The following is a 52,700-nucleotide window of genomic DNA, read 5'->3' as shown; positions in this document are numbered from 1 at the left end:
AGTTTCACCCCGAAAGCGTGCTCAGCGAGCAGGGCCATCAGCTGCTGAAAAATTTCCTTGAACGCTAACTTCCGTTTGCCATTCCGTGATTTCTTATGCATATTCCGTGATTATAATTTCATTTAAGATCACTCAATAGCCGGATGAGGTCAGCAATGGCAGCGGAAAACATAGCGGTAACCCGGGAGACGTTTGATAACGTCATTTTGCCTGTTTATGCACCTGCGCAGTTTGTGCCCGTAAAGGGCAAAGGCAGCCGCGTCTGGGATCAGCAGGGTAAAGAGTATATCGACTTCTCCGGCGGTATAGCGGTCACCGCGCTGGGTCACTGCCATCCGGCGCTGGTTGAGACGCTGAAGCGCCAGGGCGAAACGCTGTGGCACACCAGTAATGTTTTTACCAACGAGCCGGCGCTGCGTCTGGCGACGAAGCTGATTGCTGCTACCTTCGCCGACCGCGTATTTTTTGGCAATTCCGGTGCGGAAGCTAACGAAGCGGCGTTCAAGCTGGCGCGCTACTACGCCTGTAAAAAGCACTCGCCGTTCAAAAGTAAGATCATCGCGTTTCACAACGCTTTCCACGGCCGCACGCTGTTTACCGTCTCCGTTGGCGGACAGCCTAAATACTCTGACGGCTTCGGCCCCAAACCGGCCGATATCGTCCACGTCCCGTTTAACGATCTGGCGGCGGTAAAAGCCGTGATTGATGATCATACCTGCGCGATCGTTGTTGAACCGATTCAGGGTGAGGGCGGCGTGATGCCGGCAACGCCGGAATTTATGCAGGGACTGCGTGCGCTGTGCGATGAGCATAACGCGCTGCTGGTGCTGGATGAAGTACAGAGCGGCATGGGGCGCAGCGGCAAGCTGTTCAGCTATGAACACTACGGTATTCAGCCTGACATTCTTACGACGGCGAAAGCGCTGGGCGGCGGCTTCCCGGTGAGCGCGATGCTGACCACGCATGAGATCGCTTCCGTCATGGCGCCCGGCGTACATGGCACTACCTACGGCGGCAATCCGCTCGCCTGCGCGATTGCAGAAACCGCGCTGGATATCATTAACACGCCGGCGGTGCTGGCTGGGGTGGAGGCGCGGCGGCAGCAGTTTACCGACGCGCTGAGGGCGCTGGATAGTGAGCTGGATATCTTTAGCGAAATTCGCGGAAAGGGTCTGCTGATGGGCGCGGTACTGAAACCGGAACATGCCAGTAAAGCCCGCGATATTCTCAATGCAGCAGCGGCAGAAGGCGTGATGATCCTGACCGCCGGCAGCGATGTGATCCGCTTTGTGCCGTCGCTGGTTATCACTCCGGAGGAGATCGACGCCGGAATGACGCGCTTTGCGGCCGCGCTGCGCAGGGTTATTGCCGCCTGACTATCCTTTCGGACGAATAGCCCGCAGCCAGCGGCCATGATGCGGTCGCTGGCTCCATGCCAGAGAGGAGATGGTGTGCATGACGCTGAGATTCTGCAAAATGCGTTTAACATGCTGCTCGACAATCGTCACCGGCCCCTCATGCAGGTTTCCCGGCGCCTCCATAACGTTGCTCTCACTGCCCGGTCCGTCGTAGGTCAGCCGCTGCTGACAGCGCTGCAGGGCAATTTCGCACGACTGCAGATAGCGCTCTGCCAGAGCCGGGGTCAGCATGGTGTGCTCACGCGCCAGAATAGTCATGGCGTTAATATGCTCTACGATAAACTGACTGTGCGTGACCCACAGCCGCATATCCTTCAGATACTGCGCGTTAAAACCAGGCTCGCTGGTCGCCTGATTCAGCGCATTAAACAGCGCGTTATGCGCCTGGTTAACCTTTACCCGCTGGTAAGCCAGTTTTTCCGGCGCGTGATCCGGCCCCAGCAGCATGCGCAGCGCCTCCTGATACGCTTCCAGCGCATCGTGCGCATTCTGGCGCAGCAGACCACTCTGCCACTGCGGCCATAGCCAGATCATACCGGCGAAGGCGATCAGACAGCCCATCAGCGTATCCATCATCCGCGGCAGCAGGAACTGAGCACCATTCAGCGACAGCAGCTGCAGCGAGTAGACCGCCGTCACGGTGAAGCCAATCATCGACCAGCCATAATATTTGCGCGTCACCAGATAACTGGCCAGCGTGATTGCCAGCATAAACAGCAGCGCGATCGATTCCGGTACGGCGAAACGCAGCGATGCGGCGGCAATCAGCAGCCCGGCAAAGGTGCCGAGCGCCCGGTGCTGAATGCGCACGCGCGTGGCGCTGTAGCCATTCTGGCTGACAAACATAATGGTCATCAGGATCCAGTAGGGCTTGGGAATATTAAAAAACAGCGCAACAGAGCTGCCAAACATCAGCATAACGGCAAAGCGGGCCGCGCTGCGCAGCGCGCCGGACCTGAACGATAGATAGCTGCGCAGGGCGGGCAGCAGCGGCAGGCGCCGCTGGCGATCGGCCATCAGATCGCGCGTATAGAGCGGTTTCTGGGTGCGCAGCACGCGGGCGATGCGGCTGAAATGATAAAGGCAGAAGTGGCCAACCGGATTATCCGGATGCTGCCGCGCAATTTTTTCCAGCGCGCCGAGCGGCTTTTCCATCTGAAAGCGGGCGGGCAGCTGGTGATAGAGAATGGCATCGGCCAGCAGCCTGAGCTGTGCCGAAATGGTTTTTGCATTCCAGCGGATAACCGCTTCCGCATGACTCTGTTCTACCAGCTTTTGCACTTTCTCCGGCTGGTGCAGGCTGACAGCGATATGCTCCTGCAGATCCAGCGCCACCTGAAAAGCGCGCGTCAGCCGCTTATGGCTGTTATCGCGGCTGGCAGAAAGCATATGCATCTGCTGATAGCAGGTGGTGATCAGGTCAACCGCTTTCTGCTGGCGCGCCAGCAGCGGCGGCAGCGCTTTTTCCGGATCGGTCAGCTGTGTCAGCAGGGTATATTTGGCATCGCAGTAGTCAGCCAGCTCACGATAGAGCAGGCTCAGCGTTTCACGCATCGGCTGCTCTTTCCACAGCCAGTACCAGAACCAGTTAAACAGGCCATACCAGAACGTGCCGCCAATATAGAGCAGCGGCGGCACCCAGATCGGCATACGCCCCACCAGGCTCAGCGTAAAGATCGCTGCAATCAGCGTGCCGGGCAGCAGACGCCCGTGCAGCGGACTGATTTCGCCCGTCACGCCAATCAGCAGCGGCAGCACCAGCATAATAAGCGGCAGCGGAACCGCGGCGTTGGTGAGGTACTGGATCAGAAAACTGCCGGTGGCGAAAAGCGTACCGCCCACGATCAGGCGTTTGAAAAAGCGTTTATGCGGCGTATCAAGGCCGGCAATATTGCAGCAGGCGGGTACCAGCGAGAACAGCAGGCCTTTTTGCAGATCGCCACACAGCCATCCCAGCGCGACAGGCAGGCACAGCACCAGCGTCTGACGCAGAGCGTAATTGACTTCGGGATGATAGATGATTCGGCGCCACATCAGCTTATCGCAAACAGAAACGGCGTGATGGTGTCATCACGCCGTGGGGGGTGAAACAGCTTAGCGGGTGCCGTAAACGACGATGGTTTTACCGTGTGCGGAGATCAGGTTCTGATCTTCCAGCATTTTCAGGATGCGACCAACGGTTTCCCGTGAGCAACCCACGATCTGACCAATCTCCTGACGGGTAATTTTAATCTGCATACCGTCGGGGTGGGTCATGGCATCCGGCTGTTTAGCCAGATTAAGCAGCGTCTGCGCAATGCGGCCGGTAACATCCAGGAAAGCCAGGTTACCCACCTTTTCTGATGTCACCTGCAGGCGACGTGCCATCTGCGCCGACAGGCGCATCAAAATATCCGGGTTAACCTGAATCAGCTGACGAAATTTTTTGTAGGAAATTTCAGCAACTTCGCAGGCTGTTTTCGCACGCACCCAGGCACTGCGCTCCTGGCCCTCTTCAAACAGGCCGAGTTCGCCGATGAAATCTCCCTGATTCAGATAGGAGAGGATCATCTCTTTGCCTTCTTCATCTTTAATCAGTACCGCAACGGAACCTTTAACGATGTAGTAGAGCGTTTCTGCTTTTTCACCCTGATGGATCAGCGTGCTTTTGGATGGATATTTGTGAATATGGCAATGGGACAGGAACCATTCGAGTGTAGGGTCTGTTTGCGGTTTGCCGAGAACCATTCGCTATTATCCTCTATTGTAATCGTGCCCAAAACACAGGGGCATTCATTCCCTGTCAGGCGATGAAATCGTCCAGCGCGTCCTGTTAATAAAAATTATCCGGGCGGATGTGTAAGCTCTGCTTTTGATTCTGCCCGTCCTCATCAGCCACGACGAAGAAATTTTCAGCTCTGTTTGTAGCACAGCTTTTGCAGGCTGTCTTGTGTTGTCTCGCTTCAGCAGGCGGGCGATTGCTGTTTGCCGGATGAACGCGTACTCTGGCGCAAAACGCCGCTTCAGGAGAAAGAATAATGCAGGCACGTGTGAAATGGGTGGAAGGGCTGACCTTTCTCGGAGAATCCTCATCAGGACATCAGTTATTAATGGACGGGAATTCAGGCGATAAAGCGCCAAGCCCGATGGAGATGGTACTGATGGCCGCCGGCGGCTGTAGCGCGATTGATGTGGTCTCGATTCTGCAAAAAGGGCGTAATGACGTGGCTGACTGCGAGGTCAAACTGACTTCAGAACGGCGCGAAGAAGCACCACGTATTTTTACACAGATTAACCTGCACTTTATCGTCAGCGGCAAAGCGCTGAGCGAGAAAGCGGTGGCGCGGGCGGTTGACCTGTCGGCAGAAAAATATTGCTCGGTGGCGATCATGCTCGGCAAAGGGGTGGAGATCACCCACAGCCATGAGGTAGTTGAGCTGTAACAGCTGCCGGTGCGCATACCTCGCTACCCGTGAAACAGGCTTTGCAGGGTCGCCATTTATGGCGACCGATGCCACGTCGTCTGGCAGACATGGCCTCTACTCTATCCGTTTTCCTTCAATCAGCCGCTGCACCAGTGGCATCATGATCAGCTCCATCGCCAGTCCCATTTTGCCGCCCGGTACCACCAGCGTATTCATATGCGAAATAAACGATCCCTGAATCATCGCCAGCAGATAGGGGAAAGCGATACCTTCCAGGCCGCGAAAATGGATCACCACAAAACTCTCATCCAGTGAGGGGATCTCGCGCGCCGCGAACGGGTTAGAGGTATCAACTGTCGGTACCCGCTGAAAGTTAAGGTGCGTGCGCGAAAACTGCGGCGTGATGTAGTTGATATAATCTTCCATCGACCGTACCACGGAGTCCATCACCGCTTCGCGCGAATGGCCCCGTTCGCTGGTATCGCGTACCAGTTTCTGTATCCACTCAAGATTGACGATCGGCACCACGCCCACCAGCAGATCAACATGCTCCGCCACGTTATGCTGCTGCGTAACCACTCCGCCGTGCAGTCCCTCATAAAACAGCACATCAGTATTCTCCGGCAGCGGCTGCCAGGGAGTAAAGGTGCCCGGCACCTGATTCCACGGCACGGCCTCGTCATAGGTGTGCAGGTATTTGCGCGACTCTCCTATGCCGCTTTCGCCATAGCGCCGGAACGTCTGCTCCAGCAGGCCAAAGTCATTGGCGTCCGGACCAAAATAGCTGATGTGACGACCCAGATCGCGTGCTTTGCGGATCGCCATATCCATTTCCGGCCGGGTATAGCGATGAAAACTGTCGCCTTCTACTTCGGCTGCATGCAGCCCCAGCTGCTGAAAAATTTTACGGAACGCAAGGCTGGTTGTCGTGGTACCGGCGCCGCTGGAGCCGGTAACGGCGATAACGGGGTGTCTGGCTGACATACGGGTGCTCCCTGTGAGGTCGGGCGATGAGCATTGTTACCATGAATTATCCGGCAGTGCATCAGCCGCGAAACTCGCGCCGCGGCATAATATTGACCGTTTCATGCAGCTCAGACCAGACCAGCACCACCTCGCCCTGCTGCAGCTGGCGGCGCACGTCGGCTACCTTCTGCGCCAGGCTGCGCTCCTGCTCACCGTAGTCAGTGCCTTCGCGCAGAACAAAACTTTCAATCAGGTTTTCCAGCGTTGTTACATCCAGTTCCTGCCACGGAATAATCACAATTGCCCATCCAGATAAGTTGAGAGCCACTCCGGCACGCGCTGCTCCAGCCACATATGCGGTTGAAGCAGGCTGCCGCCGACAAAGCCAACGTGTCCACCCTGCTGCGTCAGCTGATACTCAATTGTGGCAGACAATTGCTGCGGCTGCGGGATCACCGCATCTGTCATAAAGGGATCGTCTTTGGCGTGGATGATCAGCATCGGCTTGCGCACGCCGGTTAACAGCGGCAGGCCGCTGGCGCGCTGATAATAATCGCTGGCGTCAAGAAAGCCGTGCGCCCGGGCGGTGATCGCATCGTCAAATTCGCGCAGGCGGCGAAACGCGCGCAGCTGCAGTACATCAACCGGCAGCGTGCCGGGCCAGGCGCGCAGTTTGCGCAGCGCATTCTTTTTCAGCTGCGTCAGCAGATAGTGCTGGTAGAAGCGGGAGAAGCCGATATCGAGCTTTTCACTGCAGGGGGCGAGCGCCAGCGGCGCTGATATCGCCACGGCCGCATCCAGCGGTGCCTCATTGCCCTGCAGGCCCAGTAAACAGGCGAGCATGTTACCGCCCAGCGACACACCTACCGCAGCTGTCGGCACGCTGCCCCATTCACGCCGCAGCCAGTGCAGGAAATAGGTCGCGTCTTCTGTTTCACCGGAGTGATAGATGCGCTGCAGCCGGTTAGGTTCGCCGCTGCAGCCGCGAAAGTGCATCACCACGCCAAGCCAGCCGCGCGCTTTGCACGCCTGCATCAGGCCGTGTGCATAAGGGCTGCGAAAATGGCCTTCGAGCCCGTGGAACATCACCATGCGCGGTTTGTGTCGCGCGCCGGCCGGATCTTCGCTCCAGGCGAGATCGACAAAGTCGCCATCCGGCAGCTCCAGCCGCTGCCAGTGTGGTTTAAGCGTGACGCGACGCCGTAGCAGGCGCGGCAGCAGGGTCTGCAAATGCGCATTGCCGAAGCCGCGCAGCGGAATAAAGGGATTGCCGGTGGGGCAATCTAAATAACCAGGGATAGTGCTTGTCTGATGCATAACTCGCTGATAGCTTCGATGGGTTGTCTGCTTTTAAGGATGAGGAGCATCCGGATACTCATGGAACTCAGTCTTTTTTTGTCGATGTTAGGTTTTCTCTGGGTCGCGGCCATCACGCCGGGGCCCAATAATATGTTACTTACGGCCTCAGGTGCTAATTTTGGCTTTCTGCGCACGCTACCGCTGCTTATTGGTATCATGCTGGGTATGCAGGTGATGTTGCTGATGGTGGCATTTGGCATTGGCGGACTGATCCTGCTCTATCCGTCGCTGCATCTGGTACTGAAGATTGCCGGCAGTCTCTATCTGCTCTGGCTGGCGTGGAAAATCGCGACGGCCGCCTATGAGACGCTGGAAACCGAAGACCGTTCGGTAAAGCAGATGCCGTTCTGGCAGGGCGGACTGCTGCAACTGATCAATCCTAAAGCCTGGCTGATGGCGCTGGGGGCGATAGCGAGTTTCAGCCTGGCAGGAGCTGCCTATCAGCACTCTGTGGTTGCGATCAGCATGGGCATGGCGCTGGTGAATCTGGTATCCGGCCTGATCTGGATGGGATTTGGTTCACTGATTGGCCGCCTGCTGCATAGCCCGCGTGCCTGGAAGCTGTTCAACCTCGCGATGGGCGCACTGACCGCTGCCTGTGTGCTGCTGATCTGGCGCTAGATTAGCTGGATGCGCGCTCCAGACGCTGCCAGGGCAGGACTTCATGCACAATGGCAGCATGCGGCTGGCGAATGCGGTTCAGCAGCAGCTGTACGCTGCGGGCGCCCATCTGATTCATCGGCTGCGCAATGGTGGTCAGCGGCGGATTCAGGCTGCTGGTAAACGGAATACCGTCAAAACCTACCACGGCCAGATCCTCCGGAACGCGCAGTCCCGCTTCGAGCGCGGCGTGAATAACGCCAACGGCCAGCACATCTGACACGGTAAAAATGGCATCGGGCGGAGAGGGCTGTGCCAGCAGCGCATGCAGCGCGGCGCTGCCCGCTTCGCAGGAGATATTCTCCGCATACGCCACGCGATCCCACGTCATATTCAGCGCCTTCAGCGCCTCGCGGTAGCCGCTCTCACGCTGATGCGAATAGAGATAGCGCATGTCGCAGTTGACCAGCGCAATCTGTTTTCGGCCCTTTCCGGCCAGGTAGCGGACCGTCTCAAAGGCCGCCTGCCGGTTATCAATAGTCACGCTGGATGCATTAATAGAGGGATCGTATTCAGCACACTGCACCCACGGCGCATCACCAATCAAATCTTTCAGCCCCTGCAGACAGGCGGCGGCATCCATTGTGATCACGCCATCGACGACCTTGCCAGCCAGCAGCGCCAGATAGGCGGTTTCACGCCGCAGCTGAGAGGCGCTGTTGCAGAGCAAAATGTGATAGCCCTGCGTCTCCGCCTCCGCTTCAATCCCCTGCACAACGCGCGAACAGAAGGGGTTGGTAATATCTGAAATCAGCACCAGCAGCATGTTGCTTTGCGCCGTGCGCAGCTGGCGCGCCAGCAAATTAGGCTGGTAGTCGCACGCGCTGATCGCTGCCAGCACTTTACTGCGCGTATCGGGACGCACGCCGGGATGCTGGTTCAGAACCCGGGAAACGGTAGCTTTTGATACGCCCGCCAGGTGCGCGACTTTTTCGATGGACATGGAGATAACAACCGCTATTCAGGTGATGAAATCAGGTAGAGATCAATAACACAGTAGCGATGTGAGCGCCTGACAAATTTGTCACCGTTTCTGTCCGGCCTATTTGCTTTTTTTGCATAGCCTTGCCTGATGTTGATCTAAGAACTGATTGGCATGAGGGATAATTTTTAATTCCTTTATGAAACTTTCACCGCTGGCGACACTGCCGTCATAACTTCACTTCGGGGAACAGGATGATGGCAATGCAAAAAACAATAATCTCGCTGGCAGCAGTACTGGGACTGATAGCGTTTCAGGCACAGGCAGTCAACGTCACCGTGGCGTACCAGACCTCCGCAGAGCCTGCCAAAGTCGCTCAGGCGGATAACACCTTCGCCCGTGAGAGCGGAGCAACCGTGGACTGGCGCAAATTTGACAGCGGCGCCAGCGTGCTGCGTGCGCTGGCGTCCGGCGATGTGCAGATTGGCAATATTGGCTCCAGTCCGCTGGCGGTCGCTGCCACACAGCAGCTGCCGATTGAAGCGTTTCTGCTTGCATCACAGCTGGGTAACTCCGAGGCGCTGGTCGTGAAAAAAGGGATCAGCGATCCGAAACAGCTCATCGGCAAACGTATTGCCGTACCTTTCATCTCCACCACGCATTACAGCCTGCTGGCGGCGCTGAAGCACTGGGGCATTAAGCCCTCACAGGTGCAGTTAGTGAACCTGCAACCGCCTGCGATTGTTGCCGCCTGGCAGCGTGGCGATATTGACGGCGCGTACGTCTGGGCCCCGGCCGTTAATGAGCTGGAAAAAGAGGGCCATGTGCTGACCGACTCCTCGCAGGTGGGACAGTGGGGCTCACCAACGCTCGATGTCTGGGTGGTGCGTAAAGATTTTGCGCAGCAGCATCCGGAGGTGGTTACTGCGTTTGCCCGCAGCGCCATTGATGCACAGCAGGCCTATCTCGCCCAGCCCGAACAGTGGCTGAAGCAGCCGGATAACCTGAGCAAGCTGTCGCGCCTGAGCGGCGTACCGGAAGGGGATGTGCCGGGTCTGGTTAAAGGCAATACCTATCTGACGGCGCAACAGCAGGTTGAGCAACTCGGCAAGCCGGTGAATAAAGCCATTGTTGATACCGCGCACTTCCTGAAAGAGCAGGGGCGGGTGCCGGAAGCGGCCAGCGACTACAGCAGCTTTGTGACCACCCGCTTTGTTGCACCTTTAGCGAAATAACGGAGGCCATATGCTCAGCATCACGCATCTCAACGCACGTTACGCCGGTCAGCCCGCGCTGCAGGATATCAACCTGCAGCTGGATAGCCGTGAATTGCTGGTGGTGCTGGGTCCATCCGGCTGTGGCAAAACCACGCTGCTGAACCTGATTGCCGGTTTTCTGCCGCTGGAGTCCGGCAGCATTACGCTGGATGGCAAAGCGGTGACCGGGCCAGACGCCAGCCGCGGCGTGGTGTTTCAGCATGAAGGGCTGCTGCCGTGGCGCAACGTGATCGATAACGTGGCATTTGGCCTGCAGCTGGCCGGTATGGCAAAAGCGGAACGTCACGCCGTTGCCAGCCGGCTGATTCGCAACGTCGGGCTGGAGGGGGCAGAAAAGCGTTTTATCTGGCAGCTCTCCGGGGGGCAACGTCAGCGCGTGGGGATTGCGCGTGCGCTGGCAGCCGATCCGCAGCTGCTGCTGTTAGATGAGCCCTTTGGCGCGCTGGATGCGTTTACCCGCGAGCAGATGCAAACCCTGTTGCTGACGCTGTGGCGCGACACCGGCAAGCAGATTCTGCTGATTACCCATGACATTGAAGAAGCGGTGTTTCTGGCCAGCGAACTGGTGCTGCTGTCGCCCGGACCGGGACGCATAGTAGAGCGGCTAAAGCTCAATTTTGGTCAGCGCTTCGCGGATGGCGAACCGTGCCGCAGCATCAAATCCGATCCGGCGTTTATCGAACGTCGTGAATATGTGCTGAATCAGGTGTTTGCCCGGCGGGAGGCGTTTGTATGAGTGCAGTTATTGATGAGAAACGCGGTACAGCGCGCACCCGCGGCCTGCGCTGGCCGCTGTCACGCCAGCTGTCGCTTAGCCTGCTGAGCATCGCGCTGCTACTGCTGGTGTGGTGGGGCGTGACGGCGCTGGGGCTGATTGCGCCGCTGTTTCTGCCCGCGCCGCAGCAGGTGCTGCAGAAACTGCTGCTGATTGCCAGTGCGCAGGGCTTTATGGACGCCACGCTGTGGCAGCATCTGGCCGCAAGCCTGACGCGCATGCTGGTGGCGCTGTTTTTTGCCGCGCTGATTGGTATCCCGACCGGCATTGCGATGGGACTGAGCCCGGCGCTGCGCGGGCTGCTCGATCCGCTGATTGAGCTTTACCGGCCGGTGCCGCCGCTGGCCTACCTGCCGCTGATGGTGATCTGGTTTGGTATTGGTGAAACCTCAAAGATTTTACTTATCTATCTGGCGATTTTTGCGCCGGTGACGCTGGCCACGCTGGCTGGCGTGAAAAACTGCCGGCAGGTCCGCGTGCGCGCGGCACAGGCGCTTGGCGCATCCCGCTGGCAATTGCTGCGCTTTGTGATCCTGCCGGGCGCGCTGCCGGAGATCCTGACCGGTCTGCGTATCGGGCTGGGCGTCGGCTGGTCAACGCTGGTGGCTGCAGAGCTTATCGCTGCCACGCGGGGCCTGGGGTTTATGGTGCAGTCGGCAGGAGAGTTTCTTGCTACGGATGTGGTACTGGCGGGTATCGGCGTCATTGCCGTTATCGCATTTAGTTTAGAAGTGGGTCTGCGCGCGCTGCAACGCCGCCTGACGCCCTGGTATGGAGAGCAGCAATGAACGAACGTCTTACTTTTACCGCGCTGGGCCCCTGGATCGGTGCGCAGGTCAGCGATGTCGATCTCAGCCGTCCGCTGAGCGATGCGCAGTTTGAACAGCTCTATCACGGCCTGCTGCGCCATCAGGTGCTGTTTTTACGCAACCAGGTGATTACGCCGCAGCAGCAGCGGGCGCTGGCGGTGCGTTTTGGCGATCTGCATATTCATCCGGTCTATCCGCATGCGGCTGGCGTGGAAGAGATCATCGAGCTGGATACCCATCAGGATAATCCGCCGGATAACGACAACTGGCATACCGATGTCACCTTTATTGAAACGCCGCCGGCCATTGCTCTGCTGGCCGCGAAACTGCTACCGGAAAGCGGGGGCGATACGCTCTGGAGCAGCGGAATTGCCGCTTATGAAACCCTTTCTGAGCCGGTTAAGCAGCTGCTGAGCGGGTTACAGGCGGAGCACGATTTTAAGAAGTCATTTCAGGAGTATAAATATCGCCGCACGCCGGAGGAGCATCAGCGCTGGCAGCAGGCGGTGGCTAAGCATCCCCCGGTCCGGCATCCGGCGATCCGCACCCATCCGGTCAGCGGGCGTAAGGCGCTGTTTGTGAACGAGGGGTTTACCACGCGTCTGCTGGGCGTCAGTGAAAAAGAGAGCGACGCGCTGCTGAACTATCTGTTTGCGCACGCTACGAAGCCGGAGTTTCAGGTGCGCTGGCGCTGGCAGGAGAACGACATCGCTATCTGGGATAACCGTGTGACGCAGCATTACGCCAATGCCGATTACTATCCGGCGCGCAGGATTATGCATCGTGCGACGGTGCTGGGGGATGTGCCGTTTTAACGCGTTGCGGTGGTGAGCCAGGTCGGCATAAATGCCGCCCCTGCAGAAGAGAGAAAAGCTGCAGGGTCGGCATAGATGCTGGCCGCTAATTCGCCAGCATCTGTTCCAGCTGCTCCTGCGCATCCAGCCACGCCATTTCGACGTCTTCCAGCGCCGATTTGCTCTCTGCCTGGCGCTGCAGGGCGGCGGTTAAATCGGCTTTGCGGCTTTGATCGTAAATCGCGCTGTCGGCCAGCAGGGCTTCAGCCTCGCTCAGCTGACTCTGCCACTTAGCCATCTGCTTCTCCAGCTTCTCAATCTCTTTGCGCAGCGGCTGCGTCTGCGCGCGCAGCTCAGCATCACGACGCTTCTGATCTTTGCGCGACTGAGCGCTATTGGCATTATCCTGCTTTGGTGCGGCATCCTGCTGCGCCTGCTGCTTTTGCAGGTCGCTCAGCCACTGCTGATAATCATCCAGATCGCCGGCAAACACGTCCACTTTGCGGTCGTGGACCAGATAGAGATCGTCAGTGGTGGAGCGCAGCAGATGCCGGTCATGCGACACCACCACCAGCGCGCCTTCAAAGTCGATAAGCGCTTCGGTCAGCGCCTGACGCATGTCGAGATCGAGATGGTTAGTTGGCTCATCCAGCAGCAGCAGGTTAGGGCGCTGCCAGACGATGAGCGCCAGCACCAGGCGCGCTTTTTCGCCGCCGGAAAAACGCGCGGTGGCTTCGCTGACTTTATCGCCCTGAAAGCCAAAACCGCCCAGGTAATCGCGCAGCTGCTGCTCCAGTACGGCTGGCGCGATACGCGCCAGATGCTGCAGCGGTGACTCCTCGGCGCGCAGATACTCAAGCTGGTGCTGCGCGAAGTAGCCGAGCTTAATGCCTTTCGCCAGACCCACTTTGCCCTCCAGCGGATCGATCTCTCCCGCCAGCAGCTTGATCAGCGTAGATTTACCCGCACCGTTTCGGCCCAGCAGACCAATACGCGAGCCCGGCACCAGATTGAGCTTGATCGCGTCAAGAATAATGCGATCGCCATAACCCGCCGTGACCTTCTCCATTTTCAGCAGCGGATTGGGCAGGCTTTCCGGCGCGCGGAAGCTGAAGCTGAACGGGTTATCCACGTGCGCTGGCGCAATCAGCTCCATGCGCTCCAGCATTTTGATGCGGCTCTGCGCCTGTTTGGCTTTGGTCGCCTGGGCACGGAAGCGATCGATATACTTCTGCAGGTGCGCGACTTTTTCCTGCTGGCTTTGATAGAGCGCCTGCTGCTGCGCCAGTTTAGCGACGCGCTGTCGCTCGAAAGAGCTGTAGTTGCCGGTATATTCAATCAGCATCTGCTGCTCAATATGAATAATTTTATCCACGACCGGATCGAGAAAGTCGCGGTCGTGTGAGATCAGAATCAGCGTGCCCTCATAGCTTTTCAGCCAGCGCTCCAGCCAGATCACGGCGTCAAGATCGAGGTGGTTAGTCGGCTCATCCAGCAGCAGTAAATCGGAGCGGCACACCAGCGCCTGCGCCAGGTTGAGACGCATGCGCCAGCCGCCGGAGAAGTCGCTGACCGGCCGCATCAGCTGCTCCTGACTAAAGCCCAGACCGTGCAGCAGACTGGCCGCGCGCGCGTGTATACTCCACGCCTGAATCGCATCCAGCTTGCCGTGCAGCAGCGCAATCGCGTTGCCATCATCGCGCGCGTTGGCATCCGCTAATTCAGATTCAAGCTGACGATATTCGCGGTCGCCGTCGATAACATATTCCAGCGCGGCTTTACTCAGCGCTGGCGTCTCCTGGTTGACCCACGCCAGCGCCCAGCTGCCGGGGAAGGTGACGCTGCCGGCATCGCTGCTGATTTCACCTTTAAGCAGCGACAGCAGGGTGGATTTGCCGCAGCCGTTTTTACCCACCAGGCCCACTTTCTGGCCGGGGTTAATGGTTGCGGTTGCGTTGTCCAGCAGCACAGTGGTGCCGCGTCGTATCTGTAGTGCGGAAAAGACAATCATAGGCGCCGTGTCGTCAGAATATGGTAATTTATCGGCAACATAATTCGATAATGTTTAGTTGCGTTGAGCATGGTAGCGGAATTCCGCTGCGGTGACGACGCTTTGGAGGGGAAGGATGTCGCAGCCACCAAAAGTTTTGCTGCTTTACGCCCATCCGGAGTCACAGGATTCGATCGCCAATCGGGTTTTGCTGCAGTCGGCCAGGGAACTTGAACACGTCACCGTGCACGATTTATATGCGCACTATCCGGATTTTTTTATAGATATTCACTATGAACAGCAGCTGCTGCGCGACCATGAGATCGTCGTATTTCAGCATCCGCTCTATACCTACAGCTGTCCTGCCCTGCTGAAAGAGTGGCTGGATCGCGTACTGTCGCGTGGTTTTGCCAGCGGCGTGGATGGGAACGCGCTGGAGGGGAAGTACTGGCGCAGCGTAGTGACTACCGGTGAGCCTGAAGCGGCCTACCATCACGACGGCCTGAACCGCTATCCGATGAGCGATATTATGCGGCCATTTGAGCTGACGGCGCAGATGTGCCGTATGCACTGGATGACACCGATGGTGATTCACTGGGCGCGGCGGCAGACGCCTGAAACGCTGCGTCATTTTGCCCGCGCCTACGGCGACTGGCTCGCGTCACCACTGCCGCAGGGAGGAGTGTAATGCAAGGTGAAACGTTACTGACAGCGGGCGTCATCTATCTGGTGGCGGCGGTGCTGGTGGTGCCTGTTGCTGCCCGGCTGGGAATTGGTGCCGTGCTGGGTTATCTGCTCGCAGGTATTGCGATCGGCCCGTGGGGGCTGGGCTTTATCAGCGATGTGGATGAGATCCTGCACTTCTCCGAGCTGGGCGTCGTGTTTCTGATGTTTATCATTGGCCTGGAGCTGAATCCAGCCAAACTCTGGTCACTGCGACGCTCAATTTTCGGCGTCGGCGCGGCGCAGGTGATATTTTCTGCGGCGATCCTCGGTGTGCTGCTCTGGCTAAGTGACTTCAGCTGGCAGGCGGCCGTGATAGGCGGTATCGGTCTGGCTATGTCCTCTACGGCTATGGCGCTGCAGCTGATGCGCGATAAAGGAATGAACCGCAGCGAATCAGGACAGCTGGGCTTTTCGGTGCTGCTGTTTCAGGATCTGGCGGTGATCCCGGCGCTGGCGCTGGTGCCGTTACTCTCCGGCGGCGACAGCGGGCACGTTGACTGGCTTAAAGTTGCGATGAAAGTGCTGGCCTTTGCCGGCATGCTGGTGGGCGGCCGTTATTTACTGCGCCCTATTTTGCGCTTTATTGCCGCTTCCGGCGTCAGAGAAGTGTTTACCGCCGCCTCGCTGCTGCTGGTACTGGGCTCGGCGCTATTTATGGATGCGCTGGGCCTGTCGATGGCGCTGGGCACCTTTATCGCCGGGATCCTGCTGGCGGAGAGCGAGTACCGGCACGAACTTGAAGTGGCTATCGAGCCGTTCAAAGGGTTGCTGCTGGGCCTGTTCTTTATCTCTGTTGGTATGGCGCTGAACCTTGGCGTGCTCTATACGCATATCGTGGCTATTTTGATCGGCGTACTGGCGCTGGTGGCGATAAAAGCGCTGGTGCTCTACGTGCTGGCGCGCATTTACGGCCTGCGCAGTTCAGAGCGTCTGCAGTTTGCCGGTGTGCTCAGCCAGGGCGGCGAATTTGCGTTTGTCCTGTTCTCCGCCGCGTCATCCGCCCATCTGTTCAGCGGCGATCAGCTGCCGCTGCTGCTGGTCACGGTGACCCTCTCGATGATGACAACCCCGCTGCTGATGCAGGGCGTGGATAAGATTCTGGCCCGTCGCTTTAATGACAAAGACGACAGTGATGAGAAGCCCTTTGTTGAGGACGATCAGCCGCAGGTTATTGTGGTGGGTTTTGGCCGCTTTGGGCAGGTGGTAGGGCGTCTGCTGATGGCTAACAACAAGCGCATCACGGTGCTGGAGCGGGATATCTCTGCGGTCAGCCTGATGCGCAAGTATGGCTATAAAGTTTACTACGGTGACGCCACCGAGCTGGAGCTGTTGCGGGCCGCAGGCGCAGAGAATGCGCAATCTATTGTTATTACCTGCAGCGATCCCGAAGATGCCATGACCATTGTGCACCTCTGCCAGCACCATTTTCCGCAGCTGGAGATTCTGGCGCGGGCGCGCGGGCGCGTCGAGGCGCACGAACTGCTGCAGGCAGGCGTCACGCTATTCTCCCGTGAAACGTTCTCCAGTGCGCTGGAGCTTGGTCGCAAGGCGCTGATCTCTCTTGGCATGCATCCTCATCAGGCGCAGCGTGCGCAGCAGCATTTCCGCCGGCTGGATATGCGCATGCTGCGTGAGCTGATGCCAGGCCATGAGGACAGCGTGCAGGTCTCCCGCGTGCGTGAAGCGCGACGCGAACTGGAGGATATCTTCCAGCGCGAGATGCAGCATGAAAAGCGGCAGATAAATGGCTGGGATGATGAGTAAGCCGGCAGCCTGGGCTATTCAGGGCCATCGCTGCAATTTGCGGTGTGCAGGGTATACACTTAAGGTTTCCGTGAACAACAGGCGGGCAGGAAAAAATGCGTAAACGTTTTATCGCCGGTGCGGTCTGTCCGCACTGTCAGGAAAAAGACACCCTGGCCATGTGGCGCGAAAACAGTGTCGATGTGGTGGAATGCGTAAAATGCGGACATCAGATGCGCGAGGCCGATAAGCAGGCGCGCGATCAGATCCGCAGTAATGAGCAGGTGATCGGCATTTTTCATCCCGAGTAACGTGCCGGCACAGCTTTTTTTACGCTTAGACTTACAGTGGTGTTGAATTCCGTTACAATCGGCGCCACTGATGCTGAATGGTCTGCATATTCTGCAGGATAAAATCTGTTCAGCTTTAAACCTTTCTGGTTGGTTATTGCACGCAAAAATAGACCAATGAGACGGGATCCTTAGTTCTCAACGGTTAGGAGATATCATGAAAGTAGCAAAAGACCTGGTGGTGAGCCTGGCGTATCAGGTTCGTACCGAAGATGGCGTGTTGGTTGACGAGTCACCGGTAAGTGCACCGTTAGACTATCTGCACGGTCATGGTTCCCTGATTTCTGGTCTGGAAAAAGCGCTGGAAAATCACGCGGTCGGCGACAAGTTTGACGTGCATATCCCGGCAAACGACGCTTATGGCCAGTATGATGACAATCTGGTACAGCGCGTACCTAAAGATGTCTTCATGGGTGTGGATGAGCTGCAGGTTGGCATGCGCTTCCTGGCAGAAACCGACCAGGGCCCGGTGCCGGTTGAAATCACTGAAGTAGAAGATGAGCACGTTGTGGTTGATGGTAACCATATGCTGGCTGGTCAGAACCTGAACTTCAACGTGGAAGTGGTTGCTATCCGCGAAGCCACGGAAGAAGAGCTGGCGCACGGTCACGTGCATGGCGCAGATGGTCATCATCACGATCACGACCACGACCACGACCATGGTCACGGCGGCGGTTGCGGCTGCAACCACTAAGCGTTGCCGGTACAAAAAGGCCACCTGCGGGTGGCCTTTCTGTTTTCTGCTGCCGGCAGGTATTAATAATGCGGCGGAGGTGTCTCTTCCGACGGCGAAGCAACCATCGAGGGCGCTGCCGCTTTAACTTTGTCGACCAGCAAGCGGACATGTTCCCGCAGCCTGCTCATCTCCAGTTCATGTTCGACCACCGTCTGATTAAGCTGCTCAATGGTGTCTTCCTGAAAAGCCAGCTTGCTCTCCAGCGCTTCAAGGCGCCGATCCCAGTCTGTCTGTTGCATCGTTACTCCTCCTGTCATCGTACTGCGCATTGATATGAACCGGCGTGATTCTACGGCCTTTACGGTCAGAATCACCTGATATTTACCCGGCGTTTATCTCCTGCCATTGAATTTACCCGTAGCGCCTACATCTCAGATGAAACTTCCTGAAGCAAAAAAGGTCGGAGGTTAACCGGGTAATTACACTGCGGGAGTGTTCGTTACTGCCGCGTAAAGTTATAGTGTGGACCACTGTCCGCAATGATTCCCGAGGTTTGAAGCTTCGGTTTTGGAGAAAGGATGAAATCACTGTTTAAAGTCACATTGTTAGCTACCACTATGGCTGTCGCACTTAATGCACCGCTGGCGATGGCAGCAGAAACCGCTGCAGCTCCGGCTGACGCGGCGCAGGCTGCGCCACAGGCACCAAAAAATGCTGCTTTCAAAAACGAAGATCAGCAATCTGCCTATGCACTGGGTGCTTCGCTGGGTCGCTACATGGACAACTCTCTGAAGGAACAGGAGAAGCTGGGCATCAAACTGGACAAAGATCAGCTGATTGCTGGTGTTCAGGACGCGTTTGGCGGTAAAAGCAAACTCTCTGACCAGGAGATCGAACAGACTCTGCAGGCCTTTGAAGGTCGCGTGAAGGGTGCTGCTCAGGCGAAGCTGGAAAAAGATGCAAAAGAGAATGCTGACAAAGGCAACGCTTTTGCTGAAAAATTCGCGAAAGAGAAGGGCGTGAAGAAGACCGAATCTGGTCTGCTCTATCAGGTTGAGAAAGAGGGCAGCGGTGCCGCACCTAAAGATAGCGACACTGTTGTGGTCAACTACAAAGGTACGCTGATCGACGGCACCGAGTTCGATAACTCTTACACTCGTGGCGAACCGCTCTCTTTCCGTCTGGATGGCGTCATCCCGGGCTGGACTGAAGGTCTGAAGCACGTGAAAAAAGGTGGCAAGATCAAACTGGTGATCCCGCCGAACCTCGCTTACGGTAAAAATGGCGTACCGGGTATTCCGGCTAACTCAACGCTGGTGTTTGATGTTGAACTGCTGGATATCAAAGCAGCACCAAAAGCGGATGAAAAAGCACAGGCTCCGGCCGCTGCTGAGAAAAAAGCACAGTAATTGCTCTGTTCTGCCGCCTTCGGGCGGCAGTTCCCTCTGCATTCCCCCGCACGTTCAATTCCTGCTGCATATGTGCAAAGCTCTGGCTAAAGCGGGCGACATTTGCCAGACTAACGCCTGCATAATGATCATAAGATGAGTCTGCCCCAATGCTGTCGCGACAGGCTCCAGCCACGTAGGGTAATGTCTTCGATGTCTAATCCATTTAATCCCGGTGAACTGACTGACTTCGATTTACTGGAGCAGCGCCCTTTTGAGCAAGCAGATTACGATATTCTTAAATCTTACGAGGCAGTGGTCGACGGTCTGGCGATGCTGATTGGCTCGCACTGCGAAATCGTGCTGCACTCGCTGGAAGATCTGAAATGTTCAGCTGTGCGTATCGCTAACGGCGAACATACGGGGCGCAAAGTCGGATCGCCGATTACCGATCTGGCGCTGCGCATGCTGCATGATATGCATGGCGCTGACAGCAATGTCTCCCGCGCTTATTTTACACGCGCCAAAAGCGGTGTTCTGATGAAATCGGTCACCATTGCTATTCGTAATCGCCAGCAGCGCGTCATTGGTTTGCTCTGCATCAATATGAATCTGGATGTACCGTTCTCGCAAATCATGTCGACTTTTATGCCGCCAGAGATGCAGCAGGTCGACTCAAGCGTAAACTTTGCCAGTTCGGTAGAAGATCTGGTGATGCAGACGCTGGAGTTCACCATTGAAGAGGTCAGCGCGGATCGCAACATCTCTAACAACGCCAAGAACCGGCAGATCGTGCTTAATCTGTATGAGAAAGGCATTTTTGACATCAAGGATGCCATCAATCAGGTTGCCGCCCGTCTGAATATCTCGAGGCATACGGTCTATCTCTACATACGTCAGTTTAAGAACGGCGATTTTCAGGGGCAGGATCGCTGATGCGCTATACCCTGCTGGTGACCGGGCCGGCTTACGGCACCCAGAACGCGACCAGTGCGCTGCTGTTTGCCCGCGCGCTGATTGCTGCAGGCCACGTGCTGGAGAGCATATTTTTTTACCGTGAAGGTGTGCTGAACGCCAGTGAGCTGAGCGCACCTGCCAGTGACGAAGCTGACATTGTGCGCGGCTGGCAGCAGCTGCACGACGCCTGCGGTGTCGCGCTTAATGTCTGCGTGGCTGCCGCGCTGCGGCGTGGCATTACCGATCGGCAGGAGGCCGCGCGTTTGCAGCTGGCGGGCAGCAATCTGCAGCCGGGTTTTGAACTCAGCGGTCTGGGTGCACTGGCTGAAGCGGCGCTCAGCTGCGATCGTCTGGTGCAATTCTGATGAACCGCGTTGCGTTCCTCTTTACCCGCGCGCCACACGGCAGCAGTGCCGGCAGGGAAGGGCTGGATGCCGTTCTGGCTACCGGCGCCCTGAGCGAAGATGTTGGCCTCTTTTTTATCGGTGACGGTGTGCTGCAGCTGACTGAGCAGCAGCAGCCGAAAACTATACTGGCGCGCGACTATATCGCCACCTTTGGTGTGCTGGCGCTTTATGATATTGAGCAGTGCTATATCTGTCAGCATTCGCTACTGGCGCGCGGAGTGAGCCTGAGCGCAGAGCGCGTGTTAACAGCCCAGGTGCTGGAGAGTGACGCATTACGCCAGACGCTTGCCTCCTTCGATCGCATTATCTGTTTTTGAGAAACTGCCATGCTTTATACGCTGATGAACTCTCCCTGGCAGTGCGATATCGAAACGCTGCTGCTGCTGCTGCGCCCGGAGGATGACCTGCTGCTGCTGCAGGATGGGGTCACCGGCGCGCTGCAGGGCAGCACAATGCTGGCCCGGCTCAGCGCGGCACCGGCCACGCTATGGGTGCTGGAAGAGGATGTTGTCGCACGCGGATTATCTGCTCAAATTTCAACCAGTGTTGCCCGTCTGGACTATACTGGATTCGTTGCGCTGACGATAAAGCATCAACAGCAAGTGGCCTGGTAAACGCGAAAACCTGGTTATTTCTTGACACCCTATAGGCACAGCCCTAAAATTCTGCCTCCTCGTAGAAATGCGAGGTGATTTATTACGTGTTTACGAAGCAAAAGCTAAATCCAGGAGCTATTTAATGGCAACAGTTAACCAGCTGGTTCGCAAACCACGCGTTCGTCAGGTTGCTAAAAGCAACGTGCCAGCGCTGGAAGCTTGCCCGCAAAAACGTGGTGTTTGTACTCGTGTCTACACCACTACCCCGAAAAAACCAAACTCAGCACTGCGTAAAGTTTGCCGTGTGCGTTTGACTAACGGTTTTGAAGTTACCTCCTACATCGGTGGTGAAGGTCATAACCTGCAGGAACACTCCGTGATCCTGATCCGTGGCGGTCGTGTTAAAGACCTGCCAGGTGTGCGTTACCACACCGTTCGTGGCGCGCTGGACTGCTCAGGTGTTAAAGACCGTAAGCAGGCTCGCTCCAAGTATGGCGTGAAGAAGCCAAAGGCTTAATGGTTCTCCGTTAAGTAAGGCCAAACGTTTTAACTTTAATGTCAAAATAAACTCGTAGAGTTTTGGACAATCCTGAATTAACAACGGAGTATTTCCATGCCACGTCGTCGCGTCATTGGTCAGCGTAAAATTCTGCCGGATCCTAAGTTCGGATCAGAGCTGCTGGCTAAATTTGTAAATATCCTGATGGTAGATGGTAAAAAATCTACTGCTGAATCAATCGTCTATACCGCACTTGATACCCTGGCTCAACGTGCTGGTAAAGACGGTCTGGAAGCTTTCGAAGTTGCACTCGAAAACGTACGTCCGACTGTCGAAGTGAAGTCACGTCGCGTTGGTGGTTCAACTTACCAGGTTCCAGTTGAAGTCCGTCCGGTTCGTCGTAATGCTCTGGCAATGCGTTGGATCGTTGAAGCTGCTCGTAAACGCGGTGATAAATCAATGGCTCTTCGCCTGGCGAACGAACTTTCTGACGCTGCAGAGAACAAAGGTACTGCAGTTAAGAAACGTGAAGACGTTCACCGTATGGCTGAAGCCAACAAGGCGTTCGCACACTACCGCTGGTAACAGCAAGGTAGTTGTTATTAACCCAGCGGGCGTCCCAGTGGCTTACCTGCTGGGCTTTTTTAACTATGAACGTCTCAGAATCAGAGGAATCAAATGGCTCGTAAAACACCCATTGAGCGCTATCGTAACATCGGTATCAGTGCTCACATCGACGCCGGTAAAACTACCACTACCGAACGTGTTCTGTTCTACACCGGTGTAAACCATAAAATCGGTGAAGTACATGACGGCGCCGCAACCATGGACTGGATGGAGCAGGAACAGGAACGTGGTATTACCATCACTTCCGCTGCGACCACCTGTTACTGGTCTGGTATGGCTAAGCAGTTTGAGCCACACCACGTCAACATCATCGACACCCCGGGACACGTTGACTTCACCATCGAAGTAGAGCGCTCTATGCGTGTGCTTGATGGCGCAGTTATGGTTTACTGTGCGGTTGGTGGTGTTCAGCCACAGTCTGAAACCGTATGGCGTCAGGCTAACAAATATAAAGTTCCACGCATCGCGTTCGTTAACAAAATGGACCGCATGGGTGCTAACTTCCTGAAAGTTGTTGATCAGATGAAAGTGCGTCTGGGTGCAAACCCGGTTCCACTTCAGCTGGCAATCGGCGCAGAAGAGAAATTCACCGGTGTTGTTGACCTGGTGAAAATGAAAGCCATCAACTGGAACGATGAAGATCAGGGCGTTACCTTCGTTTACGAAGATATCCCGGCTGATATGCAGGATCTGGCTGATGAATGGCGTGCGAAGCTGGTTGAATCTGCAGCTGAAGGTTCTGACGAGCTGATGGAGAAATTCTTCGGCGGCGAAGAGCTGACTGAAGAAGAGATCAAAACGTCTCTGCGTAAGCGCGTTCTGAACAACGAAATCATCCTGGTAACCTGTGGTTCTGCATTTAAGAACAAAGGTGTTCAGGCGATGCTGGATGCGGTAGTTGAATACCTGCCAGCACCGACTGACGTTACCGCGATCAACGGTATGCTGGACGACGGTAAAGACACACCGGCTGAGCGTCACTCTGACGACAACGAGCCGTTTGCTGCGCTGGCGTTCAAAATCGCAACCGACCCGTTTGTTGGTAACCTGACCTTCTTCCGCGTTTACTCTGGCGTGGTTAACACCGGTGATACCGTGTTCAACCCGGTCAAGTCAAACCGTGAGCGTCTGGGCCGTATCGTTCAGATGCACGCTAACAAGCGTGAAGAGATCAAAGAAGTTCGTGCGGGCGACATCGCTGCTGCGATCGGCCTGAAAGATGTGACCACCGGTGACACCCTGTGTGACCCGGATAACGTCATCATCCTTGAGCGCATGGAGTTCCCGGAGCCGGTAATCTCTATCGCCGTTGAGCCGAAAACCAAAGCTGACCAGGAAAAAATGGGTCTGGCTCTGGGTCGTCTGGCGAAAGAAGACCCATCATTCCGCGTATGGACTGATGAAGAGTCTAACCAGACCATCATCGCTGGTATGGGTGAGCTGCACCTCGACATCATCGTTGACCGCATGAAGCGTGAATTCAACGTTGAAGCGAACATCGGTAAACCTCAGGTTGCGTATCGCGAAGCGATCCGCTCTAAAGTTACCGGTATTGAAGGTAAACACGCCAAGCAGTCTGGTGGTCGTGGTCAGTATGGTCATGTTGTTATCGACATGTACCCACTGGAGCCAGGTTCAAACCCGAAAGGCTACGAATTTGTTAACGACATTAAAGGTGGTGTGATTCCTGGCGAATACATCCCTGCCGTTGATAAAGGTATCCAGGAGCAGCTGAAGTCTGGTCCACTGGCGGGTTACCCGGTAGTTGATCTGGGCGTGCGTCTGCACTTCGGTTCTTACCATGACGTTGACTCCTCAGAGCTGGCGTTTAAACTGGCTGCTTCTCTTGCGTTTAAAGACGGCTTTAAGAAAGCAACCCCGGTTCTGCTTGAGCCAATCATGAAGGTTGAAGTAGAAACGCCAGAAGAGAACACCGGTGACGTTATCGGTGACCTGAGCCGCCGTCGTGGTATGCTTAAAGGTCAGGAATCTAACGCTACCGGCGTTCAGATTCACGCTGAAGTCCCGCTTTCCGAAATGTTCGGTTATGCAACTCAGCTGCGTTCACTGACAAAAGGCCGTGCTTCTTACTCCATGGAGTTCCTGAAGTACGATGATGCGCCGAACAACGTCGCTCAGGCCGTTATTGAAGCTCGTGGCAAATAAGGCTACGGTTTAAAAATTGTTAACTGATGCCTTCATCAATGATGAAGGCATAACGTAAGGATTATCGCCATGGCGAAAGAGCAATTTCAGCGTAACAAACTGCACGTAAACGTGGGCACCATCGGTCACGTTGACCACGGTAAAACCACCCTGACTGCAGCAATCACCACCGTTCTGGCTAAAACCAACGGCGGCCAGGCGCGTGCATTCGACCAGATCGACAGCACCCCTGAAGAAAAAGCGCGTGGTATCACCATCAACACCGCACACGTAGAGTACGAAACCGCAAGCCGTCACTATGCACACGTTGACTGCCCGGGACACGCCGACTACGTGAAAAACATGATCACCGGTGCTGCGCAGATGGACGGCGCAATCCTGGTTGTTGCTGCGACTGATGGCCCGATGCCACAGACCCGTGAGCACATCCTGCTGGGTCGTCAGGTTGGCGTTCCTTACATCATCGTGTTCCTGAACAAGTGCGACATGGTTGATGATGAAGAGCTGCTGGAGCTGGTTGAGATGGAAGTACGTGACCTGCTGTCACAGTACGACTTCCCGGGCGACGATACGCCAATCGTACGCGGTTCAGCGCTGAAAGCGCTGGAAGGCGACGCAGAGTGGGAAGGCAAAATCATCGAGCTGGCTGGCTACCTGGACAGCTACATCCCGGATCCGGTTCGTGCTATCGACCTGCCGTTCCTGCTGCCAATCGAAGACGTGTTCTCAATCTCAGGCCGCGGTACCGTTGTTACCGGTCGTGTTGAGCGCGGCATCGTTAAAGTCGGTGACGAAGTTGAAATCGTGGGCATCAAAGATACCGCGAAATCAACCTGTACCGGTGTTGAGATGTTCCGCAAGCTGCTGGACCAGGGTCAGGCGGGCGAGAACTGTGGTGTTCTGCTGCGCGGTATCAAGCGCGAAGACATTCAGCGTGGACAGGTTCTGGCGAAGCCGGGCTCAATCAAGCCACACACCAAGTTCGAATCAGAAGTTTACGTTCTGTCTAAAGACGAAGGCGGCCGTCATACTCCGTTCTTCAAAGGCTACCGTCCACAGTTCTACTTCCGTACCACTGACGTGACCGGTTCAGTTGAGCTGCCAGAAGGCGTTGAGATGGTCATGCCGGGCGACAACATCAAGATGGTTGTTACCCTGATCCACCCAATCGCGATGGACCAGGGTCTGCGCTTCGCAATCCGCGAAGGCGGCCGTACCGTTGGCGCGGGCGTTGTTGCTTCTGTTATCGCTTAATTGTGTTAACGCCGGCAGCGGTTTTTTACTGCTGCCGTAGCAATCAGAAAGAGCACTTCGGTGCTCTTTTTTTTGCCTGTCAAAATCAGCATACCAATCGATAACCCTACAAACCCTGCGTTGTAATAGCAACCATTCTCATTTACACTTCGATCAGAAATTGTACCGGAGTTGAATCTGAAATGTACGTTTGTCTGTGTAATGGTGTGAGTGATAAAACGCTGCGTGAAGTAGTGCGCCGCTATCAGCCAAAATCGATCCAGCAGCTGCGCCAGCTGGTCCCGGTCGGGAAGCAGTGTGGTAAATGCATCCGGGCAGCGCGCGAAATCATGGATGATGAACTGCAGCATGCACCGCTCTATAAAGAGATCGCCTGACATTACGCGCAGAATGTCGTAATACCCACAAAAACTGTCACGCCTTTTTGACTTCTTTCTCTCTGCATCTACTATCTGGTTAACTGAAGAGGGGAGGGGTGATATGAAGGGCGACGTCAAAGTCATTGCACATCTCAACAAACTGCTTGGAAATGAGCTGGTCGCGATTAACCAGTATTTTCTGCATGCGCGTATGTTTAAAAACTGGGGGCTGATGCGCCTCAACGATATCGAATACCACGAATCGATCGATGAGATGAAGCATGCCGACAAATACATTGAGCGTATTCTCTTTCTCGAAGGTATCCCCAATCTGCAGGATCTGGGACGTCTGCGCATAGGTGAGGACGTGCCCGAAATGCTGCAGTCCGATTTGCAGCTGGAGCTGGAAGGGGCAAAAGACCTGCGTGAAGCCATTGCCTGGGCGGATAAAGTTCACGACTACGTGAGCCGGGACATGATGATTGAAATCCTGGCTGATGAAGAGCATCACATCGACTTTCTTGAAACCGAGCTCGATCTGATTCAGAAAATTGGCCTGCAGAACTACCTGCAGTCGCAAATCAGCGAAAAGGCGGACGAATAGCGGCCTGCGCATACCTGTTCTGTAAACCCGCCCGGCAGTCGTGCCCGGCGGGTTTTCTTTTGCCTGAATTTTTATGGTTAAAAACAGAGCACGGGTTGCTTCCTGAGCGTAATTACGTATAATACGCCGGCCTGCCGACATTGGTATGGCGCGATTCGAGCAGAATCGCAGGCGACAGTGCTAGGTGTGTCGCCTGACAATACTCCCAATTGGGGAGTTATATGCTGAACGATTACACTCCCCCATCAATCGTAATGGGTGTGGGTAGTAATTCTTTTCGTTTATAAAATGTTTGGAGCCTTGGTCTCATGTCGAACCAAAGAATCCGTATCCGTCTTAAAGCGTTTGATCATCGTCTGATCGATCAATCAACCGCGGAAATCGTTGAGACTGCCAAGCGCACTGGTGCGCAGGTTCGTGGTCCAATTCCGCTGCCGACCCGCAAAGAGCGCTTCACCGTTCTGATCTCTCCGCACGTTAACAAAGATGCGCGTGATCAGTACGAAATCCGCACTCACAAGCGTCTGGTAGACATCGTTGAGCCAACTGAAAAAACCGTTGATGCTCTGATGCGTCTGGATCTGGCTGCCGGTGTTGACGTGCAGATCAGCCTGGGTTAATCAGGTCATCGAGCGATTGAGAGGTTGATACAATGAGTGGTTTAGTCGGTAAAAAAGTGGGCATGACTCGCATCTTCACTGAAGATGGCGTTTCAATCCCAGTAACCGTAATTGAAATTGAAGCAAACCGCGTTACCCAGGTCAAAGATCTGGAAAACGATGGTTACCAGGCGATCCAGGTTACCACCGGTGCTAAAAAAGCAAACCGTGTGACCAAGCCGGAAGCAGGTCATTATGCTAAAGCTGGCGTTGAAGCTGGCCGTGGTCTGTGGGAATTCCGCACCGAAGGTGAAGAGTACTCCGTAGGTCAGAGCATCAGTGTTGAAATTTTCGCTGACGTTAAAAAAGTAGACGTTACCGGTACCTCTAAAGGTAAAGGTTTCGCAGGTACCGTTAAGCGCTGGAACTTCCGTACCCAGGACGCTACACACGGTAACTCCTTGTCTCACCGCGTTCCGGGTTCTATCGGTCAGAACCAGACTCCGGGCAAAGTGTTCAAAGGCAAGAAAATGGCTGGTCAGCTGGGTAACGAGCGCGTAACCGTTCAGAGCCTGGAAGTAGTACGTGTTGACGCTGAGCGCAACCTGCTGCTGGTCAAAGGTGCTGTCCCGGGTGCAACCGGCAGCGACCTGATTGTTAAACCAGCTGTGAAGGCGTAAGGGGATAGCAATGGAATTAGTACTGAAAGACGCGCAGAGCGCGCTGACTGTTTCCGAAACTACCTTCGGTCGTGATTTCAACGAAGCGCTGGTTCACCAGGTTGTTGTTGCTTATGCCGCAGGTGCTCGTCAGGGTACTCGTGCGCAGAAGACTCGTGCTGAAGTAACTGGTTCAGGCAAAAAGCCGTGGCGCCAGAAAGGTACCGGCCGTGCGCGTTCAGGTTCTGTTAAGAGCCCGATCTGGCGTTCAGGTGGCGTGACCTTCGCTGCTCGTCCACAGGACCACAGTCAAAAAGTTAACAAAAAGATGTACCGCGGCGCGCTGAAAAGCATTCTGTCCGAGCTGGTACGTCAGGACCGTCTGATCGTTGTCGAGTCGTTCTCTGTAGAAGCACCGAAAACCAAGCTGCTGGTACAGAAACTGAAAGACATGGCGCTGGAAGACGTGCTGATCATCACCGGTGAACTGGATGAAAATCTGTTCCTGGCTGCGCGTAACCTGTACAAGGTTGACGTGCGTGACGCAGCAAGTATCGACCCAGTTAGCCTGATCGCCTTCGACAAAGTCGTTATGACTGCTGAAGCAGTTAAGCAAGTTGAGGAGATGCTGGCATGATCCGTGAAGAACGTCTGCTGAAAGTACTGCGCGCGCCGCACGTATCTGAAAAAGCATCAAGCGCGATGGAAAAAACTAATACCATCGTTCTCAAAGTTGCGAAAGATGCGACCAAAGCAGAGATCGTTGCTGCTGTTGAGAAACTGTTCGAAGTAGAAGTTAAAGACGTAAACACCCTGGTTGTTAAGGGTAAAGTTAAGCGTCACGGACAGCGTATCGGTCGTCGTAACGACTGGAAAAAAGCTTACGTTACCCTGAAGGAAGGCCAGAACCTGGACTTCGTCGGCGGCGCTGAGTAAGTCGGAGGAGAAAGACAATGGCAGTTGTTAAATGTAAACCGACATCTCCGGGTCGTCGCCACGTAGTTAAAGTGGTGAACCCTGAGCTGCACAAAGGCAAACCATTTGCCGCGCTGGTTGAAAAAAACAGCAAATCCGGTGGTCGTAACAACAATGGTCGTATCACTACCCGTCATATCGGTGGTGGTCACAAGCAGGCTTACCGTATTGTTGACTTCAAACGCAACAAAGATGGTATCCCGGCAGTTGTTGAGCGTCTTGAGTACGATCCGAACCGTTCTGCGAACATCGCACTGGTTCTGTACAAAGATGGCGAGCGCCGTTACATTCTGGCCCCTAAAGGCCTGAAAGCTGGCGACCAGATTCAGTCTGGCGTTGATGCTGCGATTAAAGCAGGTAACACCCTGCCGATGCGTAACATCCCAGTTGGTTCTACCGTGCATAACGTAGAAATGAAACCAGGCAAAGGCGGTCAGATTGCTCGCTCTGCTGGTGCTTACGTGCAGATCGTTGCGCGTGAAGGTTCTTACGTGACCCTGCGTCTGCGTTCAGGCGAAATGCGTAAAGTCGAATCTGACTGCCGCGCAACCCTGGGCGAAGTCGGTAACGCTGAGCACATGCTGCGCGTTCTGGGTAAAGCCGGTGCAGCCCGTTGGCGCGGTGTTCGTCCTACCGTTCGCGGTACTGCGATGAACCCAGTCGATCACCCGCACGGTGGTGGTGAAGGTCGTAACTTTGGTAAGCACCCGGTTTCACCGTGGGGCGTTCAGACCAAAGGTAAGAAGACCCGTAGCAACAAGCGTACTGATAAATTTATCGTACGTCGCCGTAGCAAATAATTTTAGAGGATAAGCCATGCCACGTTCTCTCAAGAAAGGTCCTTTTATTGACCTGCACTTGCTGAAGAAGGTAGAGAAAGCGGTGGAAAGCGGTGACAAGAAGCCCCTGCGCACTTGGTCCCGTCGTTCAACGATCTTCCCTAACATGATCGGTTTGACCATCGCTGTCCATAATGGTCGTCAGCACGTTCCAGTCTTTGTTTCCGACGAAATGGTTGGTCACAAGCTGGGCGAATTCGCACCGACACGTACTTATCGCGGCCATGCTGCAGATAAGAAAGCCAAGAAGAAATAAGTAGGAGGAAGAGATGGAAACTATTGCTCAACATCGCCATGCTCGTTCTTCTGCTCAGAAGGTTCGCCTGGTGGCAGACCTGATTCGCGGTAAGAAAGTGTCGCAGGCTCTGGATATTCTGACTTACACCAACAAGAAAGCGGCTGTACTGGTTAAGAAAGTCCTGGAATCTGCCATTGCTAACGCCGAACACAACGATGGCGCTGATATCGACGATCTGAAAGTTGCGAAAATTTTCGTAGACGAAGGCCCAAGCATGAAGCGCATTATGCCGCGTGCAAAAGGTCGTGCAGATCGCATCCTGAAGCGCACCAGCCACATTACTGTGGTTGTGTCCGATCGCTGAGACTCTGGAGACTAGCAATGGGTCAGAAAGTACATCCTAATGGTATTCGCCTGGGTATTGTAAAACCATGGAACTCTACCTGGTTTGCGAACACCAAAGAATTCGCTGACAACCTCGACAGCGATTTTAAAGTACGTCAGTTCCTGACTAAAGAACTGGCTAAAGCGTCTGTATCTCGTATCGTTATCGAGCGTCCGGCTAAGAGCATCCGTGTGACCATTCACACCGCTCGCCCGGGTATCGTTATCGGTAAGAAAGGTGAAGACGTAGAAAAACTGCGTACGGTCGTCGCGAATATCGCTGGCGTTCCTGCTCAGATCAATATCGCCGAAGTCCGTAAACCGGAACTGGACGCTAAATTGGTTGCTGACAGCATCACTTCACAGCTGGAGCGTCGTGTGATGTTCCGTCGTGCTATGAAGCGTGCTGTACAGAACGCAATGCGTCTGGGCGCTAAAGGTATTAAAGTTGAAGTCAGCGGCCGTCTTGGTGGTGCTGAGATCGCACGTACCGAATGGTATCGTGAAGGTCGCGTACCGCTGCACACTCTGCGTGCGGACATTGACTACAACACCTCTGAAGCGCACACCACTTATGGTGTAATCGGCGTTAAGGTATGGATCTTCAAAGGTGAGATCCTGGGTGGTATGGCTGCTGTTGAACAACCGGAACCGGCTGCTCAACCTAAAAAGCAGCAGCGTAAAGGCCGTAAGTAAGGAGAGTCGCTGATGTTACAACCAAAGCGTACAAAATTCCGTAAAGTGCACAAAGGCCGTAACCGCGGTCTGGCGCAGGGTACGGATGTTAGCTTCGGTACTTTCGGTCTGAAAGCTGTTGGCCGTGGTCGTCTGACCGCTCGTCAGATCGAAGCAGCACGTCGTGCTATGACCCGTGCAGTTAAGCGTCAAGGTAAGATCTGGATCCGTGTATTCCCGGACAAACCGATCACCGAGAAGCCGCTGGAAGTGCGTATGGGTAAAGGTAAGGGTAACGTTGAGTATTGGGTTGCCCTGATTCAGCCTGGTAAAGTCCTGTATGAAATGGACGGCGTACCGGAAGAGCTGGCCCGTGAAGCCTTCAAGCTGGCAGCAGCAAAACTGCCTATCAAAACCACCTTTGTAACTAAGACGGTGATGTAATGAAAGCAACTGAGCTGCGTGAAAAAAGCGTTGAAGAGCTGAACACTGAGCTGCTTAACCTCCTGCGTGAGCAGTTTAACCTGCGCATGCAGGCAGCATCTGGCCAGCTGCAGCAGACCCATCTGCTGAAGCAAGTTCGCCGTGATGTTGCGCGCGTTAAGACTTTACTGACTGAGAAGGCGGCGTAATGACCGATAAAATCCGTACTCTGCAAGGTCGTGTTGTTAGTGACAAAATGCAGAAATCTGCTGTTGTCGCTATCGAACGTTTCGTGAAGCACCCGATCTACGGTAAATTCATCAAACGTACGACTAAGCTGCACATCCATGACGAGAACAATGAGTGTGGTATTGGTGACGTGGTTGAGATCCGCGAAACCCGTCCACTTTCCAAGACTAAGTCCTGGACTCTGGTTCGCGTTGTAGAGAAAGCGATTCTGTAATAGAATTCGTTTCCTCTAAAAACAAAATGAACGGCTCTCGCGAGCCGTTCATTTTTTCTACCCATCTGCGAGATCCGGTGTTATAATGCCGCGCCCTCAATTATGGGGCTTTTTAACGACCTGAGGTTTGGGTCCCGAAGTAGTAGTTGACATTAGCGGAGCACTAAAATGATCCAAGAACAGACTATGCTGAACGTCGCCGACAACTCCGGTGCACGTCGCGTAATGTGTATCAAGGTTCTGGGTGGCTCGCACCGTCGCTACGCAGGCGTCGGCGATATCATCAAAGTGACCATCAAGGAAGCAATTCCTCGTGGCAAGGTGAAAAAAGGTGATGTCCTGAAAGCGGTAGTGGTGCGCACCAGGAAGGGTGTTCGTCGCCCGGACGGTTCTGTCATTCGCTTCGATGGCAATGCATGCGTTATTCTGAACAATAACAGTGAGCAGCCAATCGGAACGCGTATTTTTGGGCCGGTAACTCGTGAACTTCGCAATGAAAAGTTCATGAAAATTATCTCTCTGGCACCAGAAGTACTCTAAGGAGCGAGCAATGGCAGCTAAAATCCGTCGTAACGACGAAGTTATTGTTCTTACCGGTAAAGACAAAGGTAAGCGCGGTAAAGTAAAGAACGTCCTGACTTCTGGTAAAGTCATCGTTGAAGGTATCAACCTGGTTAAGAAACACCAGAAGCCGGTTCCGGCTCTGAACCAGCCAGGTGGCATCGTTGAAAAAGAAGCTGCAATTCAGGTTTCTAACGTTGCAATCTTCAATGCGGCAACCGGCAAGGCTGACCGTGTAGGCTTTAGATTCGAAGACGGCAAAAAAGTCCGTTTCTTCAAGTCTAACAGCGAAACTATCAAGTAATTTGGAGTAGTACGATGGCGAAACTGCATGATTACTACAAAGACGAAGTAGTCCAGAAACTCATGACAGAGTTTGGCTACAATTCTGTCATGCAAGTCCCTCGGGTCGAGAAGATCACCCTGAACATGGGTGTTGGTGAAGCGATCGCTGACAAGAAACTGCTGGATAACGCAGCAGCCGACCTGGCAGCAATCTCCGGTCAAAAACCGCTGATCACCAAAGCACGCAAATCAGTTGCAGGCTTCAAAATCCGTCAGGGCTATCCGATCGGCTGTAAAGTAACTCTGCGTGGCGAACGCATGTGGGAGTTCTTTGAGCGTCTGATCACTATTGCTGTACCACGTATTCGTGACTTCCGCGGTCTTTCTGCGAAGTCTTTCGACGGTCGTGGTAACTACAGCATGGGCGTACGTGAGCAGATCATCTTCCCAGAAATCGACTACGACAAAGTCGATCGCGTTCGTGGTTTGGATATTACCATTACCACTACTGCGAAATCTGATGATGAAGGCCGTGCACTGCTGGCTGCCTTTGACTTCCCGTTCCGCAAGTAAGGTAGGGTTACTTAATGGCTAAGCAATCTATGAAAGCACGCGAAGTTAAGCGTGTGAAATTAGCAGACAAGTTCTTCGCAAAACGCGTTGAGCTGAAAGCAATCATTTCTGATGTGAACGCATCTGACGAAGATCGTTGGAATGCCGTTCTCAAGCTGCAGAGTCTGCCGCGTGATTCCAGCCCTTCCCGTCAGCGTAACCGCTGCCGTCAGACAGGTCGTCCGCACGGTTTCCTGCGGAAGTTTGGGTTGAGCCGTATCAAGGTCCGTGAAGCCGCTATGCGCGGTGAAATCCCGGGTCTTAAAAAGGCTAGCTGGTAATTGTCACCATTTGAATCACGGGAGTAACACAGATGAGCATGCAAGATCCGATCGCGGATATGCTGACCCGTATCCGTAACGGTCAGGCCGCGAACAAAGTTGCGGTCTCTATGCCTTCCTCCAAGCTGAAAGTGGCAATTGCCAACGTGCTGAAGGAAGAAGGCTATATTGAAGATTTTAAAATCGAAGGCGACATCAAGCCGGAACTGGAACTGACTCTTAAGTATTTCCAGGGTAAAGCTGTTGTAGAAAGCATTCAACGTGTTAGCCGTCCTGGTCTGCGCATCTATAAAAGAAAAGATGAGCTGCCAAAAGTGATGGCTGGTATGGGTATTGCTGTAATTTCTACCTCTAAAGGTGTCATGACTGATCGTGCAGCGCGCCAGGTTGGTCTTGGTGGCGAAATTATCTGCTACGTAGCGTAATCGGAGGAATAAAATGTCTCGTGTTGCAAAAGCACCTGTCGTTATTCCTGCCGGCGTAGAGGTAAAACTCAACGGTCAGGAAGTTTCGATCAAAGGCAAAAACGGCGAGCTGACTCGTACTATCAACAATGCTGTTGAAATCAAGCAGGAAGACAACACCCTGACTTTTGCTCCACGCAAAGGTTATGCGGATGGTTGGGCACAGGCAGGTACTGCTCGTGCACTGCTGAACGGCATGGTTATCGGTGTTACCGACGGCTTCACTAAGAAGCTGCAACTGGTTGGTGTTGGTTATCGTGCAGCTGTTAAAGGCAACTCTGTGAGTCTGGCCCTGGGCTTCTCTCACCCTGTTGAACATGCACTGCCGGCCGGCATCACTGCTGAATGTCCGACTCAAACTGAAATCGTGCTGAAAGGTGCTGATAAGCAGGTTATCGGACAGGTTGCAGCTGATCTGCGCGCCTACCGTCGTCCTGAGCCTTATAAAGGCAAGGGTGTTCGTTACGCCGACGAAGTCGTGCGTACCAAAGAGGCTAAGAAGAAGTAAGGTAACACTATGGATAAGAAATCTGCTCGTATCCGTCGTGCGACCCGTGCACGTCGCAAGCTCAAAGAGCTGGGTGCTACTCGCCTGGTGGTACATCGTACCCCGCGTCACATTTACGCACAGGTAATCGCCCCGAACGGTTCCGAAGTTCTGGTTGCTGCTTCTACTGTAGAAAAAGCTATCGCTGAACAACTGAAGTATACCGGTAACAAAGACGCCGCTGCAGCTGTAGGTAAAGCTCTGGCTGAGCGCGCTATCGAAAAAGGCATCAAAGATGTTTCTTTCGATCGTTCCGGGTTCCAATATCATGGTCGCGTCCAGGCACTTGCAGATGCTGCTCGTGAAGCTGGCCTTCAGTTCTAAGGTAGAGGTCTAAGATGGCACACATCGAGAAACAAGCTGGCGAACTGCAGGAAAAATTGATCGCGGTAAACCGTGTTTCTAAAACTGTGAAAGGTGGTCGTATTTTCTCCTTCACCGCACTGACTGTAGTGGGTGATGGCAACGGCCGCGTGGGTTTTGGTTACGGTAAAGCGCGTGAAGTTCCAGCAGCGATCCAGAAAGCGATGGAAAAAGCTCGTCGCAATATGATTAACGTCGCGCTGACTCACGGCACCCTGCAGCACCCTGTAAAAGGTGCGCATACGGGTTCTCGTGTGTTCATGCAGCCGGCTTCTGAAGGTACCGGTATCATCGCCGGTGGTGCAATGCGCGCCGTCCTGGAAGTCGCTGGAGTTCATAACGTTCTGGCTAAAGCATATGGTTCCACCAACCCGATTAACGTGGTTCGTGCAACTATTGATGGTCTGGGCAATATGAAATCTCCGGAAATGGTCGCTGCCAAGCGTGGTAAATCCGTTGAAGAAATTCTGGGGTAATCACGATGGCTAAGACTATTAAAATTACACAAACTCGCAGTTCAATCGGCCGCCTGCCTAAGCACAAAGCCACTCTGATTGGCCTGGGTCTGCGTCGTATTGGTCACACCGTTGAGCGTGAAGACACGCCTGCTGTACGCGGTATGGTCAACGCGATTTCCTACATGCTGAAAGTGGAGGAGTAAGAGATGCGTTTAAACACTCTGTCTCCGGCCGAAGGGTCTAAACACGCTTCCAAGCGTCTGGGTCGTGGTATCGGTTCTGGCCTCGGCAAAACCGGCGGTCGTGGTCACAAAGGTCAGAACTCACGTTCTGGCGGTGGCGTACGTCGTGGTTTCGAGGGTGGTCAGATGCCTCTGTACCGTCGTCTGCCGAAGTTCGGCTTCACTTCACGCAAATCATTCGTGACGACTGAAGTTCGTCTGTCTGATCTGGCGAAAGTGGAAGGCGGTATTGTTGACCTGAACACGCTGAAAGCAGCCAACATCATCGGTGTTCAGATTGAATTCGCGAAAGTGATTCTGTCTGGTGAAGTTACTACACCGGTAACGATTCGTGGACTGCGTGTCACCAAAGGTGCTCGTGCTGCAATCGAAGCTGCTGGCGGTAAAATCGAGGAATAAGTAGCAGATGGCAAAGCAACCGGGATTAGATTTTCAAAGCGCCAAAGGGGGCTTTGGTGAACTGAAGCGCAGACTATTGTTTGTAATCGGTGCACTGATTGTCTTCCGCATTGGCTCTTTTATTCCAATCCCCGGTATCGATGCCACTGTACTTGCCAAACTGCTTGAGCAACAGCGTGGCACCATCATTGAAATGTTCAACATGTTCTCTGGTGGTGCTCTCAGTCGTGCCTCAATCTTCGCGCTGGGTATTATGCCGTATATTTCGGCCTCTATTATTATCCAGCTGCTGACGGTGGTTCATCCCGCCCTGGCAGAGATTAAGAAAGAGGGTGAGGCTGGCCGTCGTAAGATTAGCCAGTACACCCGCTATGGCACCCTGGTTTTGGCCATATTTCAGTCGATCGGTATCGCTACCGGTCTGCCGAATATGCCAGGAATGCAGGGCCTGGTGTTAAATCCGGGCTTCGCATTCTACTTTACCGCTGTTGTGAGTCTGGTTACCGGGACAATGTTCCTGATGTGGCTGGGCGAACAGATTACTGAACGAGGTATCGGTAACGGTATCTCAATCATTATCTTCGCAGGTATTGTTGCGGGTCTTCCGCCGGCCATTGGCCATACCATCGAGCAAGCGCGGCAAGGCGACCTGCACTTTCTTCTGTTGCTGTTGGTTGCAGTTCTTGTATTTGCAGTGACGTTCTTTGTTATTTTCGTTGAGCGTGGCCAGCGTCGTATCGTGGTCAACTACGCTAAGCGTCAGCAGGGGCGTCGTGTATATGCTGCACAGAGCACACATTTACCGTTGAAAGTGAATATGGCAGGTGTCATTCCAGCTATCTTCGCTTCCAGCATTATTCTGTTCCCGGCAACGATAGCATCCTGGTTCGGGAGCGGTAGTGGTTGGAACTGGCTGACAACAATTTCGCTGTATTTGCAGCCAGGACAGCCGCTTTATGTGCTACTCTATGCGACTGCAATCATCTTCTTCTGTTTCTTCTATACGGCGTTGGTGTTTAACCCGCGTGAAACAGCAGATAACCTGAAGAAGTCTGGTGCATTCGTACCGGGAATTCGTCCGGGAGAGCAAACGGCGAAGTATATCGATAAAGTTATGACACGACTCACCTTAATCGGTGCGCTGTATATTACTTTTATCTGCCTGATCCCGGAGTTCATGCGTGATGCCATGAAGGTTCCCTTCTACTTCGGCGGTACTTCACTGCTGATTGTAGTGGTCGTCATCATGGACTTTATGGCTCAAGTGCAAACTCTGATGATGTCTAGTCAGTATGAGTCTGCATTGAAAAAAGCTAACCTGAAAGGCTATGGCCGTTAATTCAGTAGCTTGAGAAGTTACGGAGAGTAAAAATGAAAGTTCGTGCTTCCGTCAAGAAATTATGTCGTAACTGCAAAATCATTCGTCGCGACGGTGTCGTACGTGTGATCTGCAGCGCCGAGCCTAAGCATAAACAGCGCCAGGGCTGATTAAGTCACATATTTTTCTTGCAAAGTCGGGTTGAGCTGGCTAGATTAGCCAGCCAATCTTTTGTATGTCGATGCGTTTCCATTTGAGTATCCTGAAAACGGGCTTTTCAGCATGGTTCGCATTTATTTAATTATAGGAGTGCATAGTGGCCCGTATAGCAGGCATTAACATTCCTGATCATAAACATACCGTTATCGCATTAACTTCGATCTTCGGTATCGGCAAAACTCGTTCCAAAGCTATCTGCGTTGAAACGGGCATTGCTGAAAATGTTAAGATCAGTGAGCTGTCTGAAGAACAGATTGATCAGCTGCGTGAAGCAGTTGGTAAATTCGTTGTTGAAGGTGATCTGCGCCGTGAAATCACCCTGAGCATCAAGCGTCTTATGGACCTTGGTTGCTACCGTGGTTTACGCCATCGTCGTGGTCTGCCGGTTCGCGGTCAGCGTACTAAGACCAACGCACGTACCCGTAAGGGTCCGCGTAAACCGATCAAGAAATAATCGGGGTGAGTAAATAATGGCAAAGGCACCAGTTCGTGCACGTAAGCGTGTAAGAAAACAAGTCTCAGATGGCGTGGCTCATGTCCATGCGTCTTTTAACAACACCATCGTAACCATTACCGATCGTCAGGGTAACGCGCTGGGTTGGGCAACCGCCGGTGGTTCCGGTTTCCGCGGTTCACGTAAATCTACTCCATTCGCTGCTCAGGTCGCTGCAGAGCGCTGTGCAGAAGCGGTAAAAGATTACGGTATTAAGAACCTGGAAGTTATGGTTAAGGGTCCAGGTCCAGGCCGCGAATCTACGATTCGTGCTCTGAACGCTGCTGGTTTCCGCATCACGAATATTACTGATGTGACTCCGATCCCTCACAACGGTTGTCGTCCGCCGAAAAAACGTCGCGTATAACGCCCCGTTTTTTAGGTTAGTTGGAGAAAGAAAATGGCAAGATATTTGGGTCCTAAGCTCAAGCTGAGCCGTCGCGAGGGTACCGACTTATTCCTTAAGTCTGGCGTTCGCGCGATTGATTCCAAGTGCAAAATTGAACAAGCCCCTGGTCAGCATGGTGCGCGTAAACCGCGTCTGTCTGATTACGGCGGTCAGTTACGTGAAAAGCAGAAAGTTCGTCGTATGTACGGCGTGCTGGAGCGTCAGTTCCGTAACTACTATAAAGAAGCAGCACGTCTGAAAGGCAACACCGGTGAAAACCTGTTAGCTCTGCTGGAAGGTCGTCTGGATAACGTAGTTTACCGTATGGGCTTTGGCGCCACTCGTGCAGAAGCACGTCAGCTGGTTAGCCACAAATCTATTCTGGTAAATGGCCGCGTTGTTAACATCGCTTCTTATCAGGTATCTCCGAATGATGTCGTAAGCATCCGTGAGAAAGCCAAAAAGCAATCTCGCGTGAAGGCCGCTCTGGAGCTGGCTGAGCAGCGTGAAAAGCCAACCTGGCTGGAAGTTGATGCGACCAAGATGGAAGGTGTGTTCAAGCGTATGCCTGAGCGTACTGATCTGTCTGCGGACATTAACGAACACCTGATCGTCGAGCTTTACTCTAAGTAAAGCTTAGTACCAAAGAGAGGACACAATGCAGGGTTCTGTGACAGAGTTTCTAAAACCGCGCCTGGTAGATATCGAGCAAGTGAGTTCGACGCACGCCAAGGTGACCCTTGAACCATTAGAGCGTGGCTTTGGCCATACTCTTGGTAACGCACTGCGCCGTATTCTGCTTTCTTCCATGCCGGGTTGCGCGGTGACCGAGGTTGAAATTGATGGCGTGCTGCACGAGTACTCCACCAAAGAGGGCGTTCAGGAAGATATCCTGGAAATCCTGCTCAACCTGAAAGGGCTGGCGGTAAGAGTTCAGGGTAAAGATGAAGTCATCCTTACTTTGAATAAATCTGGCATTGGCCCTGTGACTGCAGCCGACATCACCCATGATGGTGATGTCGAAATCGTCAAGCCGCAGCATGTGATCTGCCATCTGACCGATGAAAACGCATCTATTAGCATGCGTATCAAAGTTCAGCGTGGTCGTGGTTATGTGCCGGCGTCTGCCCGAATTCATTCGGAAGAAGATGAGCGCCCAATCGGCCGCCTGCTGGTCGACGCTTGCTACAGCCCTGTAGACCGTATCGCCTACAATGTTGAAGCAGCGCGTGTAGAGCAGCGCACCGACCTGGACAAGCTGGTCATCGAAATGGAAACCAACGGCACAATCGATCCTGAAGAGGCGATTCGTCGTGCGGCCACCATCCTGGCAGAACAACTGGAAGCTTTCGTTGATTTACGTGACGTACGTCAGCCGGAAGTGAAAGAAGAGAAACCAGAATTCGATCCGATCCTGCTGCGCCCTGTTGACGATCTGGAATTGACTGTCCGCTCTGCTAACTGCCTTAAGGCAGAAGCTATCCACTACATCGGTGATCTGGTACAGCGTACTGAGGTTGAGCTGCTTAAAACGCCTAACCTCGGTAAAAAATCTCTTACTGAGATTAAAGATGTGCTCGCTTCACGTGGTCTGTCTCTGGGCATGCGCCTGGAAAACTGGCCACCAGCAAGCATCGCTGATGAATAACCCGATCACAGGTTAAGGTTTCACTGAGAAGGATAAGGTCATGCGCCATCGTAAGAGTGGTCGTCAACTGAACCGCAACAGCAGCCATCGTCAGGCTATGTTCCGCAACATGGCTGGTTCTCTGGTTCGTCATGAGATCATTAAAACGACTCTGCCGAAAGCCAAAGAACTGCGTCGCGTAGTTGAGCCGCTGATTACTCTTGCCAAGACCGACAGCGTAGCTAATCGTCGTCTGGCATTCGCCCGCACTCGTGATAACGAGATCGTGGCAAAACTGTTTAACGAGCTGGGCCCGCGTTTCGCGAGCCGTGCCGGTGGTTACACTCGTATTCTGAAGTGTGGCTTCCGTGCTGGTGACAACGCTCCGATGGCTTACATCGAGCTGGTTGATCGTCCAGAAGCTCAAGCAGAAGCTGCTGCAGAGTAATCTGCAGTATCGTAGAAAACCCGCTCCGGCGGGTTTTTTATTGCCTGAAATTTGTCATCCGCTATGATTTCCTGAGTCATTGACAGATATCGACAGGAGAGCGCTATGTGGTTAATCGATCAACTGGCGGAACAGCACATTCGTGAAGCTCAGGCAAAAGGTGAACTAAGCAACCTTCCTGGTGAGGGTGCGCCGTTACAGCTGGATGATGACAGCGCAGTTCCCCCTGAACTGCGTACCGCGTATCGTCTGTTAAAGAATGCCGGCTATCTTCCGCCTGAGCTTGAAGCCCGGAAAGAGGCACTTGAACTGCACAAGCTGTTGCAGACGCTTGATGCAGAAGAACCTTCTCACGCTGAAATTACCCGGCGCCTCATTCTCCTTGAAAGTAAACTGCAGCAGGCTGGCCTGAGCACCGAATTTTTATACAGCCGTTATCGTGCTGATATTGCTCAACGTCTTAAGCAGGGTGAATAGCGTGTATCGCATTGGTCAACTCGCCCGGCTTGCGGAAGTTACGCCGGACACCATTCGTTTTTATGAAAAGCAGCAGCTGATGGAGCACAGAATGCGCACCGGAGGCGGCTTTCGTCTTTACAGCGATAAAGATCTGCAGCGTCTGCGGTTCATTCGCTACGGACGTCAGCTTGGTTTTACTCTGGAAGCGATTCGGGGATTACTGTCGATCAGGATCGAACCCGATCATCACACCTGTCAGGAGTCAAAAGCGATCGTGGCCAGCAGGCTGGAAGAGGTTGATCATGTTATCGCTGAACTGCAGATCATTCAGCGTTCACTGCAGCGGCTGGCGCAAACCTGCTGCGGCGAGCAACACAGCTCCGCCTGCTGTTCTATTCTTGAAGCGCTGGAGACAGGCAACGATCCGCAGCCAGAAGCCTGCTGCGGTAAAGATTGCAACGCCGGACAAAAAGAGTAAAGTTACCCCCGAAATTTATCAGGAGAAAGGTATGAGTCACTATCAGCATCGCAAAGGGATCATCAATGATAATGCGCTGGAGGCGTTACTGCATGACCCGCTTTATCGTCAGCGGATCGAGCGTAACCAGAAAGGTAAGGGCAGCTATCGTCGTAAAGAGAAGCATGCAAAGGGACAGCAGCGGGAGGCCAGCGATAAGCAACACTGTTTATCACTGGCCTTCTGCTATGGCATAAAAAAAGCCGCCTGAGTCAGGCGGCTTTTTTATCAGATCTTTGTATTCTGCTGCTTCAGCAAATCACGGATTTCCGTGAGCAGTACTTCTTCGCTGGAAGGCTTCGGTGCCGGCTTCTCTACTTCTTTTTTGGTATAGAGTTTGTTCATTACTTTAATCGCCATGAAAATCGCGAATGCAATAATGACAAAATCAAATACGGTCTGGATAAAATTACCATACTCCATCACCACAGCAGGAACATCACCCTCTGCCGGTTTCAGCACCCATCTGAACTGCTTAAAGTCCACGCCGCCAATCAGCAGGCCCAGCGGAGGCATGATGATATTCGCCACTAATGATGAAACAATTTTACCAAACGCAGCACCGATCACGACACCGACTGCCAGGTCCACTACGTTGCCACGCATGGCGAAATCGCGAAACTCTTTGAATAAACTCATGGTTATCTCCCTTGCCTAAGCCAATCGATAAAGTCTAACAAACCTTAGCGCATTTTCCATTATTGCAGCGCATTAAAGCGAGGCCGCGAAGGGAGAGGCAGTCCAGCGATTATCAGAGGAAAAACGGGCTGGGCTGAAACAGTCGCTCTACATCCGGAACAAATTTTTTGTCTGTCAGAAACATGATCACATGATCACCCTGTTCGATTCTGACGTTTGCATTAGCAATAATCACCTCATCACCGCGCACAATGGCGCCAATTAGCGTGCCGGGCGGCAATTTAATATTTTCAATCTGCCGGCCAACCACGCGTGACGTGCTCTCGTCGCCATGTGCAATCGCTTCAATGGCTTCTGCAATGCCGCGGCGCAGTGACGAAACGCCCACAATATCCGCCTTGCGTACGTGGCTCAGCAGGGCAGAAATAGTGGCCTGCTGTGGTGAGATGGCGATGTCTATTACGCTGCCCTGCACCAGGTCAACATAGGCGCGACGCTGTATCAGCACCATGACTTTTTTCGCCCCCATCTTTTTAGCCAGCATGGCTGACATAATGTTGGCTTCATCGTCATTGGTCACGGCAATAAAAAGATCAACCTGATCCACATGCTCTTCAGCCAGCAGCTCCTGATCGGAGGCGTCACCATAAAATACGATGGTGTCCTGCAGGTTTTCTGCCAGTTCAGCGGCGCGCTGCTGATTACGCTCGATAAGTTTAACGCTGTAATGTTTTTCCAGCCGCTGCGCAAGACCAAAACCGATGTTGCCCCCGCCTACCAGCATGATGCGTTTGTAAGGCTTTTCCAGCCGCTGCATCTCGCTCATTACGGCGCGAATGTGCTGACTGGCAGCAATGAAGAACACTTCATCACCCGCTTCAACAATGGTTGACCCCTGCGGACGAATAGGGCGATCCTGACGAAAAATAGCCGCAACCCGCGTATCGATGTGTGGCATATGCTCACGCATGATAGAGAGCGGATTGCCGACCAGCGGGCCGCCATAATAGGCTTTAACCACGGCAAGGCTTACTTTCCCTTCCGCAAAATTGACCACCTGAAGTGCGCCAGGATACTGGATAAGACGATAGATATTGTCGATAACCAGCTGTTCAGGAGAGATTAAGTGGTCAATCGGCACCGCTTCCGGCGTAAATAATTTATCGCCATCACGCAGATAGTCCGCTGCACGAATACGCGCAATACGGTTTGGCGTATTAAACAGCGAGTAAGCTATCTGACAGGCGATCATATTGGTTTCGTCCGAACTGGTTACGGCAACCAGCATATCGGCATCTTCTGCGCCCGCTTCACGCAGGACACGCGGATGAGAACCGTGGCCGTGGACAACGCGCAGGTCAAATTTGTCCTGCAACACGCGTAAACGTGAAGGGTCGCTGTCTACCACGGTGATGTCATTGTTTTCACCCACCAGATTCTCTGCCAGCGTACCGCCAACCTGACCGGCTCCGAGGATAATAATTTTCATCGCTCTGTTGCTCTCATTAGCGTGCGCCGCACTATTTTTTTATCAGCTTAGCGTAGAAAAAGCCGTCACCGCCGTCAGCGTGCGGGAATACCTGCCAGCCATATTCATCCCCCTGCGGCAGCGGCACCGCGATGGCATCATCATGGTCGGCAAGAAACGTGCGGATTTGCTCATGGTTCTCTTCCGGCAATACTGAACAGGTCGCATACAGCAGCGTGCCGCCTGATTTCAGACGTGGCCAGATGGCATTAAGGATTTCACGCTGCAGTGCTGCCAGCTCCGCAATATCCCGATCGCGGCGCAGCCATTTGATATCAGGATGGCGACGTATCACGCCGGTTGCAGAACAGGGCGCATCAAGCAGGATACGGTCAAATGTCAGATCGTTACACCAGGCGGCAGGCGTACGGCCATCGCCCTGACGCACTTCTGCAGTCATGTTCAGGCGCAGCAGGTTTTCCCGCACGCGGCTCAGGCGCTGCTCATCAATATCAACTGCCATCACACTGGCCTGTGGGGCCACTTCCAGAATATGTGTGGTTTTACCGCCCGGCGCTGCACAGAGATCCAGTATATGTTCGCCTGGCTGAGGTTCGAGCAGCAGAGCACAACGCTGCGCGGAGAGGTCCTGAACCGTAACCCATCCCTGCTCAAAACCCGGCAGCTGGCTTACAGGCGCTGGTGATTCCAGACGTACAGCATCCGGCGCATCGCCGCAGATGCCATTTTTGTCCGCCTGATTCAGCAATGCCAGCCAGGCATCACGCGTATGATGCTGGCGATTGACGCGCAACCACATTGGCGGACGCTGATTGTTGGCCTCGGTGATCGCCTGCCACTGCTGCGGCCAGGCGTGCTGAAGACGTTTCAGTAACCAGCCAGGATGCAGATAGCGTTGCGGTGCCTGATCCACTTCTGCCAGCAGGCTCTCCTGCTGACGCTGAAACTGGCGTAACACGCCATTCAGCAGCCCTTTCAGGTTAGCCCGCTTAAGGACTTCTGCGCCGGCAACAGTTTCCGCCAGCGCGGCATGCGGCGGGATACGCGTATAAAGCAGCTGATAAAGGCCGACCATAATCAGGTAGTGCAGCACGCGCTGTTTACCGGTTAACGGGCGCTCCATCAGCTTGCCGATCAGCGCTTCCAGCTGAGGTAATGTGCGCGTCACACCAAAGCACAACTCCTGCAGCAGGGCGCCATCTTTGTCCGCCACGGTTTTTTGCGCGGCAGGAAGGATAGCGCTGAGCGATTCGCCTTTATCCACCACACGTTCGATCAGTTGCGCCGCCAGGCTGCGCAGGTTAGTCGCTTTTTTCATAGTATTTCATCAGGCAGTTGGGCCCGGCGCGTACCGGGCAACAGGATCAGGCCAGAACGGTTCCGGGAGTGAACCATTCGCGACGTGAGTTGAGCAGGTCCTGGGCTGACATAGGTTTTTTGCCAGCTGGCTGCAGGGATAACAGGTTTAAGACACCATCCGCGGTTGCGATCTGAATGCCCTGCTTATCGGCGTGCAGGATTTCGCCCGGCTGTTTATCCTGATGCGGTAACACCGTTGCCTGCCAGACTTTTACCGGTTGATCATCGATAAGAAAATAGCTTACCGGCCAGGGATTAAAGGCACGGATACAGCGCTCCAGCTGCGCCGCCGGCAGCGTCCAGTCCAGCCGGGCTTCCTCTTTGCTGAGCTTTTCAGCGTAGGTCGCCAGAGCGTTATCCTGTACCTCAGGCTGGGCACGGTTGGTCGCCAGCATCGTTAACGTTTGCAGCAGGCCCTGCGGCCCCAGTTCAGCCAGGCGGTCGTAAAGCGAAGCGCTGGTATCGTCCGGACCAATCGGGCAGTTGAGTTTGAGCAGCATATCGCCTGTGTCGAGGCCTGCATCCATCTGCATAATGGTCACACCGGTTTCGCTATCGCCAGCCCAGAGCGCACGCTGAATCGGCGCGGCACCGCGCCAGCGTGGCAGCAGCGAGCCGTGAACGTTCACGCAACCGAGACGGGGCATCGAAAGCACTGCCTGTGGCAGAATCAGCCCATAGGCCACGACGACCATGATATCTGCCTGCAGATCGGCTACCAGCTGCTGGTTCTCTTCCGGCCTGAGTGATTTGGGCTGAAAAACCGGTATACCGTGCGTCTGGGCTAACACTTTTACCGGGCCGGGAGTGAGTTTGTTGCCGCGTCCGGCAGGACGATCGGGCTGGGTAAAGACGCCGGTTACCTGATGCTCAGATGCAAGCAGCGCGTCAAGGTGACGCGCTGCAAAGTCAGGTGTACCGGCAAAAATAATTTTCAACGGTGCAGACACAATTTAGCCTTCTGTTCGCTCTCAGGATGCGCGGGTATTCTGGCGAGCCAGTTTTTCCAGTTTCTGTTTAATACGCTGGCGTTTCAGCGGTGACAGATAATCGATAAACAGCTTGCCGTCCAGATGGTCAATCTCATGCTGAATACAGATTGCCAGCAGGCCATCCGTTTCCAGTTCAAAGCTGTTACCGTCGCGATCCAGCGCGCGAACTTTGACGCGCTCGGCGCGCGGCACAAATGCACGCTGTTCCGGAATAGAAAGGCAGCCTTCCTCGATACCGGTCTCACCACTTTTTTCCAGCAGCTCCGGATTGATGAGCACCAGGCGTTCGTCACGATTTTCAGAGACATCGATAACGATAATACGCTGGTGGATATCAACCTGTGTAGCCGCCAGGCCAATGCCTTCTTCGGCATACATCGTTTCAAACATATCATCGACGATACGCTGAACCCCGGCGTCAACTGCTGCAACCGGTGCAGCAATTTTGCGAAGGCGATCGTCAGGAAAATGTAATACCTGCAAAACTGACATAAATATCCAGATCTATATGCGTTAAAGAAAAGATTACTGGTTCATATTGTAGACTTTTCAGGGCCCGATTGACAGCATTGCACGGCACAGACACGGCGGTCATGGAAGGCAAAATGGAAAAGCTGGAAAGAGTGCTCAGAGCAGCAAACGTACGGGGCCTGAGCGGCCACAAAGCGCACCGCTTTATGACGGCGTTAAAGGCTGCTGACAGAGTGGATGATGAGTGGCTGCGCGCTCAGGGAATGAGTGAACAACAGCGGCAGCACTACCTGGTGCTGTGCCCGCGCCAGCGTGATAACACACTGGCGTGGCTGGAGCAGCCGCAGCATAGCCTGATTGACTGCACGGATGCTCGTTATCCGGAGCGGCTTAAAGAGACAGCGCGCTACCCGACCGCGCTGTTTGTCGCTGGCGATGCAGCAGCGCTTACCCAGCCTCAGCTTGCCGTGGTCGGCAGCCGCAACTGCTCACTTTACGGGAAAGAGTGGGGGGAGTGGTTTACGCAACAGCTGGCCGTAAGCGGCCTGACTATCACCAGTGGACTGGCGCGCGGTATTGATGGTATTGCGCATCGTGCCGCGCTGGCTGCCGGAGGAAAGACGCTGGCGGTACTGGGCAGTGGATTACAGTGCCTCTATCCAAAGCAGCATCAGGCACTGGCCTGCGACATTATCAGTCACGGCGGTGCGCTTATTTCTGAACTGCCGCTGACGTGTGCGCCGCATGGCGTGAACTTCCCGCGACGTAACCGCATTATCAGTGGCTTAAGCTATGGCGTGCTGGTGGTAGAGGCGTCGCTGAAAAGCGGTTCGCTGGTGACGGCGCGTTATGCACTTGAGCAAAACCGCAATGTTTATGCGCTGCCCGGAGCGCTGGGTAACGCCGGCAGTGAAGGCGTGCACTGGCTGATACAGCAGGGCGCACTGCTGGTTGCTCATCCCAATAATATTCTGGAGGATTTGCACTCTACGCTGCAGTGGCTGCCCGTAAACCAATCGGACACAATATATTCACAACTCAGTGACGATGTTCCATTGCCATTTCTCAGCGCGTTGGCTAACGTAGGTGATGAGGTTACACCTGTTGACGTCGTCGCTGAACGTGCCGGCCAACCTGTGCCAGTCATCGCTGCACAATTGCTCGAACTGGAGTTAGCAGGATGGATCGCAGCTGTACCCGGCGGCTATGTCCGATTGAGGAGGGCATGCCATGTTCGACGTACTTATGTACTTGTTTGAAACCTATATTCATAACGAAGCTGAGATGCGCGTTGATCAGGATAAACTCACTGATGATCTAACTGACGCCGGTTTTCACCGTGAAGATATCTACAATGCGCTGAACTGGCTTGAACGGCTGGCGGATTACCAGGAGGGGCTGGTCGCACCGGTATTACTGGCAAACGATCCTCTCTCTATGCGTATCTACACTGAGGAAGAGAGCCAGCGTTTAGATGCAGAGTGTCGCGGTTTCGTGCTGTTCCTTGAGCAGATTCAGGTACTGAACATGGAAACGCGGGAAATGGTTATCGAACGGGTTATGGCGCTTGATACGCTGGAGTTCGATCTGCAGGATCTGAAATGGGTGGTGCTGATGGTGCTGTTTAATATTCCGGGATGCGAAAATGCCTATCAGCAAATGGAAGAACTGTTATTCGACGTCAATGAAGGTATGCTGCATTAATCTGTAATGAATACCCCGGGTAATATGAATAAATCAGCGCTGTTTAGCGTGCGCAAACAGGAACCCTGCCCCGCGTGCGGGGCAGAATTAGTCATACGTTCTGGCAAAACGGGCCCGTTTCTGGGCTGTAGTAACTATCCCGCCTGCGACTATATCCGGCCGATGAAAAATCAGGCGGATGGCCATATCGTCAAGGTGCTGGAAGGGCATGCCTGCCCGCAGTGTGGTGCAGACAAAGTACTGCGTCAGGGACGGTTTGGCATGTTTATCAGCTGCAGCGGTTATCCGGAGTGCCACTATACGGAAGCCGTTGATAAACCTGATGTGACAACTATTGCCTGTCCGCAGTGTGCCAGCGGTAAACTGGTACAGCGGCGCTCGCGCTATGGCAAAACGTTTCACGCCTGCGATCGCTATCCTGAGTGTCAGTTTGCTATTAACGCCACGCCGGTTGACGGTACGTGTCCACACTGCCAGTTCCCCTTACTAATAGAAAAGAAAACTGCACAGGGCGTCAGGCGTTTCTGCGCCAGTAAACGCTGCGGCAAGCCCGTTGTGCCGGAAGAAGAGTAATCATGAACCAGTCTCAATCTATTCCAGGAAGCGCTGACTTTTGCATTGAGCAGCTAAAACAGCAGTGCGTAATCGCTTATCCCACCGAAGCCGTATTTGGCCTTGGCTGCGACCCTGACAGCGAACGTGCGGTAATGGCGCTGCTGCAGCTGAAACAACGGCCGGTTGAGAAAGGATTGATCCTGATTGCCGCTGACTATACTCAGCTGACGCCCTATATTGACGATGAGCAACTGACAGCGGAGCAGCGCGAACGCATGTTTGCCTCCTGGCCTGGTCCGGTAACCTGGGTGGTGCCGGCGCGATCCAGCACACCACGCTGGCTGACGGGGCGTTTCAATTCACTGGCGATCCGCGTCAGTAATCACTCTGACGTTCAGGCATTATGCCGTGGTTTTGGCAAACCGCTGGTCTCTACCAGCGCAAACCTGACCGGCATGCCGCCCTGTCGCACCGCTGCTGAAGTCACTGAGCAGTTTGGCGTTGCGTTTCCGGTGCTGCAGGCAGCCACCGGAGGGCGTCTTAACCCTTCAGAAATCCGCGATGTGCTCAGCGGTGAACTGATTCGCCAGGGCTGACAGATGGAAAACTTTGCCGTTTTTGGCCATCCGATTGCGCACAGTAAGTCCCCCTTTATTCATCGCGAATTTGCCCGGCAAACCGGTATAGCTCACAGCTACGGTCAAATCTGCGCGCCGCTGGATGCTTTTCCGCAGAGGCTGCGCGCCTTTTTCGCTGCGGCGGGGAGGGGGGCTAACGTGACCCTGCCGTTTAAACAGCAGGCGTGGTCGCTGGCTGATGCGCTGAGCGAGCGCGCCAGGCTATCTGGCGCAGTGAATACGCTGCATAAGAGAAGTGATGGCTCGCTTTTCGGAGATAACACCGACGGGATCGGCCTGCTCAGCGATCTGCAAAGGCTGGAGATGATCCAGCCAGGCGATCGGATCCTGCTGGTCGGTGCAGGGGGGGCTGCGCGCGGTGTGATCCAGCCTCTGCTTGCCGCCGGCTGCTCGCTGGTGGTGGTAAACCGCACCGCCAGCCGTGCTGAAGAGCTGGCGCAACAGTTTAGTCACTGCGGAGAGATTGAGGCAGTAAACTTTGCCCGGCTCAGTGCACACGCTTTTGATTTGATCATCAATGCCACCTCCAGCGGTGTTGCAGGCGACATGCCACCTTTACCTGCCACGCTGATTGAGCGCGGGGTACGCTGCTATGACATGTTTTACCAACCGGGCCTGACGCCTTTTCTTCTATGGTGCCAGCAGAAGGGCGCTGACGTCGTGGCGGATGGCGCGGGCATGCTGGTGGGACAGGCTGCACACGCTTTTCAGCTCTGGCACGGTGTCATGCCGGAGATTACGCCGGTGATCGATACACTAAAGCGAGCCATGCAGCCATGAATCAGGCGATTCATTTTCCTGAACGGGAAAGCTGGGATCGGCAGCAGCAGGCAGTCATCTTTCCTGCTCTGGTAAATGGCATGGGAATCACCTGTGCTATTTCTCAGCCCGCGCTTCATGCGCGTTTTGGTGAAGGAGAGGCGATGGCGCTGTTCTGCGCACATCGCTGGGATATAGAAGAGGAAGCTGAAAAGCTTATTCTGGCGGATGCGATCAGCGATCAGGGCTGGGTCTGGCTCTCCTGATTCAGATAATCATCTTTCCATTTGACGTAATTGCCGGATGAGTAAAGCAGGCCGGCAATTTCAGCTTCAGTAAGCGGGCGAATCTGTTTCACCGGACTACCTAAATAGAGATAGCCGCTGACGAGACGCTTGCCGGGGGGGACCAGGCTGCCCGCCCCAATCATGACATCCTCTTCAACAATGGCCCCGTCCAGTACGATTGAGCCCATGCCGACCAGCACGCGATCGCCGATAGTACAGCCATGCAGCATCGCCTTATGCCCGACCGTCACATCTTCGCCAATCAGTAAAGGATATCCCTGGGGATTGGTGGCTGACTTATGCGTGACGTGCAGAACGCTGCCATCCTGTATATTGCTTCTTTTACCAATGATGACGTGATTAACATCACCGCGGATCGCGACCAGCGGCCAGATACTGACATCATCATCTAATCGAACATCACCCACAACAACACTGCTGCTATCTACCATGACACGCTCGCCGGTTTGCGGAAAAGAGTACTTATAAGGGCGCAGGGCTACAGACATGATCTTTCTCCTTTATCAATTATTCCCAGCGTGCAGCTAAATGCAGTGCTGAACAAGGTGAAATTTAACCGGATCGCTCGCGATCGCAGCGAAAAGAACAGAAACTCGCCACTCAGTAAAAAAGATCGAAAAAAGGGGTTGTGCAAAAAATTCGGATCCCTATAATGCGCCACCACTGAGACGGCAAAGCGGCAACGCAGACGGGCTCAGCAGGGCGTGAAGCGATTCACCCCGCCGGAGAAAACGCTGAAAAAAGTGGTTGACTCCGGAGGAGGAAAGCGTAATATACGCCACCTCGCAGCAGACGCCTGAGGCGCTGGCTGCACCGCTCTTTAACAATTTATCAGACAATCTGTGTGGGCACTCGCAGGATTGATATCACAAGCCTACGGGCTTTAAAAAATATCAAGTCTTTGCTGAGTGAACACGTAATTCATTACGAAGTTTAATTCACAGAGCACCGCTTAACTTGTTTAAGCAAATCAAACTTAAATTGAAGAGTTTGATCATGGCTCAGATTGAACGCTGGCGGCAGGCCTAACACATGCAAGTCGGACGGTAGCACAGGGGAGCTTGCTCTCCGGGTGACGAGTGGCGGACGGGTGAGTAATGTCTGGGAAACTGCCCGGTGGAGGGGGATAACTACTGGAAACGGTAGCTAATACCGCATAACGTCTTCGGACCAAAGTGGGGGATCTTCGGACCTCACGCCACCGGATGTGCCCAGATGGGATTAGCTAGTAGGTGGGGTAACGGCTCACCTAGGCGACGATCCCTAGCTGGTCTGAGAGGATGACCAGCCACACTGGAACTGAGACACGGTCCAGACTCCTACGGGAGGCAGCAGTGGGGAATATTGCACAATGGGCGCAAGCCTGATGCAGCCATGCCGCGTGTATGAAGAAGGCCTTCGGGTTGTAAAGTACTTTCAGCGGGGAGGAAGGCGGTGAGGTTAATAACCTCGCCGATTGACGTTACCCGCAGAAGAAGCACCGGCTAACTCCGTGCCAGCAGCCGCGGTAATACGGAGGGTGCAAGCGTTAATCGGAATTACTGGGCGTAAAGCGCACGCAGGCGGTCTGTTAAGTCAGATGTGAAATCCCCGGGCTTAACCTGGGAACTGCATTTGAAACTGGCAGGCTTGAGTCTCGTAGAGGGGGGTAGAATTCCAGGTGTAGCGGTGAAATGCGTAGAGATCTGGAGGAATACCGGTGGCGAAGGCGGCCCCCTGGACGAAGACTGACGCTCAGGTGCGAAAGCGTGGGGAGCAAACAGGATTAGATACCCTGGTAGTCCACGCCGTAAACGATGTCGACTTGGAGGCTGTTCCCCTGAGGAGTGGCTTCCGGAGCTAACGCGTTAAGTCGACCGCCTGGGGAGTACGGCCGCAAGGTTAAAACTCAAATGAATTGACGGGGGCCCGCACAAGCGGTGGAGCATGTGGTTTAATTCGATGCAACGCGAAGAACCTTACCTGGCCTTGACATCCAGAGAACTTAGCAGAGATGCTTCGGTGCCTTCGGGAACTCTGAGACAGGTGCTGCATGGCTGTCGTCAGCTCGTGTTGTGAAATGTTGGGTTAAGTCCCGCAACGAGCGCAACCCTTATCCTTTGTTGCCAGCGGGTGATGCCGGGA

Annotated in this window: 74 protein-coding genes and 1 rRNA gene (2 of these 75 running past the window's edge); 61 read left to right on the top strand and 14 right to left on the bottom strand. The window is 54.2% G+C overall.

What is annotated here, in order from left to right:
- Together pabA and argD are read left to right on the top strand one after the other, a co-directional pair.
- Positions 1-68, top strand: the 3' end of a protein-coding gene (pabA, locus tag LAC65_RS14765; protein WP_039380901.1) for an aminodeoxychorismate synthase component 2. 508 nt of this gene lie to the left of the window's left edge; only the last 68 of its 576 coding nucleotides appear in the window; its start codon lies off the left edge, out of view; its stop codon occupies positions 66-68.
- A gap of 87 nt (positions 69-155) precedes the next feature.
- Positions 156-1,376, top strand: coding sequence for a bifunctional acetylornithine/succinyldiaminopimelate transaminase (gene argD / locus LAC65_RS14760; RefSeq protein ID WP_039380899.1), 1,221 nt, complete (start codon positions 156-158; stop codon positions 1,374-1,376).
- On the opposite strand, the gene LAC65_RS14755 is transcribed toward argD, so the two are convergent.
- Together LAC65_RS14755 and crp are read right to left on the bottom strand one after the other, a co-directional pair.
- Complete coding sequence (locus tag LAC65_RS14755; RefSeq protein ID WP_224144792.1) at positions 1,377-3,452, bottom strand: YccS/YhfK family putative transporter; 2,076 nt, start codon at positions 3,450-3,452, stop codon at positions 1,377-1,379.
- A gap of 60 nt (positions 3,453-3,512) precedes the next feature.
- A complete protein-coding gene (gene crp, locus LAC65_RS14750) occupies positions 3,513-4,145 on the bottom strand; it encodes a cAMP-activated global transcriptional regulator CRP (RefSeq protein WP_000242755.1) in 633 nt (210 codons plus the stop codon).
- A 290-nt stretch (positions 4,146-4,435) separates the two neighbouring features.
- Between crp and LAC65_RS14745 the strand changes: the two genes are divergently transcribed.
- On the top strand, positions 4,436-4,840 hold the full coding sequence (locus LAC65_RS14745) for an OsmC family protein (RefSeq protein WP_039380892.1): 405 nt from the start codon (positions 4,436-4,438) through the stop codon (positions 4,838-4,840).
- A gap of 96 nt (positions 4,841-4,936) precedes the next feature.
- Here LAC65_RS14745 and LAC65_RS14740 read toward each other — a convergent pair whose 3' ends face one another.
- The 3 genes from LAC65_RS14740 to LAC65_RS14730 form a co-directional block, all read right to left on the bottom strand.
- On the bottom strand, positions 4,937-5,806 hold the full coding sequence (locus LAC65_RS14740; protein ID WP_039380889.1) for a phosphoribulokinase: 870 nt from the start codon (positions 5,804-5,806) through the stop codon (positions 4,937-4,939).
- Positions 5,807-5,867: 61 nt separating this feature from the next.
- The gene (locus LAC65_RS14735; protein WP_039380886.1) at positions 5,868-6,086 is read right to left on the bottom strand and encodes a YheU family protein; all 219 of its coding nucleotides are present in this window, start codon (positions 6,084-6,086) and stop codon (positions 5,868-5,870) included.
- Positions 6,083-7,105 (bottom strand): hydrolase, encoded by a 1,023-nt coding sequence (locus tag LAC65_RS14730; protein ID WP_224144791.1) that lies wholly within the window; start codon positions 7,103-7,105, stop codon positions 6,083-6,085. Before LAC65_RS14730 ends, LAC65_RS14735 begins: the two co-directional genes overlap by 4 nt.
- A gap of 60 nt (positions 7,106-7,165) precedes the next feature.
- Between LAC65_RS14730 and LAC65_RS14725 the strand changes: the two genes are divergently transcribed.
- On the top strand, positions 7,166-7,768 hold the full coding sequence (locus LAC65_RS14725) for a LysE family translocator (protein ID WP_039380881.1): 603 nt from the start codon (positions 7,166-7,168) through the stop codon (positions 7,766-7,768).
- A 1-nt stretch (position 7,769) separates the two neighbouring features.
- Here LAC65_RS14725 and LAC65_RS14720 read toward each other — a convergent pair whose 3' ends face one another.
- Positions 7,770-8,750: a LacI family DNA-binding transcriptional regulator gene (locus LAC65_RS14720; protein ID WP_039380878.1), complete on the bottom strand. Its 981-nt coding sequence runs from the start codon at positions 8,748-8,750 to the stop codon at positions 7,770-7,772.
- Between the two features lie 233 nt (positions 8,751-8,983).
- Here LAC65_RS14720 and tauA point away from each other — a divergent pair, with 233 nt between their 5' ends.
- Genes tauA through tauD form a run of 4 tightly spaced genes read left to right on the top strand, consistent with a single transcriptional unit; the run spans position 8,984 to position 12,405 of the window.
- Positions 8,984-9,964 (top strand): taurine ABC transporter substrate-binding protein, encoded by a 981-nt coding sequence (gene tauA / locus LAC65_RS14715; RefSeq protein WP_039380875.1) that lies wholly within the window; start codon positions 8,984-8,986, stop codon positions 9,962-9,964.
- Between the two features lie 10 nt (positions 9,965-9,974).
- The gene (gene tauB, locus LAC65_RS14710) at positions 9,975-10,742 is read left to right on the top strand and encodes a taurine ABC transporter ATP-binding subunit (RefSeq protein WP_039380872.1); all 768 of its coding nucleotides are present in this window, start codon (positions 9,975-9,977) and stop codon (positions 10,740-10,742) included.
- Positions 10,739-11,569 carry a taurine ABC transporter permease TauC gene (gene tauC / locus LAC65_RS14705; RefSeq protein WP_039380869.1) on the top strand — a complete coding sequence of 277 codons (831 nt, stop codon included), beginning with the start codon at positions 10,739-10,741 and terminating at the stop codon, positions 11,567-11,569. Before tauB ends, tauC begins: the two co-directional genes overlap by 4 nt.
- Positions 11,566-12,405, top strand: coding sequence for a taurine dioxygenase (gene tauD, locus LAC65_RS14700; RefSeq protein ID WP_039380866.1), 840 nt, complete (start codon positions 11,566-11,568; stop codon positions 12,403-12,405). Before tauC ends, tauD begins: the two co-directional genes overlap by 4 nt.
- Positions 12,406-12,490: 85 nt before the next feature.
- Here the strand turns inward: tauD and LAC65_RS14695 are convergent, their stop codons facing one another.
- Positions 12,491-14,395, bottom strand: coding sequence for an ABC transporter ATP-binding protein (locus LAC65_RS14695; protein WP_039380863.1), 1,905 nt, complete (start codon positions 14,393-14,395; stop codon positions 12,491-12,493).
- A 115-nt stretch (positions 14,396-14,510) separates the two neighbouring features.
- On the opposite strand from LAC65_RS14695, the gene kefG reads away from it, so the two are divergent.
- The 4 genes from kefG (at position 14,511) to slyD (ending at position 17,887) form a co-directional block, all read left to right on the top strand.
- On the top strand, positions 14,511-15,062 hold the full coding sequence (gene kefG / locus LAC65_RS14690; RefSeq protein WP_039380859.1) for a glutathione-regulated potassium-efflux system ancillary protein KefG: 552 nt from the start codon (positions 14,511-14,513) through the stop codon (positions 15,060-15,062).
- A complete protein-coding gene (kefB, locus tag LAC65_RS14685; protein WP_039380857.1) occupies positions 15,062-16,864 on the top strand; it encodes a glutathione-regulated potassium-efflux system protein KefB in 1,803 nt (600 codons plus the stop codon). The genes kefG and kefB overlap by 1 nt, the downstream gene beginning before the upstream one ends.
- Before the next feature lie 95 nt (positions 16,865-16,959).
- Entirely contained in the window at positions 16,960-17,154 is a 195-nt protein-coding gene (locus tag LAC65_RS14680; RefSeq protein ID WP_039380854.1) for a YheV family putative zinc ribbon protein, read from the top strand.
- Between the two features lie 196 nt (positions 17,155-17,350).
- A complete protein-coding gene (slyD, locus tag LAC65_RS14675; protein ID WP_039380851.1) occupies positions 17,351-17,887 on the top strand; it encodes a peptidylprolyl isomerase in 537 nt (178 codons plus the stop codon).
- Positions 17,888-17,949: 62 nt separating this feature from the next.
- Here the strand turns inward: slyD and LAC65_RS14670 are convergent, their stop codons facing one another.
- Positions 17,950-18,168, bottom strand: coding sequence for a protein SlyX (locus LAC65_RS14670; RefSeq protein WP_039380849.1), 219 nt, complete (start codon positions 18,166-18,168; stop codon positions 17,950-17,952).
- Between the two features lie 279 nt (positions 18,169-18,447).
- Here LAC65_RS14670 and fkpA point away from each other — a divergent pair, with 279 nt between their 5' ends.
- The 42 genes from fkpA to LAC65_RS14460 all read left to right on the top strand — a co-directional run bounded on the left by fkpA (position 18,448) and on the right by LAC65_RS14460 (position 41,873).
- Positions 18,448-19,278 carry an FKBP-type peptidyl-prolyl cis-trans isomerase gene (gene fkpA, locus LAC65_RS14665; protein WP_039380847.1) on the top strand — a complete coding sequence of 277 codons (831 nt, stop codon included), beginning with the start codon at positions 18,448-18,450 and terminating at the stop codon, positions 19,276-19,278.
- Between the two features lie 192 nt (positions 19,279-19,470).
- Positions 19,471-20,193, top strand: coding sequence for a helix-turn-helix transcriptional regulator (locus LAC65_RS14660; protein ID WP_039380843.1), 723 nt, complete (start codon positions 19,471-19,473; stop codon positions 20,191-20,193).
- Positions 20,193-20,579 (top strand): sulfurtransferase complex subunit TusD, encoded by a 387-nt coding sequence (gene tusD / locus LAC65_RS14655; protein ID WP_039380840.1) that lies wholly within the window; start codon positions 20,193-20,195, stop codon positions 20,577-20,579. Before LAC65_RS14660 ends, tusD begins: the two co-directional genes overlap by 1 nt.
- Positions 20,579-20,938: a sulfurtransferase complex subunit TusC gene (gene tusC, locus LAC65_RS14650; protein WP_039380838.1), complete on the top strand. Its 360-nt coding sequence runs from the start codon at positions 20,579-20,581 to the stop codon at positions 20,936-20,938. Before tusD ends, tusC begins: the two co-directional genes overlap by 1 nt.
- A 9-nt stretch (positions 20,939-20,947) precedes the next feature.
- On the top strand, positions 20,948-21,235 hold the full coding sequence (gene tusB / locus LAC65_RS14645; RefSeq protein ID WP_039380837.1) for a sulfurtransferase complex subunit TusB: 288 nt from the start codon (positions 20,948-20,950) through the stop codon (positions 21,233-21,235).
- Between the two features lie 124 nt (positions 21,236-21,359).
- Positions 21,360-21,734 carry a 30S ribosomal protein S12 gene (rpsL, locus tag LAC65_RS14640; RefSeq protein ID WP_010616440.1) on the top strand — a complete coding sequence of 125 codons (375 nt, stop codon included), beginning with the start codon at positions 21,360-21,362 and terminating at the stop codon, positions 21,732-21,734.
- A 96-nt stretch (positions 21,735-21,830) separates the two neighbouring features.
- A complete protein-coding gene (gene rpsG, locus LAC65_RS14635; RefSeq protein ID WP_007886246.1) occupies positions 21,831-22,301 on the top strand; it encodes a 30S ribosomal protein S7 in 471 nt (156 codons plus the stop codon).
- A 93-nt stretch (positions 22,302-22,394) separates the two neighbouring features.
- A complete protein-coding gene (gene fusA / locus LAC65_RS14630) occupies positions 22,395-24,509 on the top strand; it encodes an elongation factor G (RefSeq protein ID WP_039380834.1) in 2,115 nt (704 codons plus the stop codon).
- A 69-nt stretch (positions 24,510-24,578) separates the two neighbouring features.
- A complete protein-coding gene (gene tuf, locus LAC65_RS14625; RefSeq protein ID WP_039380832.1) occupies positions 24,579-25,763 on the top strand; it encodes an elongation factor Tu in 1,185 nt (394 codons plus the stop codon).
- Positions 25,764-25,945: 182 nt separating this feature from the next.
- Positions 25,946-26,140 carry a bacterioferritin-associated ferredoxin gene (gene bfd / locus LAC65_RS14620; RefSeq protein ID WP_039380828.1) on the top strand — a complete coding sequence of 65 codons (195 nt, stop codon included), beginning with the start codon at positions 25,946-25,948 and terminating at the stop codon, positions 26,138-26,140.
- A 103-nt stretch (positions 26,141-26,243) separates the two neighbouring features.
- The gene (gene bfr, locus LAC65_RS14615) at positions 26,244-26,726 is read left to right on the top strand and encodes a bacterioferritin (protein WP_039380825.1); all 483 of its coding nucleotides are present in this window, start codon (positions 26,244-26,246) and stop codon (positions 26,724-26,726) included.
- Between the two features lie 308 nt (positions 26,727-27,034).
- Positions 27,035-27,346, top strand: a complete 312-nt coding sequence (rpsJ, locus tag LAC65_RS14610; protein ID WP_006120582.1) for a 30S ribosomal protein S10 — start codon at positions 27,035-27,037, stop codon at positions 27,344-27,346.
- Between the two features lie 32 nt (positions 27,347-27,378).
- Positions 27,379-28,005: a 50S ribosomal protein L3 gene (rplC, locus tag LAC65_RS14605; protein WP_039380822.1), complete on the top strand. Its 627-nt coding sequence runs from the start codon at positions 27,379-27,381 to the stop codon at positions 28,003-28,005.
- A gap of 10 nt (positions 28,006-28,015) precedes the next feature.
- On the top strand, positions 28,016-28,621 hold the full coding sequence (gene rplD, locus LAC65_RS14600; RefSeq protein WP_039380819.1) for a 50S ribosomal protein L4: 606 nt from the start codon (positions 28,016-28,018) through the stop codon (positions 28,619-28,621).
- The gene (rplW, locus tag LAC65_RS14595; RefSeq protein WP_039380816.1) at positions 28,618-28,920 is read left to right on the top strand and encodes a 50S ribosomal protein L23; all 303 of its coding nucleotides are present in this window, start codon (positions 28,618-28,620) and stop codon (positions 28,918-28,920) included. The genes rplD and rplW overlap by 4 nt, the downstream gene beginning before the upstream one ends.
- Before the next feature lie 17 nt (positions 28,921-28,937).
- On the top strand, positions 28,938-29,759 hold the full coding sequence (rplB, locus tag LAC65_RS14590; protein WP_039380813.1) for a 50S ribosomal protein L2: 822 nt from the start codon (positions 28,938-28,940) through the stop codon (positions 29,757-29,759).
- 16 nt (positions 29,760-29,775) lie between these two features.
- Positions 29,776-30,054 carry a 30S ribosomal protein S19 gene (gene rpsS / locus LAC65_RS14585; protein ID WP_001138115.1) on the top strand — a complete coding sequence of 93 codons (279 nt, stop codon included), beginning with the start codon at positions 29,776-29,778 and terminating at the stop codon, positions 30,052-30,054.
- Positions 30,055-30,067: 13 nt separating this feature from the next.
- On the top strand, positions 30,068-30,400 hold the full coding sequence (gene rplV, locus LAC65_RS14580) for a 50S ribosomal protein L22 (RefSeq protein WP_007891659.1): 333 nt from the start codon (positions 30,068-30,070) through the stop codon (positions 30,398-30,400).
- Between the two features lie 17 nt (positions 30,401-30,417).
- Complete coding sequence (rpsC, locus tag LAC65_RS14575; protein WP_009087585.1) at positions 30,418-31,116, top strand: 30S ribosomal protein S3; 699 nt, start codon at positions 30,418-30,420, stop codon at positions 31,114-31,116.
- A 12-nt stretch (positions 31,117-31,128) separates the two neighbouring features.
- On the top strand, positions 31,129-31,539 hold the full coding sequence (rplP, locus tag LAC65_RS14570; RefSeq protein WP_002438716.1) for a 50S ribosomal protein L16: 411 nt from the start codon (positions 31,129-31,131) through the stop codon (positions 31,537-31,539).
- On the top strand, positions 31,539-31,727 hold the full coding sequence (gene rpmC, locus LAC65_RS14565) for a 50S ribosomal protein L29 (protein WP_021508217.1): 189 nt from the start codon (positions 31,539-31,541) through the stop codon (positions 31,725-31,727). The genes rplP and rpmC overlap by 1 nt, the downstream gene beginning before the upstream one ends.
- Positions 31,727-31,981, top strand: coding sequence for a 30S ribosomal protein S17 (gene rpsQ / locus LAC65_RS14560; protein ID WP_010618568.1), 255 nt, complete (start codon positions 31,727-31,729; stop codon positions 31,979-31,981). The genes rpmC and rpsQ overlap by 1 nt, the downstream gene beginning before the upstream one ends.
- Positions 31,982-32,149: 168 nt before the next feature.
- Positions 32,150-32,521 (top strand): 50S ribosomal protein L14, encoded by a 372-nt coding sequence (rplN, locus tag LAC65_RS14555; RefSeq protein ID WP_038629760.1) that lies wholly within the window; start codon positions 32,150-32,152, stop codon positions 32,519-32,521.
- 10 nt (positions 32,522-32,531) lie between these two features.
- Complete coding sequence (gene rplX, locus LAC65_RS14550) at positions 32,532-32,846, top strand: 50S ribosomal protein L24 (protein ID WP_021508218.1); 315 nt, start codon at positions 32,532-32,534, stop codon at positions 32,844-32,846.
- Positions 32,847-32,860: 14 nt separating this feature from the next.
- On the top strand, positions 32,861-33,400 hold the full coding sequence (rplE, locus tag LAC65_RS14545; RefSeq protein ID WP_013510763.1) for a 50S ribosomal protein L5: 540 nt from the start codon (positions 32,861-32,863) through the stop codon (positions 33,398-33,400).
- A 14-nt stretch (positions 33,401-33,414) separates the two neighbouring features.
- Positions 33,415-33,720 carry a 30S ribosomal protein S14 gene (gene rpsN / locus LAC65_RS14540; protein ID WP_039380805.1) on the top strand — a complete coding sequence of 102 codons (306 nt, stop codon included), beginning with the start codon at positions 33,415-33,417 and terminating at the stop codon, positions 33,718-33,720.
- Between the two features lie 32 nt (positions 33,721-33,752).
- Positions 33,753-34,145 (top strand): 30S ribosomal protein S8, encoded by a 393-nt coding sequence (gene rpsH, locus LAC65_RS14535; protein ID WP_039380803.1) that lies wholly within the window; start codon positions 33,753-33,755, stop codon positions 34,143-34,145.
- Positions 34,146-34,158: 13 nt separating this feature from the next.
- The gene (gene rplF / locus LAC65_RS14530) at positions 34,159-34,692 is read left to right on the top strand and encodes a 50S ribosomal protein L6 (protein WP_039380801.1); all 534 of its coding nucleotides are present in this window, start codon (positions 34,159-34,161) and stop codon (positions 34,690-34,692) included.
- A 9-nt stretch (positions 34,693-34,701) separates the two neighbouring features.
- Positions 34,702-35,055, top strand: coding sequence for a 50S ribosomal protein L18 (gene rplR, locus LAC65_RS14525; RefSeq protein ID WP_013510760.1), 354 nt, complete (start codon positions 34,702-34,704; stop codon positions 35,053-35,055).
- Between the two features lie 14 nt (positions 35,056-35,069).
- The gene (gene rpsE / locus LAC65_RS14520) at positions 35,070-35,570 is read left to right on the top strand and encodes a 30S ribosomal protein S5 (RefSeq protein WP_013510759.1); all 501 of its coding nucleotides are present in this window, start codon (positions 35,070-35,072) and stop codon (positions 35,568-35,570) included.
- A gap of 5 nt (positions 35,571-35,575) precedes the next feature.
- Positions 35,576-35,755 carry a 50S ribosomal protein L30 gene (gene rpmD / locus LAC65_RS14515; RefSeq protein ID WP_039380794.1) on the top strand — a complete coding sequence of 60 codons (180 nt, stop codon included), beginning with the start codon at positions 35,576-35,578 and terminating at the stop codon, positions 35,753-35,755.
- A gap of 3 nt (positions 35,756-35,758) precedes the next feature.
- Positions 35,759-36,193 (top strand): 50S ribosomal protein L15, encoded by a 435-nt coding sequence (gene rplO, locus LAC65_RS14510; RefSeq protein WP_039380790.1) that lies wholly within the window; start codon positions 35,759-35,761, stop codon positions 36,191-36,193.
- 7 nt (positions 36,194-36,200) lie between these two features.
- Positions 36,201-37,532, top strand: a complete 1,332-nt coding sequence (secY, locus tag LAC65_RS14505) for a preprotein translocase subunit SecY (RefSeq protein ID WP_039380787.1) — start codon at positions 36,201-36,203, stop codon at positions 37,530-37,532.
- Between the two features lie 32 nt (positions 37,533-37,564).
- A complete protein-coding gene (gene rpmJ, locus LAC65_RS14500) occupies positions 37,565-37,681 on the top strand; it encodes a 50S ribosomal protein L36 (RefSeq protein ID WP_004160566.1) in 117 nt (38 codons plus the stop codon).
- A 146-nt stretch (positions 37,682-37,827) separates the two neighbouring features.
- Positions 37,828-38,184, top strand: a complete 357-nt coding sequence (rpsM, locus tag LAC65_RS14495; protein WP_039380785.1) for a 30S ribosomal protein S13 — start codon at positions 37,828-37,830, stop codon at positions 38,182-38,184.
- A 16-nt stretch (positions 38,185-38,200) separates the two neighbouring features.
- On the top strand, positions 38,201-38,590 hold the full coding sequence (rpsK, locus tag LAC65_RS14490; protein WP_004160563.1) for a 30S ribosomal protein S11: 390 nt from the start codon (positions 38,201-38,203) through the stop codon (positions 38,588-38,590).
- Positions 38,591-38,623: 33 nt separating this feature from the next.
- On the top strand, positions 38,624-39,244 hold the full coding sequence (gene rpsD, locus LAC65_RS14485; RefSeq protein ID WP_039380782.1) for a 30S ribosomal protein S4: 621 nt from the start codon (positions 38,624-38,626) through the stop codon (positions 39,242-39,244).
- Between the two features lie 25 nt (positions 39,245-39,269).
- On the top strand, positions 39,270-40,259 hold the full coding sequence (locus LAC65_RS14480; protein WP_007891688.1) for a DNA-directed RNA polymerase subunit alpha: 990 nt from the start codon (positions 39,270-39,272) through the stop codon (positions 40,257-40,259).
- Positions 40,260-40,299: 40 nt separating this feature from the next.
- The gene (rplQ, locus tag LAC65_RS14475; RefSeq protein ID WP_003850180.1) at positions 40,300-40,686 is read left to right on the top strand and encodes a 50S ribosomal protein L17; all 387 of its coding nucleotides are present in this window, start codon (positions 40,300-40,302) and stop codon (positions 40,684-40,686) included.
- 105 nt (positions 40,687-40,791) lie between these two features.
- Complete coding sequence (locus LAC65_RS14470; protein WP_039380777.1) at positions 40,792-41,163, top strand: DnaJ family domain-containing protein; 372 nt, start codon at positions 40,792-40,794, stop codon at positions 41,161-41,163.
- Position 41,164: 1 nt separating this feature from the next.
- Entirely contained in the window at positions 41,165-41,623 is a 459-nt protein-coding gene (zntR, locus tag LAC65_RS14465) for a Zn(2+)-responsive transcriptional regulator (RefSeq protein WP_039380774.1), read from the top strand.
- Between the two features lie 31 nt (positions 41,624-41,654).
- Positions 41,655-41,873 (top strand): alternative ribosome-rescue factor A, encoded by a 219-nt coding sequence (locus tag LAC65_RS14460; protein WP_039380772.1) that lies wholly within the window; start codon positions 41,655-41,657, stop codon positions 41,871-41,873.
- Between the two features lie 17 nt (positions 41,874-41,890).
- Here LAC65_RS14460 and mscL read toward each other — a convergent pair whose 3' ends face one another.
- From mscL to def, 5 genes are all read right to left on the bottom strand, one after another.
- Positions 41,891-42,301 carry a large-conductance mechanosensitive channel protein MscL gene (gene mscL / locus LAC65_RS14455; protein ID WP_039380768.1) on the bottom strand — a complete coding sequence of 137 codons (411 nt, stop codon included), beginning with the start codon at positions 42,299-42,301 and terminating at the stop codon, positions 41,891-41,893.
- Positions 42,302-42,413: 112 nt separating this feature from the next.
- Positions 42,414-43,790 (bottom strand): Trk system potassium transporter TrkA, encoded by a 1,377-nt coding sequence (gene trkA / locus LAC65_RS14450; RefSeq protein ID WP_039380765.1) that lies wholly within the window; start codon positions 43,788-43,790, stop codon positions 42,414-42,416.
- A 31-nt stretch (positions 43,791-43,821) separates the two neighbouring features.
- Positions 43,822-45,108: a 16S rRNA (cytosine(967)-C(5))-methyltransferase RsmB gene (gene rsmB / locus LAC65_RS14445; protein ID WP_039380762.1), complete on the bottom strand. Its 1,287-nt coding sequence runs from the start codon at positions 45,106-45,108 to the stop codon at positions 43,822-43,824.
- Between the two features lie 46 nt (positions 45,109-45,154).
- Positions 45,155-46,099 (bottom strand): methionyl-tRNA formyltransferase, encoded by a 945-nt coding sequence (gene fmt / locus LAC65_RS14440; RefSeq protein WP_039380759.1) that lies wholly within the window; start codon positions 46,097-46,099, stop codon positions 45,155-45,157.
- 21 nt (positions 46,100-46,120) lie between these two features.
- A complete protein-coding gene (def, locus tag LAC65_RS14435) occupies positions 46,121-46,633 on the bottom strand; it encodes a peptide deformylase (protein WP_039380757.1) in 513 nt (170 codons plus the stop codon).
- Between the two features lie 113 nt (positions 46,634-46,746).
- On the opposite strand from def, the gene dprA reads away from it, so the two are divergent.
- Genes dprA through LAC65_RS14405 form a run of 6 tightly spaced genes read left to right on the top strand, consistent with a single transcriptional unit; the run spans position 46,747 to position 50,534 of the window.
- Entirely contained in the window at positions 46,747-47,871 is a 1,125-nt protein-coding gene (gene dprA / locus LAC65_RS14430) for a DNA-protecting protein DprA (protein ID WP_039385656.1), read from the top strand.
- Positions 47,843-48,316: a DUF494 family protein Smg gene (gene smg, locus LAC65_RS14425; RefSeq protein WP_039380755.1), complete on the top strand. Its 474-nt coding sequence runs from the start codon at positions 47,843-47,845 to the stop codon at positions 48,314-48,316. Before dprA ends, smg begins: the two co-directional genes overlap by 29 nt.
- 24 nt (positions 48,317-48,340) lie before the next feature.
- On the top strand, positions 48,341-48,889 hold the full coding sequence (locus tag LAC65_RS14420) for a DNA topoisomerase family protein (protein ID WP_039385655.1): 549 nt from the start codon (positions 48,341-48,343) through the stop codon (positions 48,887-48,889).
- 2 nt (positions 48,890-48,891) lie between these two features.
- On the top strand, positions 48,892-49,467 hold the full coding sequence (gene tsaC, locus LAC65_RS14415; RefSeq protein ID WP_039380753.1) for an L-threonylcarbamoyladenylate synthase type 1 TsaC: 576 nt from the start codon (positions 48,892-48,894) through the stop codon (positions 49,465-49,467).
- Positions 49,468-49,470: 3 nt separating this feature from the next.
- On the top strand, positions 49,471-50,289 hold the full coding sequence (aroE, locus tag LAC65_RS14410) for a shikimate dehydrogenase (RefSeq protein WP_039380751.1): 819 nt from the start codon (positions 49,471-49,473) through the stop codon (positions 50,287-50,289).
- Positions 50,286-50,534 (top strand): DUF1488 family protein, encoded by a 249-nt coding sequence (locus tag LAC65_RS14405; protein ID WP_039380749.1) that lies wholly within the window; start codon positions 50,286-50,288, stop codon positions 50,532-50,534. The genes aroE and LAC65_RS14405 overlap by 4 nt, the downstream gene beginning before the upstream one ends.
- Here the strand turns inward: LAC65_RS14405 and LAC65_RS14400 are convergent.
- Complete coding sequence (locus LAC65_RS14400) at positions 50,510-51,064, bottom strand: gamma carbonic anhydrase family protein (protein ID WP_039380747.1); 555 nt, start codon at positions 51,062-51,064, stop codon at positions 50,510-50,512. The genes LAC65_RS14405 and LAC65_RS14400 overlap by 25 nt on opposite strands.
- Before the next feature lie 490 nt (positions 51,065-51,554).
- Here LAC65_RS14400 and LAC65_RS14395 point away from each other — a divergent pair.
- A 16S ribosomal RNA gene (locus tag LAC65_RS14395) occupies positions 51,555-52,700 on the top strand; it runs 397 nt beyond the window's last position.

Origin of the sequence: Pantoea eucrina (assembly GCF_020079945.1) — a bacterium.
GTDB classification, from domain to species: Bacteria; Pseudomonadota; Gammaproteobacteria; order Enterobacterales; family Enterobacteriaceae; genus Pantoea; species Pantoea eucrina.
Note: the sequence above shows the minus strand (reverse complement) of the source record. Positions and strands in the feature narration are given on the sequence as shown.

Coding starts and splice junctions, on each gene's coding strand:
- rsmB (WP_039380762.1), bottom strand. CDS start 45,108: ATGAAAAAAGCGACTAACCTGCGCAGCCTGGCGGCGCAACTGATCGAA.
- rpsL (WP_010616440.1), top strand. CDS start 21,360: ATGGCAACAGTTAACCAGCTGGTTCGCAAACCACGCGTTCGTCAGGTT.
- LAC65_RS14670 (WP_039380849.1), bottom strand. CDS start 18,168: ATGCAACAGACAGACTGGGATCGGCGCCTTGAAGCGCTGGAGAGCAAG.
- tusC (WP_039380838.1), top strand. CDS start 20,579: ATGAACCGCGTTGCGTTCCTCTTTACCCGCGCGCCACACGGCAGCAGT.
- mscL (WP_039380768.1), bottom strand. CDS start 42,301: ATGAGTTTATTCAAAGAGTTTCGCGATTTCGCCATGCGTGGCAACGTA.
- rplB (WP_039380813.1), top strand. CDS start 28,938: ATGGCAGTTGTTAAATGTAAACCGACATCTCCGGGTCGTCGCCACGTA.
- kefG (WP_039380859.1), top strand. CDS start 14,511: ATGTCGCAGCCACCAAAAGTTTTGCTGCTTTACGCCCATCCGGAGTCA.
- LAC65_RS14745 (WP_039380892.1), top strand. CDS start 4,436: ATGCAGGCACGTGTGAAATGGGTGGAAGGGCTGACCTTTCTCGGAGAA.
- rpsE (WP_013510759.1), top strand. CDS start 35,070: ATGGCACACATCGAGAAACAAGCTGGCGAACTGCAGGAAAAATTGATC.
- rplW (WP_039380816.1), top strand. CDS start 28,618: ATGATCCGTGAAGAACGTCTGCTGAAAGTACTGCGCGCGCCGCACGTA.
- LAC65_RS14480 (WP_007891688.1), top strand. CDS start 39,270: ATGCAGGGTTCTGTGACAGAGTTTCTAAAACCGCGCCTGGTAGATATC.
- tusD (WP_039380840.1), top strand. CDS start 20,193: ATGCGCTATACCCTGCTGGTGACCGGGCCGGCTTACGGCACCCAGAAC.
- rplD (WP_039380819.1), top strand. CDS start 28,016: ATGGAATTAGTACTGAAAGACGCGCAGAGCGCGCTGACTGTTTCCGAA.
- tuf (WP_039380832.1), top strand. CDS start 24,579: ATGGCGAAAGAGCAATTTCAGCGTAACAAACTGCACGTAAACGTGGGC.
- bfr (WP_039380825.1), top strand. CDS start 26,244: ATGAAGGGCGACGTCAAAGTCATTGCACATCTCAACAAACTGCTTGGA.
- rplN (WP_038629760.1), top strand. CDS start 32,150: ATGATCCAAGAACAGACTATGCTGAACGTCGCCGACAACTCCGGTGCA.
- aroE (WP_039380751.1), top strand. CDS start 49,471: ATGGAAAACTTTGCCGTTTTTGGCCATCCGATTGCGCACAGTAAGTCC.
- slyD (WP_039380851.1), top strand. CDS start 17,351: ATGAAAGTAGCAAAAGACCTGGTGGTGAGCCTGGCGTATCAGGTTCGT.
- rpsC (WP_009087585.1), top strand. CDS start 30,418: ATGGGTCAGAAAGTACATCCTAATGGTATTCGCCTGGGTATTGTAAAA.
- LAC65_RS14460 (WP_039380772.1), top strand. CDS start 41,655: ATGAGTCACTATCAGCATCGCAAAGGGATCATCAATGATAATGCGCTG.
- trkA (WP_039380765.1), bottom strand. CDS start 43,790: ATGAAAATTATTATCCTCGGAGCCGGTCAGGTTGGCGGTACGCTGGCA.
- rpsQ (WP_010618568.1), top strand. CDS start 31,727: ATGACCGATAAAATCCGTACTCTGCAAGGTCGTGTTGTTAGTGACAAA.
- smg (WP_039380755.1), top strand. CDS start 47,843: ATGTTCGACGTACTTATGTACTTGTTTGAAACCTATATTCATAACGAA.
- secY (WP_039380787.1), top strand. CDS start 36,201: ATGGCAAAGCAACCGGGATTAGATTTTCAAAGCGCCAAAGGGGGCTTT.
- rplQ (WP_003850180.1), top strand. CDS start 40,300: ATGCGCCATCGTAAGAGTGGTCGTCAACTGAACCGCAACAGCAGCCAT.
- LAC65_RS14725 (WP_039380881.1), top strand. CDS start 7,166: ATGGAACTCAGTCTTTTTTTGTCGATGTTAGGTTTTCTCTGGGTCGCG.
- rpsS (WP_001138115.1), top strand. CDS start 29,776: ATGCCACGTTCTCTCAAGAAAGGTCCTTTTATTGACCTGCACTTGCTG.
- tauC (WP_039380869.1), top strand. CDS start 10,739: ATGAGTGCAGTTATTGATGAGAAACGCGGTACAGCGCGCACCCGCGGC.
- LAC65_RS14400 (WP_039380747.1), bottom strand. CDS start 51,064: ATGTCTGTAGCCCTGCGCCCTTATAAGTACTCTTTTCCGCAAACCGGC.
- LAC65_RS14680 (WP_039380854.1), top strand. CDS start 16,960: ATGCGTAAACGTTTTATCGCCGGTGCGGTCTGTCCGCACTGTCAGGAA.
- rplV (WP_007891659.1), top strand. CDS start 30,068: ATGGAAACTATTGCTCAACATCGCCATGCTCGTTCTTCTGCTCAGAAG.
- rpsH (WP_039380803.1), top strand. CDS start 33,753: ATGAGCATGCAAGATCCGATCGCGGATATGCTGACCCGTATCCGTAAC.
- tsaC (WP_039380753.1), top strand. CDS start 48,892: ATGAACCAGTCTCAATCTATTCCAGGAAGCGCTGACTTTTGCATTGAG.
- fkpA (WP_039380847.1), top strand. CDS start 18,448: ATGAAATCACTGTTTAAAGTCACATTGTTAGCTACCACTATGGCTGTC.
- rplX (WP_021508218.1), top strand. CDS start 32,532: ATGGCAGCTAAAATCCGTCGTAACGACGAAGTTATTGTTCTTACCGGT.
- LAC65_RS14720 (WP_039380878.1), bottom strand. CDS start 8,750: ATGTCCATCGAAAAAGTCGCGCACCTGGCGGGCGTATCAAAAGCTACC.
- rpmJ (WP_004160566.1), top strand. CDS start 37,565: ATGAAAGTTCGTGCTTCCGTCAAGAAATTATGTCGTAACTGCAAAATC.
- rpsD (WP_039380782.1), top strand. CDS start 38,624: ATGGCAAGATATTTGGGTCCTAAGCTCAAGCTGAGCCGTCGCGAGGGT.
- rpsG (WP_007886246.1), top strand. CDS start 21,831: ATGCCACGTCGTCGCGTCATTGGTCAGCGTAAAATTCTGCCGGATCCT.
- rplP (WP_002438716.1), top strand. CDS start 31,129: ATGTTACAACCAAAGCGTACAAAATTCCGTAAAGTGCACAAAGGCCGT.
- fusA (WP_039380834.1), top strand. CDS start 22,395: ATGGCTCGTAAAACACCCATTGAGCGCTATCGTAACATCGGTATCAGT.
- rplO (WP_039380790.1), top strand. CDS start 35,759: ATGCGTTTAAACACTCTGTCTCCGGCCGAAGGGTCTAAACACGCTTCC.
- rplF (WP_039380801.1), top strand. CDS start 34,159: ATGTCTCGTGTTGCAAAAGCACCTGTCGTTATTCCTGCCGGCGTAGAG.
- kefB (WP_039380857.1), top strand. CDS start 15,062: ATGCAAGGTGAAACGTTACTGACAGCGGGCGTCATCTATCTGGTGGCG.
- LAC65_RS14660 (WP_039380843.1), top strand. CDS start 19,471: ATGTCTAATCCATTTAATCCCGGTGAACTGACTGACTTCGATTTACTG.
- LAC65_RS14420 (WP_039385655.1), top strand. CDS start 48,341: ATGAATAAATCAGCGCTGTTTAGCGTGCGCAAACAGGAACCCTGCCCC.
- rplR (WP_013510760.1), top strand. CDS start 34,702: ATGGATAAGAAATCTGCTCGTATCCGTCGTGCGACCCGTGCACGTCGC.
- LAC65_RS14470 (WP_039380777.1), top strand. CDS start 40,792: ATGTGGTTAATCGATCAACTGGCGGAACAGCACATTCGTGAAGCTCAG.
- def (WP_039380757.1), bottom strand. CDS start 46,633: ATGTCAGTTTTGCAGGTATTACATTTTCCTGACGATCGCCTTCGCAAA.
- rpsN (WP_039380805.1), top strand. CDS start 33,415: ATGGCTAAGCAATCTATGAAAGCACGCGAAGTTAAGCGTGTGAAATTA.
- tusB (WP_039380837.1), top strand. CDS start 20,948: ATGCTTTATACGCTGATGAACTCTCCCTGGCAGTGCGATATCGAAACG.
- dprA (WP_039385656.1), top strand. CDS start 46,747: ATGGAAAAGCTGGAAAGAGTGCTCAGAGCAGCAAACGTACGGGGCCTG.
- LAC65_RS14730 (WP_224144791.1), bottom strand. CDS start 7,105: ATGCATCAGACAAGCACTATCCCTGGTTATTTAGATTGCCCCACCGGC.
- argD (WP_039380899.1), top strand. CDS start 156: ATGGCAGCGGAAAACATAGCGGTAACCCGGGAGACGTTTGATAACGTC.
- rpsK (WP_004160563.1), top strand. CDS start 38,201: ATGGCAAAGGCACCAGTTCGTGCACGTAAGCGTGTAAGAAAACAAGTC.
- rpmD (WP_039380794.1), top strand. CDS start 35,576: ATGGCTAAGACTATTAAAATTACACAAACTCGCAGTTCAATCGGCCGC.
- rplE (WP_013510763.1), top strand. CDS start 32,861: ATGGCGAAACTGCATGATTACTACAAAGACGAAGTAGTCCAGAAACTC.
- crp (WP_000242755.1), bottom strand. CDS start 4,145: ATGGTTCTCGGCAAACCGCAAACAGACCCTACACTCGAATGGTTCCTG.
- LAC65_RS14755 (WP_224144792.1), bottom strand. CDS start 3,452: ATGTGGCGCCGAATCATCTATCATCCCGAAGTCAATTACGCTCTGCGT.
- rpsJ (WP_006120582.1), top strand. CDS start 27,035: ATGTCGAACCAAAGAATCCGTATCCGTCTTAAAGCGTTTGATCATCGT.
- tauA (WP_039380875.1), top strand. CDS start 8,984: ATGATGGCAATGCAAAAAACAATAATCTCGCTGGCAGCAGTACTGGGA.
- LAC65_RS14405 (WP_039380749.1), top strand. CDS start 50,286: ATGAATCAGGCGATTCATTTTCCTGAACGGGAAAGCTGGGATCGGCAG.
- rplC (WP_039380822.1), top strand. CDS start 27,379: ATGAGTGGTTTAGTCGGTAAAAAAGTGGGCATGACTCGCATCTTCACT.
- tauD (WP_039380866.1), top strand. CDS start 11,566: ATGAACGAACGTCTTACTTTTACCGCGCTGGGCCCCTGGATCGGTGCG.
- rpmC (WP_021508217.1), top strand. CDS start 31,539: ATGAAAGCAACTGAGCTGCGTGAAAAAAGCGTTGAAGAGCTGAACACT.
- tauB (WP_039380872.1), top strand. CDS start 9,975: ATGCTCAGCATCACGCATCTCAACGCACGTTACGCCGGTCAGCCCGCG.
- LAC65_RS14740 (WP_039380889.1), bottom strand. CDS start 5,806: ATGTCAGCCAGACACCCCGTTATCGCCGTTACCGGCTCCAGCGGCGCC.
- LAC65_RS14695 (WP_039380863.1), bottom strand. CDS start 14,395: ATGATTGTCTTTTCCGCACTACAGATACGACGCGGCACCACTGTGCTG.
- bfd (WP_039380828.1), top strand. CDS start 25,946: ATGTACGTTTGTCTGTGTAATGGTGTGAGTGATAAAACGCTGCGTGAA.